Genomic DNA, 55595 nt, shown 5'->3' with positions numbered 1-55595 from the left:
TGTCATGCGCATCGTCAACGCGGGAGGCCGGGCGTGCCTGGTCGTCGGCGACGGCATGATCGACGTCGAGTCCGCCAGCGGCGGCAGCCTGCCCGCCGATCCGCAACGCCTCTACGACCAGTGGGACGACCTGCGCGATTGGGCCGCCGGCCATACCGACAGCGTCACGCGCCCTTACCGCGCCGAGCTGCTCGGACCACCCGCACCCCGCCCCCGGCAGGTCTTCGCAATCGGTCTCAACTACCGCGAGCACGCGGCCGAGTCCGGGATGGACGTTCCCGACACCCCGGTCGTGTTCACGAAGTTCCCCGCCTCGATCACCGGGCCGTCCGCGCCCGTCACCCTGCCGCCCGGCTCGGTCGGCTTCGAGACGAACTGGTCGTCGTGCTGAGCCGGGAGTCCTACCGGGTTCCGGCGTCGCAGGCGTGGGAACACGTCGCCGGCCTTACGCTGGGCCAGGACCTGTCGGAACGGGAACTGCAGCTGAAGCCACCCACCCCGCAGTTCACCCTCGGCAAGTCCTACCCCGGCTTCGCGCCGATGGGGCCGCAACTGGTCACCGCCGACGAGTTCCCCGATCGCGACGACATCGGCCTGGGCTGTCACCTCAACGGCGAGCAGATGCAGAAGTCCCGCACCGCCGACATGATCTTCTCCGTCGGCGAGATCATCGCCTACCTCTCCTCCATCCTCCCCCTCTACGCCGGCGACGTCATCTTCACCGGCACCCCGGCCGGAATCGGCATGGCCCGCAAGCCCGCCCGGTTCCTGAGTCCCGGAGACGAACTGGTGACCTCCGCCGAGGGCATCGGCTCGATGCGCACGCAGTTCGTTTCCCAGCCTTGACCACCGCACCCGGACCTTCGCTCAGCGCCGAGAAAGGAAGCCCGATGTCCGCCGCCCCCAAGTTCGCCCACGTGGTGTTCCAGACCAGCCAGGCCAAGCAGATGCGGGACTGGTACTGCGCCGTCCTCGACGCCCACGTCGTGTACGAGGACGACAACCTGACCTTCGTCACCTTCGACGAAGAACACCACCGCATCGCGCTGCTCAACTCCCCCGTGCCGCTGGAACGCAAAACTCCGGCCACCGCGGCGATGCACCACGTCGCCTACACCTTCGACCACCTCGACGACCTGCTCGCCCGCTACGAATCGTTGCAGGCCAAGGGAGTCGCCCCGGCGGTGTGCATCGCGCACGGGGTGACCACGTCGATGTACTACCAGGACCCGGACGGCAACTTCGTCGAGATGCAGGTCGACAACTTCGCCGAGCCCGACGAGGCGACCGCCTACATGAACGGGCCCGAATACGCCGCCGACTCGGTCGGTCCCGCGTTTGACCCGCAGACCATGCTCGAAGCCCGCCGCAGCGGCGCCGACGTCGAGGAACTGACCAACCGAGCGTGGTCGCTCAAAGCCGACCTCCCCAACCCGATGTCGGTACTTGTCGGCGCCCCCTGAACCAGCCCGGCAGTCGCCGTCGTCTTCGACCGCCGCCCGCGACCTTCACCGCTGGCTTCACGTTGGCCTCCGTCGACGCCGCACACCTCGACACGACCGACAGTCACCCCCCTACCCGGAGGCGCACCGATGACAGTCACCGAATGCCTGCTGTGCCGGATGGAAGACATCGACGACTCCGCGATCGTTTTCCGCGACGAGCTGTGGGCCGCTGAAGTCGTCCCCGCCTTCGCCGTCCCAGGCTGGTACATCCTGCGAGCCCGCCGGCACGCCGAACGGATCACCGGCCTCGACGATGACGAATTGAACTCACTCGCGCGGCGCGCCCGTGACCTCGTCGCGGCGGTCACCGAAGTCACCGGGGCGCCGGCGACCTACCTGCTCGTGTTCGGCGAGAACTACCCCCACTTCCACGCAGTCGTCACCGCCCGAGGCGAGGACGTCCCCCAGCAGCTTCGCTCCGGCGACATCCTCAAACTCGTGCCCGACCACGTCAACCCCTCAGGCCGTCAGTCTGGTTCCCGCGATCCGGGACGCCTACGAACGCGCCGCCGCACTCCACGCCGCAGGACAGTAGGAATGCCTGATCGACGCACAACATCGCGCAGATGAGCCAGGGAGGAGGGCACGTGGCAGTACCGAACTTCCGGCCGGATCCCGGCGGCCGATACGACGTCGCCATCGTCGGGTACGGACCGACCGGCATGGTGCTCGCACCGCTGCTCGCGCAGCGCGGCCACCGGGTCGCGGTCCTCGAGTAGCACGCGGGGCTCTACAATCTTCCGCGGGCGTTGGCCTTTGACGACGAGACGATGCGTATCTTCCAGAAAATTGGCATCGCCGACGTCTTCGCACAAGGCGCGACGCCCCGGCTCGTCTACGAGTGGTGCACCACCGACGGCCGAATTCTCGCGCGACACGTTCGCAAAGCGTGCACCAGGAATGGGCCGGTAAGGCGGTCAGATTTTCAGCTACGGAGGCAGCGGTGCCGGAACACGCGCGGTCCAGCAATTGAAACAGGTCGCCACGACACTGCGGGTGGTGCCGATCTTCGAGTCGATCAACGTCCCGTTCACGGCTCAGAAACTCACGGCCCAGGGCGAGGTGTCGGCCGATCCCCTGATGGAGGGTGCCGCCGCAGTCATGCTCGATGAGCTGCTCCGGGTGACCAAGGCGCTGCGACCCACGTTCCGCGACAACGACTCCGCCCCTCACTGAGGCACTGTCCCGCGAACGCCGAGCGCGCGAAAAGCCAGTCCCGGCTCGGCGTGGGGCAGCCTCACGCGTCCACGATCGCCTGCAGCGCGAGGCCGTAGTACCGGGCCACCGCGTCGTGATCGGCCGACGCGAGCGGCTCCATGAGCAGGATATAGCGCGTCATCGCGAGCCCGATGAGCTGAGTAGCCACCAAGCTCGCCCGCAACCGCGCGTCCTCGCCTGTGATCACCTCGCTGAGCGCCTGGGCCACGACCGAGGTCGCGGTGTGGCGCAGCCGCTCAGCGGCCACGCCGTGAACAGCAGCAGACCGGGCCATGGTCATGAGCGCCGGGCGTGCCGACAGGTCGTCCCACACGGACAGGTGCGCACGCACCATTCGTTCCCCCACACCCTCACGGCCACCGCGTGACGCCGCCCCAAGGGCTTCCTGCATCTTCGCCGGCAACTCCAGCGCCTGCAGGAACAGGTTCTCTTTCGTACCGAAGAAGTGGTGCACGAGGGCCTGGTCCACACCCGCCACGTCCGCGATACGACGCAGGCTGGTCCCGTCGAACCCGCGCTCGGCGAAACAGTTCTGTGCGGAGGCGAGGATCACCTCACGCGTGCGCGTCTGCCCACGCCTCCGGCCTCCGGCGTGCTTGATCACCGATCGCGCCGCTGCGGCTGCCGGTGCACCCGCCCAGCGACGATCGGAATCGCTCGCCTCGCCCGCAACGCTGCTACCTCCCACACCGCCATCATAACCGTCTTCACCCAGTATTCACCAACTGACGAACTCATCGTGTGCTGAGTTATCATGATGCGAGTCAACTATCAGCCGCACACCCAAGACGAGGGACGAGACATGGCGATCACACCTAGCACTGACACCGACGAACACCAAAGCACAAAGGACTTACCGGACAACCGGGGAAGGTGGGGCCTGAACGATCAACTCGGCACGCTGAACCTCATCACCGACGCCGCCAGAGCACGCGCCGCCGCCGAGGTACGCACCGGACGCGCGGTGTCCCTGGCACAGGCGATCGAACCAGCCCTCCTCGGCAGCGGCCCCGACGCTCCCGTCAGTCAGCCCGCGTCGCCAGTCCAGCAAGTGCTGACTTACACCGGCTCTCCCGCGATAGCTGCCGTGGATGTCATAACGGTCGCCAACCACCATCGTGGGTCGACCCACATCGACGCTCTCGTCCACGTGCCGCACAACGGCCAGGTCTACCCCGGGCGACCGTTGTCCGAGAGCCTCACCTCTGGCGGGGTCGCGCACGCCTCCACCACGGCGTTCGCCGCCGGGATCGTCACCCGGGGAGTCCTGCTCGACCTGGCGTCGGACGGACCGCTGGCACCGCGGTATGCGATCACCGCCCGCGACCTCGAGGCAGCCGAGCAGCGCCAGGGCGTGCGTCTGGAGGCCGGGGACGCACTCGTCGTCCGCAGCGGCTGGACCGGAGGACCACAGCCGGGCAAGGCGATGCCCGGTATCAGCCTGGACGCCGTCCGCTGGATACACCAACGTGGCGCAGCGCTCTTCGCCGGGGACGCCGGCGATGCCCATCCGCCGCTGGACCCCGCGTGCCCGCTCCCCCTGCACCAGGTCGCTCTCCCGCTCATGGGGATGCCTCTGATCGACGTCGCCGAACTGGAAGAACTCGCCACCGTCTGTGCCGGATTGAACCGCTGGTCGTTTCTCCTCACCGTCGCGCCCCCACGGATCCACGGGCTCACCGGAGTGCCGGTCAACCCCATCGCGATCTTCTAGCCAGATCGGCCGCGGAGAGCGATGACGTGCCTGCTACGCGACCGCATCCCTCGCGCGGAGAGCGCTCATGGACACGCGGCCAATCATGGAGGAGATACCTTCCAGGTCTTGGCTTAGGCTGCGGGTCATGACCAAGATCGAAACCTTGACCCCCGCTGAAGCCTTCGAGCTGCTGCTCGCCGGCAACGGAAGGTTCGTTGCGGGCGTTCCGGAACATCCGAACCAAGACGCAGCGCGCCGGGCCCAGATCGCGCCGGGCCAGCGTCCGTTCGCCGTGTTGTTCGGGTGTTCCGACTCCCGGCTGGCGGCGGAGATCATCTTCGATCGTGGCCTCGGGGACTTGTTCGTCGTGCGCACGGCGGGCCACGTGGTGGGCGCGGAAGTGCTGGGCAGTATCGAGTACGGGGCGGAGGTGCTGGACTGTCCGTTGGTGGTGGTCCTCGGCCATGACTCGTGCGGCGCAGTGGGGGCTGCCTGCACTGCGCTGGAGGACGGGATCACACCGGCCGGTTACATCCGGGATGTCGTCGAGCGCGTGACGCCCAGTGTGCTCGCGGCGCGCGCCGCCGGCCGCATGGAGGCTGACGAGATCCTGGCTGAGCACGTCCGGCACACGGTTGACCTGTTGCTGGACCGCTCCCGGGTGCTCGCCGAGCGGGTCGCCGCGGGCCTGGGCGCCATCGTGGGCCTGCGCTACCGCCTGGCCGACGGCCGCGCCGACGTGGTCGCAGCCCGAGGTCTCGACATCAGTGCAGACTCCGTCCCCTGACCCGGCTTCGCCAGCCATCGCACAACCGTCTCACCGCGCGCTCGGTGCTGCCCCCCACTCGCAGGGCCGGGGTCCCGCAGGCGCAGCGGGACGTAAGCGGACACCGCGCGGGCCCTGGCGGCGACGGCTTCGAGAGGGCGGGACCCTGGCAGCGCGCCAGGCCGGCCCCCCATCCGCGCCAGGTCGGCGCCCGAGCGGCAGCCACTCCCGCCGCCGCGAAGCCTACCGCCGCTGCCGGTGTCACTCGGAGCACGTCTCTCCGCGTTCACGGTGCCGATCCACCCATACCGTGACGGTCGCCATGAATGCGCTTGTCCTTGACAGCTGCCGCGGCGAGTCCGCTGCGCCAGAAACGTTGCAACGCCAGGAAGACAAGGATCAACGGCACGATGGACAGCAGGGATCCGGTGACGACGACGGCTTTGAGGTCGGGGTCGCGGGCAATCTGGGTGTTGAGGGTGTAGAGGCCGAGAGGTCACCGGGTACAGGCGGTCGCTGGTGAGCATCACCAGCGGGAGCAGGAAGTGTTCCAGATCGCGACGAAATGGAACAGGAAGACTGCCACCGAGGCGGACGCCATCAGGCGCAGGCTGACGACGAAGAACATGTGCAAGTCGCCGGCGCCGTCGATGCGGCCGGCCTCGAGCAGCTCGTCGGGGACCGATGCCGCGGCGTAGACGCGCGCGAAGTAAACCCCGAACGGGCTGATCATGCTGGACACCAGCACCGAGCAGACGGTGCTGGTCATTCCGCCGCCGGCCAGCATGAGGTACAGCGGTACGGCGAGCGCAGTCGGCGAAACCAGCACACCCGCGAGAATCGCCGAGAAGGTCAACGATCGCCGCGGAAGCTGAACTTCGCCAAGGCGTATCCGGCCATCGACGACAGCAGCGTAGCTGCAGCCGCGCCTACGACGGAGTACAACGCGCTGTTGGCCAGCCCCGCAAGTAGAGGCCGTCCCCGAACGTGACGGTGTCGTGCAGATCGCGGCCAAGGTGGACGTCGGAGAACCACAGACCGAAGGTGGCCGACAGGTCCGACGCGGACTTGGTGGCGGAGACCGCGCAAATAGTGTGTTCCCAACCCGGCGAGTGAACCCGAATCGCTGAGGTGCGTGTCGAGCCCGTTGACGTTGAACGGACGGCAGTGCTCTTCGGTCAAGTCGGCGCCACAGGTTCGGAGGCTTCGGCCTCACCGTGTCGCGGACAGCCACGTCGTCGGACCGTCGTTCACCCAGGAGTGCCAGTCATGGCAGCCGCGGCAGCAACTCGCCTCAGGCCGTTGATCCAGGCCTCGACCTGTTCGGTCGGCGCGGATTTCGGCATCCCGGTCATCCGCAGAGCCATAGGGGGCAGGTCCGCCATGGTGGGGACCGACACCACGATCGATGCGAGGTCGTAGCGACGGCCGACGATGAGGTCAGGACAAAAGAGATCGACGAGATCGGCGGTCGCCTGCCGCACGTCGCGTTCCTGTCGGGGTAGCCGGTCGGACTGCTCGAATTCGGTCAGCACGGCTCGATGACGCTGCAGCAGCTTTGGCTCGGCGGCGAGGAGCGAGTAGCCACGATCACGCACTGCGTCGAGCAGCTTGCGGTGGCGAGTGCGCCGGTCTCTACTGTCGTCGGGTGCACGCTGCATCCAGGCCTCGATCTCCGTGGGTGTCGCTTTCGCCATGAACACGGCGCCGAGTGGAGGGATGATGGGTTGCCGATGTCCGAGCGGAACGGTCTCGGACGCTCGTGCGCCATTGGCAGTGAGCACTTGCACCGCGTCGCTGCCGATCTTGGCGAGGACGCTGCAGTCGACCGCGAAGGCGAGGCTGAGTTCCTCGATCTCCGATCGGATCGTCTCGGCGAGCTGCGCTGCCTGGATCAGCTCTGGATCTGGAGCGGCGATGAACGATCCGGTCGAGAACTTTCCGTATCCGCCCTGAAAGAACAGCAACGGCAAGGTCGGCCGGGTGACGCCGAGCTCTTGCACGCGTCCGAGGACGATGAAGTGGTCACCCGCCTCGCGCACGTCCTCGAACGTGCACTCGATCCAGGATACTGCGCCGTCGAGGACGGGTGAGCCGAGTGGTCCCGGCCGCCAGCGCACGCCGTCGAACTTGGCCGCGCCGGCGGTCGCCATCTGGCGGCACAGCGGTTCCTGGTCGGACGCCAGGACGTTGATGCAGAACGTAGCGGCGTCCCTGAACCGCGCGAAGCTCCTCGAGCTCCTCGCGGGAAAGAAGGCGATCAGAGGCGGATCGAGGGAGACCGATGTGAACGTTCCGACGACCATGCCTTCCGGGATGCCGTCCTTGGATACCGCGGTGACGACGGCGACCCCAGTCGGGTAGTGACCGAGCGTCTCGCGAAACAGTGCAGGGTCGATCGTCGCGTTGCCGGCGTCGGCCATCGTGCGCTCCTGTTCGCAAGCTTTAACATGTCTCTGAAGATCTGTGACATGTTAGAACTGTCGCCAGGTGTCGTGTCAAGCATCGCTTCACCGTGGCGGCAGGACGCTGACCTCGCTGCTCATCACCGAGGGCCACCTGATGATGGCCCGGAGCACGTGCTGGTGGACGTCTTCGATGTAGCGCCTGGCATGCTCGGCGGCCTTGTCCACATCACGCTCGTCGAGGATGTGGCGCACCCAGTGGCCGGCCGGCGCCGTCGCGGCGTTGGTGTGATCCGAGGTGAGCAGCAGTGCTCGAATGCGGCTCATGTCGCCCATGAGCCGCTGGAAGAAGTTGATCAGATAGGTGTTCCCGGCGGCCTCGGCCAGGATTGCGAAGGTCCGGTTGACCACGTCGATGTCGAGGAGGGCCGACGGTGATCCGCCCTGCTCCTCGGCGAGCACGTCCAGTTCGTCGAACGCCGTCCGTGCCGCGTCGAGCTGGGCTTCACTCGCCTGGCGCAGGCCGAGCCGGATGAGCTCGGGCCCGACGATCCCCCAGACGACGAAGAGGTCGTCGATGGACTTCGGCGTCAACGGCGTGACCTGGTAGCCCTTTCGGGGCAGGGTGCGGATCAAGCCTTCGTGATCGAGGCGGGTCAGGGCGTCGCGCAGGGGCGCGGTACTGAAGCCGGTGTCGGCCGCCAGTTGCTTCTCCGTAAGCCGCTGACCAGGCGCCAGACGGCAGGCGATGATGTCGCCCCTCAGCTGGCGGTAGGCGGTCTCGTTCAGCGAGACGCGGGAGTCGGACACGTCGGTCACCAGGTCACCCCGTCGAGTTGTTGCTTGCAGTGGAGGACCACTGGGCCCATCAGACTACCGGTGAGCGAGTCGAGATTGCGTCTTGACACGCTGGCATGACCAGTCTAGACATGACACAAGCATTCAGTAACATTTCACAGTTGAGATGGAGACTAGCAGCGTGGCTGACACCGAGGACAAGGCAGCGATCATCGAGCTGCTCAACCTGTACGGGTTCGCGCTGGACGCGCACGCGTGGGACCTGTTCGACCTCGTCTTCTCCGAGGACGTGACCGCCGAGTTCGGTCCGGCCGGCAACGCGTGGGTGGGTCTGGAGAACTTCAAGCGGTCTTTCGCGGAGTTCCACCAGACGCTGGACAGCCACCAGCACACGATGATGGGGCAGCTGGTCCACGTCGACGGCGATCGCGCCAACGCGTTCAGCTACGGGAACTGGCTGCTCATCCGGGAGGCGGCCGAGGACGGCCCCGCATGGACGGGCACCGGCTGGTACGACGACGAGCTCGTCCGCACCGAGGCCGGCTGGCGCATCCAGCGACGCGTCTGCCGGCTGATGTCCTGGACCGGCAACCCGTTCGTGCCCGAACCGAACGCCGAGCACCGGCCTGACATGAAGCTCAACGTCCTGCGTGAGCACGCCGAAGCCGGTCGGGTCGCCTACCTCAACGCCATCAAGGCGACCCGGTGACGGCGACAGCCGAGAGCAACGGCAAAGTCCTGCAGCCCCTGAACGACCGACCCGACACGGAGACCACGATGCTCGTCACCGACGACAGGCCCGCCACGCTCGTCGCCGTCCTAGAGAAGGTGCACGAGCTCGGACCGACCCTGCGCGCCGCCGCGCTGGAAGCGGAACGCGCCGGCCGCCACTCCGACGCGACGATCGCCGCGCTCGACGCCACCGGCGCCTTCGACATCGCCAGCCCCGCGGAGTTCGGCGGCGCCGAGCTCTCCGTTCGGGACCAGCTCGACGTTATCACCGAGGTGTCGTCGTGGGACGGCTCGGCCGGGTGGACGGTGTGGGTGGCGGCCTCGACGAACTGGATCCCGGCCGGCTCGGGCGCCAAGGTCGTAGAGGAGGTCTACGGTCCCGCGTGGGTCGGGCCTCGCGTAGCCGGATCGAGCCACTTCCCGGCGTCGCGGGGGCGCGCGGAGCGGGTCGACGACGGCTGGATCGTCTCCGGCGGCCCCTGGACCTTCGGCAGCGACGCGCTGTGGGCGCCGTACACGAACTTGGGCTGCATGGCCGACGATGGCGACGGCCGCTACCTCGTCGGGGTCCAGGTCCCCCGCGACGAGCTGCGGTTCCTCGATGACTGGCAGGTCGCCGGCATGCGCGCCACGGGCAGCGTCTCCATCACCCTCTCGGCCGACGAGCTGTTCGTCCCCGCCTACCGCGTCGTCGACTTCCGCGACATCGTGGCCGGCACCCTGGACAACGGTCTTGCCGGATCGCTGTGGAAGGCCCCTTCGCTCGGCTGGGCGTTCAGCCTCATGGCCGGCATGTCGATCGGGATCGCCCAGGGCGCACTGGCCCGCTTCCTCGAGCGCTCCGCAGGCCGACCGATCCGCGGCACGACGTACAAGAACCAGCTCGAGGCGCCGCTGACGCACCTCATGCTCACCGAGGTTCACAGCAAGATCCGGTCGGCGACGCTGATGGCGCAGGCCAATGCAGCCGAGACTGATCGCCTGGGCGAGCTCGCCGCCGCCGGTACACCCGCGTCACCGGAATACCTGCAGCACTTCAGCGCGCGCGTCCTCGCCGAGACCGCCTACGCCGCCAAGTGGTGCGCCGAGGCGATCGAGCTGCTCCAGCGCAACTCCGGCTCCACGGCGATTATGGATTTCGAACACATCCAGCGGGCCTGGCGCGACGCGCGTGTTGTCACGCTCCACGGCGCGTTGAATCTCGAAGCGCTGTCTGAGAACTACGGGCGTCTCATGGCCGGTATCCAGCCTCACGACTTCGCCGGGATCACCACCCTCAACCGGTCCGCTGCACCCAAGGCCGGCTGACCCGAAGCCGTTGCTACATCAGCATTTTTCGGAGCTTTCCTGCAGTAAGGCTGCAGGTCGCCGGCGCCCCATCAGCCCCGAACGGAGCCACCAACCATGCCGCTCGCCAGAGATGTCGGCGTCGTGAGCGCGGCATCAGAAGTCCAGGCATCGGGAAGCGACTCGGTGCGCGCGGTCCTGGTCGACGCCCCGGCCGCCGAGCCGCGCCTGGGCACGGTAGTGCTGCCGCGCCGAACGGCCGGAACGACACTGGTCGCGGTGGCCGCAGCGCCGCTGAATCCGCTGGACCTGCTCATCGCCTCCGGGGCGTTTCACTCAGTCCGTCACGAAGCCCCCTATGTTCCCGGCAGCGAGTGCGTCGGCGTCGTGCTCGAGTCCGACGCGCACGCGCCCGGCTCCTGGGTGTACGCGGAATGCCACGCCGCACCGGGCACGCCGGGAGCGTTCGCCGATCGGGTACTCGTGGCCGACGCGGACGTGCTCCCGCTCCCCCACGGCATCGACCCGGTCTTGGCCGCCGCGGTCGGGAACGCAGGCACCGCGGCGTACCTGCCGCTGGTGGAGATCGCAGGGCTGCGACGCGGCGAGTCGGTACTGGTGCTGGGCGCCACCGGCGCCGTGGGTCAGCTCGCGGTTCAGATCGCCCGGCTGGTGGGCGCAGGGCGGGTGATCGGCGTCGGCCGGGACCACGCAGCGCTGCAGCGCGTGCTCGATCTCGGCGCTGATGCCATCGTCGCCCTACAGCCCGGCGAAAGCCGAGACGACTTGGCTGCCCGGCTGCGCGCCGCCGCAGGACCGGTGAACGTCGTCCTGGACGGGATCTACGGGTTGCCCCTGGAGGCCGCCCTGCAGGTCTGCGCTCCTCGGGCGCGGCTGATCAACATCGGCAACCTCGCCGGTCCCACGGCGCAGGTTCCGGCCGGGTCGATGCGCGGCAAGCAGCTGGTCCTGTCCGGTTTCGCCGGCCTGCACGTGTCCTTGCGCGACAAGCAGCCGGCGCTGAGCTGGCTGTGGGCAGAGATCTCGCGCGGAGGCCTGCAGCTGGCGACCCGCGTCTTCCCTCTCGACGAGCTGCCGGCCGCGTGGCGGGCGCAGTCGGACTCGCCCCACGCCAAGTGCGTCATCGTCCCCGACGCGCGTCTCAGCACCGGAGACCGGGCATGACCACGCTCCCGGCTCCCGAGGTCGACTGCCTCGTCGTAGGCGGTGGCCCCGTCGGCCTGCTCACCGCGATCCTGCTGGGTCAAGCGGGAATGCAGGTCGCGCTCGTCGAGCGCTGGCCGCAGCGGTACCCGCTCCCCCGTGCCTGCACGATCGACCACGAAGCACTGCGCATCCTGCAAGCCGCCGGGGTCATGGCCGACCACGCCGACCTCTTTGCACCGTCACAGGGTCCCCGCGGCGGCTACCAGTTCCGCAACGGCGACGGCGAGCTGCTGCGGTCGATCGACTGGAACCGTCCGGCCGAATCCGGGTGGGCCAACACCAACGGCTTCCACCAACCCGACCTCGAAGCGGTCCTTGAAGAGATCGCCGACGCCACGGCGGGCGTGACCGTGCACCGCGGCTGGGTGTTCTCCTCCCTCGCTCAGGACGCCGAGGTCGTGTCGACGCAACTCATCTCCACTACAGAACCCGCGATGACAGCCACCGTTCGCAGCCGATGGCTCGTCGGCGCCGACGGCGCGAACAGCCCGGTGCGCACTCAGCTCGCGGTGGACGTCGGCGACTCGGGCTTCGAGGCCGACTGGCTGGTCATCGACTACCGGCCGCTGCGCGAAGAGACGTGGGATGCCTTCGTCGTCCAGTACTGCGATCCGCACCAGCCGGCCACCGCGGTCAACAGCGGACCAGGTCGCCGCCGCTTCGAGTTCATGCGCCGCGACGACATGCCGGCCGAAGAGCTGGCGCAGGAGGCTACGGCCTGGCGGCTCATGGCCCCCTGGGGAGTCACCCCCAGCAACGCCGAGCTGGAACGGCACGCCGTCTACACCTTCCGGGGCCGTTGGGCGCAGACCTGGCGGGTGGGCCACGCCTTCCTGGCCGGCGACGCCGCGCACCTCATGCCCCCCTTCCTCGGCCAAGGCCTGTGCGCCGGACTCCGCGACGCCCGCGCGCTGGCCTGGCGCCTGGGCATGGTGCACGCCGGCCTCACGGACCCGGACGTGCTGGACACCTACGGCCCGGAACGAGCAGGCCACGTCCGCGAGATCATCGACGAAGCGGTCGCTGCCGGACGCGTCATCTGCGAACTCGACCCCACACGAGCCGCAGCACGTGACACCGAGCTGAAGCGGCAAGCAGCCGCCGCCGTGGAACCGCCGCACCCTCGCTTGGGCACACCCTCGATCACAGTCCCCAGCAAGGGTGTCGAGGGGCGGCTGGCACCTCAGGGACGGATCGCGGTCGCCGGTCGAACCGGCCTGTTCGACGACGTCGTCGGCGGCGACTGGCAGCTCGTGAGCCGGGCGGGCGATCCAGGAGAGCTGCTCGACGAGGAAGCCGCGTCCTGGTTCCGCAAGATCGGCGGCAGCATCACCGACCTGTCCCCGACCGGCTCGGTGCGCGACCTCGACGGCGCCTACAAACGCTGGTTCTCCCGGCACGACTGCACCGCATTCCTCGCCCGCCCGGACTTCTACGTCTTCGGCGCCGGCGACCACACCGACATCCCACGCCTCGTCTCACAGCTGCGCCGCGCGCTGCAGCCCCACCCCACCGAAGGGAAGCACCTGCGATGACCATGCGCGTCACCCGGCTCACCGAGGCCGAACGCTTCGATCCACCCGGCCACACCGGTGTCGGGCCGGTGCGCCTGCAAGGCGGCGCGTCGACCCCGACGAAGGACGTGACCGTCGTGCTGTCGCACTACCTGCCCGACGGGCAGGCGGAAATGAGCGAGCAGCCAGTCGAAACCGTGTACGTCCTCGTCAGCGGCGAGCTGGTGATGGTCAGCGACGGTGAGGAAGCCACCCTCCACCCGTACGACTCCGTCCACTTCACCGCCGGCACCCGCCGCGAGGTGGTCAACCGCAGCAAACTGCCGGCCAGCATGCTCGTCATCCGGCCGGCCGTCTGATGACCGATCTCTCGCCGCACACCGAGCTCCCGCGCGAACACCGCCCCCGAGCCGGCGGCTCCTTCGACGCGACCGTGGTCACCTTCGCCGCGATGGGCCTGTTCGACCGCCTCACCGGCGACCAGCGGATCCGGAGCCTGCTGCCGCACACCGACCCTGGCCGCACGCACTGGAACTTCCTGCCCGAGTCCGGCCGGCACGGCCTCCCGCTCGGCGAGTTGGACCGCCACCAGGAGGTTTTGGCGCACCGGCTCATCGCCGAGTCGATGTCGCTGCCCGCCTACGCACGCGTGGTACAGGTGATGAGCAACGAACACGTGCTTCGCGAGCTCAACCTCCCCGTTTTCGGCCACGTCGCTGCCACGTTCCGCGACGCCCGCGGCTACTTCCTGACCTTCTTCGGTCAGCCGCAACCCGACACCACCTGGGGCTTTCGGCTGGTCGGGCACCACCTGTCGATCAACGTCACCGTCGTCGATGGCGACCTGCTGAACGCCACACCGTTCCTGCTGGGCGCCGAGCCGGCGCGCATCGGCCCGTTCCGCATCCTCGGCGAAGAGGAGGACGCCGCCTTCCTCCTGCTCGACGGCCTCACCGCCGACCAGCGGGCGCAAGCGGTCATCCACGACAAGCCCCCGGCGGACTTCGTCACCCGCACCGTGCCCCGCATCGGGGAGGTCGAGTACCCGGCCTACCACGGCGTTGGCCGCCGCGACGCAATGATCACCGACGACGACCGCAAAGCGCTCGCGTATTTCCGCGCCCACCCCCGCGGCATCCGCGTCGGCGACCTCTCCGCCTCCCAACGGGCCTGCTTCGACGACCTGCTGGCCAAATTCGTGCACCGCGCCCGCCCCGGACTGGTCGACACCGAGATGGACCGCATCGCGGCCGCCGGCGGCGTCGGCGAACTGCACTTCGCGTGGGCCGGGGGCACCACCATCGACCTGCCGCACTACTTCCGCATCCAGGGCGGCGCCACCCTGATCGAGTTCGACAACGCCGAGGACAACGCCAACCACGTGCACAGCGTCTGGCGCGACCCATCCAACGACTTCGCCGCCGACCTCCTCATGCAGCACCACCTCGACACCCCGCACGGCGCCCACCACGAGGAGGCACACCGATGAGGATCGTGGGTGTCCGCCGGGGCGGCGGACCGGTCGAGGTCGCGTCGCTGTCCGACGACGGCGCGCAGGTTACGGTGCTGGCCGGGCTGGACGAGTTCTGGGCCGACGCAACCAACTGGCTGTCCCGGGGTCCGGACGGACCGACCGTCGCGATCGCCGACGTGCGTCAGGTTCCGCCGGTGCTGCCCGGTGCACGGGTGATCTGCATCGGGCTGAACTACCTCAAGCACGTTGCCGAGGGCAGCTTCCGCGATCAGGACCTGCCGCCCTACCCGACGCTGTTCGCCCGCTGGACGGCATCGCTCACCGTTGGGGACGCTCCGATCCCCGTGCCCGCCAATGAGGAAGGCATCGACTGGGAGGGCGAGGTCATGGCGTACGTGGGGTCGACGCTCGTCGACGCCACGCCCGCCCAGGCGCTGGCCGGCGTCGTCGGCTACTCGACGTTCAACGACGTGACGTCGCGGCGGGCCCAGAAGCTCACCAGCCAGTGGATCCTCGGCAAGAACGGCGACAGCTCCGGACCGCTCGGCCCGATGGTCCCGGCCGCCGAGGTCGGCGACCTGCGCGACGGCCTCCGCGTCCGGACGCGGGTCAACGGCGAGGTGGTCCAGGACGGTTCCACTGCCGAGATGGCCTACACGGTCGGCGACACCCTCTCGCTGATCTCGCACACGTTCACGCTCCGGCCCGGGGACCTGCTGGCGACGGGAACGCCGGCCGGCGTCGGCTACGCCCGTACACCGCCGTGGCTGCTGCACCCGGGCGACGAGGTCGAAGTCGAGGTCGAGCGGCTCGGCACCCTGCGCAACCCGGTCGTATCCAACGATCACCGCCTCGGCCCGCTCGTCCGGAGCGGGCAGTGAGCCGCCCGGCCGGCACGAACGGCCCTCTGTCCGGCGTCCTCGTCGTCGACCTCAGCCGCGCCCTCGCCGGTCCTCACGCGACGATGATGCTCGGCGACATGGGTGCCCGGGTCATCAAGGTGGAGGCACCGGGCGTCGGTGACGAGTCGCGTCAGTGGGGCCCGCCGTTCGTGGGGCCACCGGACGACCCGGTATCCACCTATTTCCTGTCGGCGAACCGCAACAAGCAGTCGATCCAGCTCGACCTCAAGTCCGACGCCGGGCGGCGTGATCTCGAGCGGCTCGTCGAGCGGGCCGACGTCCTCGTCGAGAACTTCCGGCCGGGTGCGTTGGAGCGCCTCGGTTTTGGCCTCGATCGCCTCAACGAGCTCAACCCCCGCCTGGTCCTGCTGTCCATCAGCGGGTTCGGCCACGACGGTCCTGAGGGCGGGCGGGCCGGCTACGACCAGATCGCCCAGGGCGAGGCCGGGCTGATGTCCCTGACCGGCCCGGGTCCGGACGAACCCACGAAGGTCGGTGTGCCCATCGGCGATCTGCTCGCGGGGATGTACGGAGCCTTCGGGGTCGTGTCCGCCCTGGCCGAGCGGGCGGACACCGGCCGGGGCGCCGTCGTGCGGACGTCGCTGCTGGCGGCGATCGTCGGAGCCCACGCGTTCCAGGGCACCCGTTGGACCGTGGCCGGTGAGGTGGCGCGCGCCCTGGGCAACCAGCACCCCACGATCGTCCCTTATGGAGCGTTCGCGACCCGGGACGGCACCATCCAGATCGCGGTCGGCAACGACCACCAGTGGCGTGCTGTCGCACTGACCACCGGGCTCGACCCGACGGATCCGCGTTTCGCGACCGCCCGCGACCGGGTTCTGTACCGCGACGAGCTGACCGCTGTCCTGGAAAACCAGCTGAGCGAGCGCACTTCCGCGGGCTGGCTCCGCCGGCTCGCCGAGGCCGGTGTCCCGGCGGGGAAGGTGCGCACGCTGGACGAGGTCTACACCTGGGACCAGACCCTCAGCCAAGGTCTGGTCATCGACGTCGACCACCCGGTCCTCGGCACGATCCGGCTGCCGGGACCGCCGCTGCGGATGGCGAGCCTCGACGGCGCCGAGGTTGCGCGGACCCACACCGCTCCGCCTGCGCTGGGCGAGCACGACGAGGAGATCCGCGCGTGGCTGGACGCCGGGTGAAACCGTCAGCCGGTCAGGACCTGCTGGATCGCGGGGCCGACGGTCGCGACGATCTGTTCGGTGTCGGCAGCGGCGATCACGGGCACCCCGATGATCCGCCTGCTGGTGACGATGCCGACCAGCATCGCGGCGGCCAGGCCGGCGCGCAGCATCGCATCGCCACCGCCACCGGCGCCGTACAGCAACCGGGACTGGATGAACTCGCGCAGCTGCACGCACGCGTTCTCGTTGCCGACCGCGCCGCGCAGCATCGCCATCAGGGGTTCCGACTCCTCGGCGCTGCCCTCCCACGCCCTGAGGTAGGCACGCACCACGCGTTCGCCGAGGTGCTCGTCCGGCCCCTCGAAAGCCGTTTCGAACCGTTCCAGCGCCGACGCCGGGACGGCCATGACGGCGGCGAACAGGTCGTCCTTCGAGCGGAAGAACTGCATCACCTGGGAGGCGTCCACCCCGGCGTCGGCGGCGATCCGGCGGATCGTGGTCCCGGCGAAGCCGTCACGGGCGAACCGCGCTCTCGCCGCGTCGAGCACGGCTTGCCGGGTACTGCCGGGGCCGGGCTTGCGGCCGCGACGGGCCCTCGTCGCCGGCGCCTCCTCCTGGGCGGTCATCCGGACGAGTGTAACGGCCACAGCTTTTTCTCCACAAGCGTTGAGTTTTTCCCGGGTCGGCCGTACGGTCGAAACAGGCAAGACCGCGGCACCAGGACGTGCCCGAGCGAGAGGAGCCCGTCGTGAGCAATGACCAGAAGGTGTTCGTGCCGTCCCAGCCGCTGCCGCCCGCCCGGACCGGGGTGCTGACGCCGTTCGAGCCGGGCACCCGGATCCTCGAGGCCGGCTTCCGCCTCGCCCCGCCGTTCCGCCCGCTGCCGGTCGACGTCGTCTTCGAAAAGGACGTCGCGGTGCAGCTGCGCGACGGTGTGACCATCCACGTCGACGTGTTCCGCCCGGCCGGCACCGAGCCCGTGCCGGTGATCGTGGCGTGGAGCCCGTACGGCAAGGGGCAGGGATCCTCGGCGAGCGTCATGGGCGTCTTCGGCATGGTCGGCCTCGACAACGGGATCGTGTCCGGGCTGGAGAAGTTCGAAGGCCCGGACCCCGCGTACTGGTGCGCCCAGGGCTACGCGATCTGCAACCCCGACATCCGGGGCGTCGTCGACTCCGAGGGCGACAGCGTCCTGTGGGACCGCCAGGAGGGCCGGGACTGCTTCGACCTCATCGAATGGCTGGCGCAGCAGCAATGGTGCACCGGCAAAGTCGGGATGAGCGGCACGTCCTACCTCGCGGTGGCGCAGTGGTTCACCGCCGCCGAGCAGCCGCCGCACCTGGCGGCGATCAACCCGTGGGAGGGCGTCAGCGACGTCTACCGCGACCTGGTGATGCGCGGCGGAATGCCCGACACCGGGTTCACCCGCCAGCTCCAGGAGGGCAGCTTCTTCGGCAAGAACCGCAAGGAGGACCTCCTCACCGAGGCCGAGCTCCACCCGCTCGCGGACGACTTCTGGGCGCACAAGGTTCCCGACTTCGACCGGATCACCGTGCCCGCCTACGTCGTGGCCAGCTACTCCAACACCCTCCACACCGCCGGCACCTTCCGCGCCTGGCGCCGGATGGCCAGCCCCGAAAAGTGGCTGCGCATCCACAACACCCAGGAATGGCCCGACTACTACGACAAGGCCAACGTCGAAGACCTGCGCCGCTTCTTCGACCACTACCTCAAGGACCTCGACAACGACTGGGAACGCACACCCCGGGTCCGCTACTCCGTCCTCGACCTGCAAGGTGGCGACCAGGTCAACCTCCCCGCCGACACCTTCCCCCCGGCCGACGTCACCGCGACCAGGTACTACCTCGACGGCCGCACCCGCACGCTGACGACCACCGTCCCCGCCGGCGAGGCCGCTGTCTCCTACCCGGTTGCCGCGAACCCAGCCGCGGCGTCCTTCCTCGCGCGCTTCGACGAGGACACGGTCCTCGTCGGCTACCCGAAGGCACACCTGTGGGTCGAGGCCCGCGACGCCGACGACATGGACCTGTTCGTCCTCGCGCAGAAGCTCGACGCCCACGGCACACCCCTGCAGACCTTCACCGTCCCCAACCGCACCGCGATGGTCCACGACCTCACCGACCACGGCGCATCGATCCTGCGCTACAAGGGATCGGACGGACGGCTGCGCGCCTCGGCCCGGCACTTGGACGAGAAACTGTCCACCGACGACGTGCCGGCCCACACCTTCGACCGGGTCGAGCTCCTCTCCCCCGGCGAGATCGTCGACGTCGAGATCGACCTGCTCCCGATCGGGCTGTCCTTCCGCGCCGGCGAGCAACTGCGCTTCGTCGTCAGCTCCCGCAACCTCCTGGGCACCCTCATGCCCGGCATCCAGGAGTACACCGGCGCCAACCGCGGAGAACACGTCATCCACACCGGCGGCGAACACGCCTCCTACCTGCAACTCCCCGTCCAGACCCGCTGACCAGCGAAGGGACCACCATGAGCAGCGACACAGCGACCATTGACAGCAGCAGTGCCACGGCAGCGTGGGTCCACCTGGCCAGCGAACAGGATGACAGCACCGTCGAGCGGTTCGAGGTCCGCGCCGCCCAGCGTGCCCTCGCGCTGCTCAAAGCCAAGCTCGGCCGCGAGCGCCTCCTCGACCTCCTCGCCGACGAGATCGCAGCAGGCGAGGCCTATTTGCGCGACCACGTCGCGCGCTCGGCCGGCGAAGAGACAACCGGCACGACGACGCTGCACGCGCATGGCATCACCGCGGGACAGTTCACGGACTGGCTCTCGCGGGCCTTCGGGCGGGAGGACGTCCTGCTCGCCGGACACCCGGAGCACTACTCCATCCACGCCAGCGGCGGCCGGGTCAACATCGTCGAGACCCTCGGCGACCACGTTTGCTCGTTCTACATGCGCGAGTGGGACGAGGCGGCGACCCCGGCAGCGCAAACCGGCCCCGACGCGACATACGGCCGCCGCTCGCGCATGGTGCTCGAGGACGGCACGATCGTCGGCGGCATCACCAACTCGTTCACCGACGTCGAGGGCGGCTTCACCGCCAGCCTCTCGGTGACGCTCCCGGCCTCGTGCAGCCCGACGGTCGTCGAGCACCACCTGGAGCACTTCGCGGTGGAGTTCCACAACTGGATCATGCGAGCCGCATCGGAATCGTCGGCGCGCTCCGGCGGCTGAGCACAACCCGCCAGCCGCACGGCTGTTGATCTTGCGCTTTCCGATCCGATCGGCCGGATCCATCACGTGGCCCGTGGCCGACTGCGGTCCTGGTCTTGCGACAAACTGCCTGGCCTCAAGATCGGGCGTTACGCCCTGGTCTGCATCGGCGCCGTGGTCGTGGGCGACGTTTCCCAGCACGCCAAGGTCCTGGGCAATCCGGCTCTCGTCGTCGGCTGGGTCTGCCGCTGCGCGGCGACTCTCGACGGCGACCTCCGGTGCCCGCGGTGCGCGCGAACCTACGAAGTTGTCGCTGACCTGCTGATCGAAGTGGGCCCTGGCGGGTGGAACGACGCCGGTCCCGAATGGGCTCGGCGAGGTGGGTAGCGTCGCCGCGCATGACCCAGGTATGGCTGCCACCCTCCGAGTACTACGCAACGCTGCCCAAGCAGGCGGCCAGCGGGGGCGTTCTCTTCCGCGACACTGAGGGCCGCGTCTTGCTCGTTGAGCCCAACTACGGTTCCGAGACCTGGGAGATCCCCGGCGGCGGTCTCGACAACGACAGCGAGTCCCCGTGGAAGGCCGCGCGCCGCGAGGTCAACGAAGAGCTCGGGCTCGACGTGGTGCCCGGCCGGCTGCTGGTCGTCGACTGGGTCCCGCCCCAGCCGGACGGCCGCCCCGCCCTGGAGAACCACGTGTTCGACGGCGGAGTCCTCGACGAAGCCCAGATGGCCTCACTGCGCCTGGTAGACCCGGAACTGAAACGCTGGAAGTTCTGCACCCGCGCCGAAAGCGGAGGCATACTGAAACCACACCTTGCGCGGCGAGTCACCGAGTGCCTCGACGCCCTGAACACCGGCCGGACTCCCTATCTGGAGAACGGGTTCGACCCGGTCGCGCTCGAAACCTCCTGACGTTGCCGCCTGCATCACCGGCTAGCTGTAGCGCCAGGTTCTCTCGTCGGGGTACCACGCTCCGGGCGGGGGTGTCGGCTGCAGGAGCGGCGTGATGAAGGCATCGGCGAGCACGAATGCGCCGCCGAGCGTCCGCAGATTGCTGTGCAATGCGCCGACACCGTGTGCCTCGCCGGCGTACCCACGCGCCCAGTCCTCGGCGGGCACGGCGAACCGGTCAGGGAACCGCACGGGCGTTCCCGCGTCTCGACCGAAGCGCCCATCACCAAGGGATACCCGGATGATGCGCCGTCTCCCTTCGAGGTCCCCGCGGGCGGCGTCGGAAGTGGCCGGACCATTCGTTGTTCTCGCACGATTTTGCCTGCTGCGGCTAACTGGAGCGACGTTCCGGTCGGAGTGTCACAGGAAGTGGGACCGGCGCACGTCTCCAGTCGCGTGGCCGGCCGCACCCGCGCCGGCGTCACCCGAGGCGCGGCGTGCCCGGGACAGGGAACCGGAGTGTGCAGCTCGCTCCCTGTTCCGGGCACGCAGTTTGACGCTCGTTCACGACACCGGGACCCGCGCCTCGAGCCGGCTTCCGCACACGCAACGGGCGGCCGTGGCGCGGAACTCAGTTGCCCTGGCTCGTTCCGCCGTCGGCCACGCCACCCGAGGCGCAGTTGTACGGGTTCGCACCGTCGGCCTCGTGCGCCCCCGGCGACAGGATCGGCACGCCGATGCCATTGAGCGAGTGCTGGATCGGAACCTGCACGCCGAGAACGTTGACGTTGTTGCCGCAGATGCCGGGGGTGACGTTGACGTTGTGCAGCAGGTCGGTGTTGTTGAGGTTCAGCAGCCCGACCTGGCCGTTGTAGTCGTAGCCACCGTAGTGGTGACCGTGGTGGTGCCCGTGACCATCGGGCGTGTCCGCAGCAGCGACACCACCGGCCAGGAACGCGCCCGCGGCCACCGTGGCCACGACAAAACCAGCCTTCTTCAGCATGGGTTCTCCTCGAATAGATCGGTCTCGATGCGCAGAACGGCGGCGAGGTGTGTGCGCCGTCCCGCGTGGGCGCAAATCTACTGAGCAACCGATCGAGACCCCGGCTTGATTCCCCGATCGCGTGGGTAGAAAAGCCCGCGACCGTGGATGCTGTGCCCCATTCGAGTTGACGCCCTTTGCGTCTATTCCGAACTCGACGTCACTGTCATCTCCGGCACCGCAGGGTCACCTGCACTGCTCGGACCCACCTTCTCGACCCACCGCTGACTCGCGGCCGCTATACGTCCGCGCAGATCCCCAATCTTGGTGCTGTCGCTCGGATATGGGCCGCGGTCGCTGTCGAGTCGTGCGCCGGTCAGTGAATTGGCCCGGTACGTCCCACCTCGGCGGAGTCGGCGCCGAAGCGGTCTACCGGTAGGCAATGTCGTCATCGCACACCCGTTCACATCCGAATCACCCGCAGAACAGCAACAAGCAAGCCGAGATGACCGTAGCCCCGACGGGACGGCTCCGATTCTTGCACGCGGGGAACCGGGGCGTCCGCCGGATAAACCGGCGAGGCATCCACTCCCACGCCGAGCCCGCAGCCGGGCGAGGCCTACCTCGCCGGTTCACTGGGCGACTCACTCCGAGAGACAGCTCGCCCCTCACGACGCTCCTATGGTGTGTCAAGGCGCGGTGGTGGCTGATGTGGGTGGGTGTTCGAGCTGGCGAAAGAGCTGGCGGGCGATGTAGCGCTTGAGGCAGCGTTTGATGTCTCGGTCGGTTTTGCCTTGGTGGCGGCGGTGGTCGGCGTAGGCGCGGGTGGCGGGGTCGTGTTGGAGCCGGGCCAGGGCGATGACGTGCAGTGCCCGGTTGAGCTGGCGGTTGCCGGAGCGGTTGAGCCGGTAGCGCACGGTCTTGCCGGAACTGGCCGGGATGGGCGCGGCGCCGGCGAGCATGGCGAACGCTGCGTCGGAGGGGCAGCGACCAGGGTGTGACCATGCGGTGAGCACGATGGCAGCGACGATCGGGCCGACGCCGCGTAGGTCGAGCAGGTCGGGCCGCCAGGATCTGACGATTCTGCGGATGGCGTGTTCGTGGTCGGTGGCTTCTGCTTCCAGCGCGCGGATGCGGCGAGCCAGGGCGCGCAGCGTGGACAGCACGGTGAACGTCTCGATGCCGGCGGCTGTGGTGGCGGGACGGACCCGGCAAGCGATCTCGATCATGGTCCGGGTGGTGCGGCCACGAACCGGTCGCGGACCTTCTCCGGTGCGGTGATGACCAGTGCGCGAAGCTGCCGCTGCGCGGTGGTAGCGGCGTCGACGGCGCTGCGCCGCGCGGCCAGTAGTGCCTGCAGCGCCGCGCGTTCGGGGCCGGTCTTCGGGGTGGCGAGTTTTGTGCGGGCCAACGCGTCGCGGGCGGCGCGCTCGGCGTCGATCGCATCGGACTTTGCGCCGGCGCGACGGGCCGGACGGACCGGGCGGTCCAGCTCCACGACCAGCTCGGTGTGTTCGGCGAGGTGACGGGCCAGGCCTGCGCCATAGCCACTGGCGCCCTCGATGGCCCACGCCCGAAGCCCACCGTGGTTTTCGGCCACCGCGAGCAGTTCGGTGTAGCCGTCAGCGTCGGCCGGTACCGTGATCGTGGCCAGCAGTGCGCGGGTGTCGACCGCGACCAGGGCGGCGGTGTGAGTGTCGGCATGGGTGTCGACCCCGATGACGAGTTCGCCCAGTTCTGCCAGCATGGACATGCGTTCTCCTGACCGTGGACGCGGATGGTTCCGGTCCGGTGCGGAGCTGGGCAGGACTGTGACGGGACACGCCAGCGCCTACTGGCGGTCATGCTCCTGATCAGGCCAGCTGCTCCGGCCGGGCCGGTTCCGACAACAGCGGACGGACATGTCGTGTCGAAGGCATCACGCCAGTCAGACCAAGAGCCACGCCCGCTGCTGTCCTCACCAGCCCATCACCACCAGACCGGCTCGACCACTCTCACAGTCAGACCTCGTGATCGGCGACCGTAAGTGAACCCAGCGGACACCCACGTCCGGCGGCCACAGTTTCGCCCGCATGACCCGATAGGCAACGGTCCCGACCGGCCTGCGGCCACGGAAGGGGCCCGGCCATCGAGGGGGAGGGAATGGCCGAGCCCACGCCAGACCCTAAGTCCGGGATCGATGCGAAAACGACGTCGGCTAACCGATTTCGCTCATACGTCGGCACGAATCCAACGCTCGGCGACGCAAGCGTCGCTTTCGCCACATCTACATGCCCGGCGCGCGCTGTGGTCATCGGTTGCGCATCGTTAGATCACCCTATTCAGCTGCCGGGGAAACCCTGGCCCGCGGCCGGACGACTACCTGGTTGTTCGCTGACAGTCGGTCCCGTCGGCCCTCTCTTCTGGAGCCGACAGGACCTCGGCACGGGCATCCCGCAGGCAACCCGACCGTGGTCTACCGTTACCCGCAGAAGGACCGGACAAACGCAGCGCGCAGATCAGAGCATCGGCGGCTGTAGCGGCGCGCTGAACCTGTTCGGGTTCGGCGCGCACGGCTACCAGCAGTTCGATGCCACGACTTCGGGTTTGTACGTCGTGAGTGTCGAGTCCGCCCTGCGCACAGGCCGCCGCTACCAGCAGGCCGTGCCTTGGTCGAGCACCTCACCACGGCGATGCGCCACCGCGGCGTGATCGACAAGCCACTCGAATATCCGTCGGCGGCCGCCCGCATGACCTCCACCTTTAGCGCACGTCCATCGAACGTGAACAGGTGAACCCTCACGGCTTTCGGGCGACTGCACCGGCGATGAGCCGCTGGGCGGAGTTGAGTGGCGTGAGACTCGGCCCATCCGGCCACCAGTTCGCCAGCAACACGATCCCCGGCTCCACCAAGTCCCCGAGGCCCCGGACAGCGCTGCTACGCCAACGCCACCCGGCACAGCAAGACCTACGGCCTGACCTACACCGAAGGGTTCGCGCTTGTCGAGCCCCACCTGTACGCCGCGCACGCCTGGTGCGTCCACCCCGACGGTACCGTGGAAGACCCGACTTGTGGGGCGGCGACGGCCTCGCCTACCTGAACCTGCCGTTCACCGCCGACTACCTGGGCGAGCACGAGGGCCCTGCACGCGGCGCCAGCCGTGCTCAACGACCGGCTCGCGCCAGCACCCCGAGGTCCAGGGCGCCATATTGAACGTAGTCGTCGTACAGCGGCTCAGCAGCACCTGGTCCACGGCCGCCGATACGTCCCGGACCGGAACGCCCATCGGCCGTTTGTAGTCAGCACGAGCGGCTCGACGTCGGATTGCGTCGCTCCTGGTAGGGCTCGGTGACCGCTGCGGTCTACACAATCGGCCGGTGCAGTACTCGCGAAAGCAGGCGCTCTCGAGAACCCGGCCTCGTCCTCCGGCGGACTGGTGGCCACTGAGCTCCGGAGACCTGCTCAGTCGCGGTCCGGCTCCCGCTGTCGTACGGACTTCGTCGTGCGTGGTCGCGCAGAGATGCGGAACACCCGCTGGCGTGAGCCGGGAGCCATCAGCGCCGCGATCTCGTACAGGTCGATCGGCACCCCCGCCTCGTAGATGCAAGCCAGCAGTTCCCGGACGTCACCGAGGACGAGGTCGTTCACGACGTGGGTGCGAAGCCAGTGTCGGTAGCGCACGATCGGGCCGGTGCTGGACTGCTCGATGGTGGTGCGGCTGTACGGGTCTGCGATCCCGCTGGGCGCATGCCAGCCAGCAGCTGAAGTCGTTCGTCGTCCGAGCTGCCCGGTTCAGCGGTGTAGACAATGAGCACGGGGCCAGGCGCACGCTGGATCGGGTAGGCGTCCCAGTCCAGGTTCAGCTCCCCGACCAGCGGGTGATCGACGCGCATCCGGCCGCGTGTGGCGCCCTCGACGTCGTGGCGGGCCCACAGCGTCGCGAACTCCGCGCTACGCACCGCCAGCTCACCCACCAGCTCCACCGCGCGTGGGTGCCCCCGCTCGGCGGCGACCTGGGCCCGCAGCATCGCGGTCAGCTCGGCGACCGTGGCTGCCCGCTCCGGGCACACCTGGCCGGCCTCCGGGTGCAGCAGCAACGCCAGAAGGTTCCGCTCGGCTCGGGGCACCTCGGTGAACGCGCCCAGCAGCGCACCAGCCAGCGGATTCCAGGCCAGCACGTCCAGGAAGCGCCCGACGACCAGCGCGGGCGAGGTCGTCGCGCCCAGCAGCCGCACCGTGGTCGGCGGCACCTCTTCCGGCGGGTACCGGCGTGCGGGGCGGGCCGGGGTGCGCGCGGCGGCCGCGAGGCTGTGCAGGTGCCGGGTCTCCTCGGCAGAGAAGTTCAACGCGCCGGCGATGGCGTCGAGGACCTGGCCGGAAGGCCGCACGTCACGGCCCTGCTCCATGCGCTGGTAGTAGTCCGAGCTCACCCCGGCCAGCAGGGCCAGTTCCTCGCGGCGCAGCCCGGCGACGCGCCGCCGCGGGCCCGGCTCCAGGCCGACGTCCTGCGGCCGCACCCGGGTTCGCCTGGTCCGCAGGAACTCGGCCAGCGCGCGGCGGGGGTCGTCGGTCACCGGCCCAGTATGCCCGCGGTGCGTCCGGTGAGGGTGGGTCCGGCAGACCCAGGACAACGCGAACGACCGTGTTTCTGCGAGCAGGTCCCAGGCTTGGTGGCACACGAGCCGATCACGGGAGAAACACGACATGAAGGCCGCACAGATCACCAGCTTCGGGGCCCCGGACGTCCTTCGGGTCCACGAGACCGACCGCCCCTCCCCCGGCGCCGGCGAGGTCCTGGTGGCGGTTGAGGCGTCCAGCGTGAACGGACACGACACGATCGTGCGGGCCGGCGGACTGAAGATGGTGTCGGGCCGGTCGTTCCCGATCGGGGTCGGCCTGGACTTCGCCGGTGTCATCGTCACCACCGGCTCCGGCGTCGAGGGCTACCGCGCCGGGGACCGGGTGTGGGGCATGGTGCACCCCCGCGGGCGGCACACCGTTGCCGGGGCGGCCGAGTACGTCGTGGTCGCCGCCGACCGCGTCAGCCCGGCTCCGGTGGGTGTCTCGGCGGTCGAGGCGGCGTCCCTGGTCGTCGCGGGCAGCACCGCGCTGATCGCGCTGCGCGACAGTGTCCGGTTGGCCGACGGCGAGCGGGTCCTGGTCCGGGGCGCGGCTGGTGGCGTCGGCACCGCGGCCGTGCAGCTGGCCCACGCGATGGGTGGCCAAGTCACCGCGCTGGCCCGCGACCGCCACGCCGCGGTCCTGCGTGACCTGGGAGCCGACGAGGTCCTCGACTACGGCACCACCACCTCGGACCGGATCGGACCGTTCGACGTCATCGTCGACACGGTCGGCTCCGAGTTGCACTGCTACCGCAGCAGGCTGGCCAAGAGCGGCCGGATGGTCACCGTCGGACTGTCAGCCTCCGCCCTGGCCGCGATCGCGGCGTCGACCGTCCACGGCTCCCGCCGCATTCGCACATTCAGCGCCAACCCCGACTCCGCCGTACTGGACGAACTGGCCGACCACGTCACCTCCGGCGCGCTTCGCCCGGTGGTGCACCGCGTATACCCGCTGGCCGAGATCGCCGCCGCACACGAAGCCTTCGGACGCGGCGGGGTCATCGGAAAACACGTACTGGCCCTCTCCCACTGACGCACCGAACGCGGCTGTCGATTGCCATGATTCAACAATTTCTCGCCAGGTGGTCCTTCCGTGGCCGAAGGCTCCAGCATGGGACAGCGGGCCGGGTGGTCGCGACGGCGGTGATGGCCTGACTGATCGCCGTCCCGGTGTGGACTGTCTCGTTTCGGTGTTCGGCACGCTCGCCGACGCACTTCGACCGGGCACGCTCCAAGTTCGACGCAGAAGACCCGAGCACAAGGTCAAAACGCCGTCGAGAACTTCAGAGCGCAGCGCTCGCCTGGGACACCGGCTCACGTCGTGCTTGGTGTCTATGCGACTTCCACCACACGCGTCCCCGAACAGGACTTGCACAGACTGGCTAACTGTGTAGGTGGTCGCCTGAAAAAACCAGTGTGTGGTCGCCCGCTGCCCCATCGAGCAACCGACATCGACAAGATGAACGCGCCAAATGTGATCACCTCGTCGCGGCAAGACCGAGCAACCCAACCGCGTACCTTCCCCAGCCACCTCGAGATCGGGTGGCGAGAACCAGGTGGTTCCTGTCCCGATAGCCAGTGGTCGACGATGCCGGGAGTGCGCAACATGGCAGGTGATCACCACCGCGAAAGGATTCCCCATGCCCCACCCGCGAGCGCAGTTCGTGCTCTTCGACGGCTTCGACCCGCTCGACGCCGTCGCACCGTACGAGGTCCTCTCCGCCGGGCGCGAGTTCCTGGGCGGCGCCCTCGATCTCGAGTTTGTGTCCGCCGAAGGACCCCGGGACGTCGCCTCCGGCACCCCCGGCATCACGCTCACCGCCACCGCCGCCCTGGACCCGGCCGTCCCCGGCTACGTCGTAGTGCCCGGCGCGTCCGGCCCGGTCGACGGCGACCCGGACGAGGTCGCCACCATCCCCGTGCTGCTCTCCCGGTTCGCGGCCGGCGCCGCGGCCCCATTGCTGCGCGAGTGCCTGGACAACCCCGCCGTCACCGTCGCGACGGTCTGCGGCGGGTCGCTCGCGCTGGCCATGGCCGGGCTGCTGGAAGGCCGCACGGCCACCACGCACGTCCTCGGCGTCGAGCTGCTGGCGGCGGCCGAGGTCACCGCCGTCCGCGCCCGCGTCGTCGACGACGGCGACCTCGTCACGGCCGGCGGCGTCACCTCCGGCCTCGACCTCGGGCTCTACCTGCTCGAACGCGACTTCGGGCCGCGGATCGCGCACGCCGTCGAAGAGCTTTTCGAGTACGAACGCCGGGGCACCACCTGGAAGAACAGCGGGCTCGCCGTGACGGGAGCCGCGTGATGGCCGGCATCACCGGAACCTGGCACCTGCGCATGAAGACACCGATCGGGACCATCGACGCCGACTACCGGTTTACGGAGACCGACGACGGCGTCGCCGGCACCGCCGTCGGAGCGGGCAAGGAGACCACGCTGGAGAACGTCATCCGCACCACGACAGCGGACAGCGAGCGCCTCACCTGGCGGCAGCGGATCACCAAGTCGATACGGCTGAACCTCGAGTACGACGTCACCGTCACCGGCGACACCCTCGCCGGCCACTCCCGCGCGGGACGCCTCCCCCGCACCTCCGTCACCGGGGAACGGACGGGCGCGTGAAGCGTTCCCGCGTCCGTCCACGTCCTGGCCACGATCCTCGCCATCGGGCCCATCACGGTCGCCGAAGGCACGTGCACGCCCGCGACCCGCGTCGCGCACCCTGGCGCCGGACGACGCGCCCCTGCACGCCGCTCCCGGCGTGCACCGTGACCCCTGACTGATCGCGTACGCGCTCGCCCAGACCACCGGGCCCCCGCACAGCCCCACCCGCGACATGCTGGCCCAGGCTGGGCGACACGCCGGCCCAAGCGGCCGACCGCAGGCCGCCGTCGCGACACTCGTGGCCATCGCGTTCTACCTGGCCCTACCCGAACAACTGCTGGTCGCTCCCCGCTTCGTGGTGCCTGCGCTGGAGTTCGTGCTGCTGGTGCCGCTGATCGCGATCAACCCGCGGCGCGTCACGCGCCAGACCCGGTTCTCCCGGATCCTGTCACTGACGCTGGTCGCGGTCATCGGGGTCACCAACCTCGGTGCGCTGGCGCTGCTTATCCACGACCTGTTCGCCGGCGCGGCCGACAGCGGTTCGGCCCTGCTGCTGGGTGCGCTGCAGGTATGGCTGACCAACGTGATCGCCTTTGCCTGGCCTACTGGGAGCTGGACCGGGGCGGCCCGGTCACGCGCACTCAGTCCGCCCAGGCCGACCTGCCGCTGGCCGATTTCCGGTTTTCCCAGTACCAGAACGACGACGCTGTCGAGGAGGTCGCGGAGGGTTCCGGCGTTAAGGCCGACGGGGTGCCGACCCTGCTGGCTCGTGCGCGCGCCAGCACCCACGGCCCGGCATGCGGTTAACCTGGGGTGATGGCTGGTGCGATGGTGATGCTGGTGGCGTTGATCGCGGTGATGGTGCTGGCCCGCGCCGGCCGGGTCAGCCCGCCGGTGGCGTTCGGGGTGGCCGCGGTGTTCGTTCTGGGTGCTGTGGTGGCCGAGCTGACCGACAATGTCGTGGATCACGACGGGCTCACGCGTGCCGATCCCGCCGAGCTGGATTGGGTGATCGCTCACCGCAACGGGATGCTGACACCGTTGGCGATCGGCATTAGCGACGCCGGGGACACGGCGTCGATGGCGGGGCTAGCGCTGGTGGTGTGCGCGGTACTGGCCTGGCGGCGCCGATGGGCGCCGATGGTGCTGGTCGCGGTCGCGACCGCGGGTGCCGGTGCCATGGTCATCGGGCTCAAAACACTCATCGGGCGGGTGCGCCCGCCGGTGGCCGACCATCTGGTGGTCGAGACCAACCAGTCTTTTCCCTCCGGGCACAGTCTGGGTTCGACGGTGGTGCTAGGCGTCGTCGCGGCCGTGGTGGTCGTGCACGCCCGGCGCCGCGCGCTGCGAATAGCCGCGGTCGTGCTGGCCGCGTTGGCAGTGGCCGCGGTCGGGGTGTCGCGTCTCTACCTCGGTGTGCACTGGCCCACCGACGTCCTGGGCGGCTGGTCCATCGGTGTGCTGTGGCTGTGCGCCTGCCTGACCGCCTATACCCGGTGGCGCCATCCCGCTCCGAGCCCGCCGGCCGGCCACGCGAGTCCCGCTTCTGCTTGCTGATCCGAAAGGACGAGGGCAGCGAACACCAGACAACCGGACACGGCTTCCCTGCGGTGACTATTGCGGACACCACAAATATGCGCCGGGCTCCCAGTAGCCGCACGGATTGCATCGATTGAGGATCGGTTTGCATTCACTGTAGCTGGGTAGCCGCCTCACAGGCCGTGCGCGACCGGTGCGGCACCTGTTGACCTATGAGGGAGTTGTTCGCCGCGATGAGCACGATCACCAAATCGGTCGACGTCGAAGCCGACGTCACCAGCGTCTACAACCAGTGGACGCAGTTCGCCGAGTTCCCGCGTTTCATGGACGGGGTCGAGCGGATCGACCAGCTCGATGACACCCACACCCACTGGCGGATCAATGTCGCCGGGGTGCAGCGGGAGTTCGACGCGACCATCACCGAGCAGCACCCCGACGAACGCGTCGCCTGGGCCTCCACCGGTGACGGTCCCGCTCACGCCGGGGTGGTCACGGTGCACCGCCTCGACGACACCCACACCCGGGTGACGGTGCAGATGGACATCGACCCGGAGGGGTTCGTGGAGAATGTCGTGGACAAGCTGGGCATCCTCGACCGGCGTGTGCAGGGCGACCTGGACCGGTTCAAGACGTTCATCGAGCACCGCGACGGCCAGACAACGGGGCAGTGGCGCGGCGACGTCGACCGGGCCGCACAGCACACGAAGTAGCGAGCGGGGGGCTGCGGTCCCCACGGCAAGACGGCGGTGCGGCTCTGCCAAGGAGACACACCGCGGTGAGGCGGCCGGCTTCCCCAGGCGAAGGCCAGTCCCGGGGTGAGCCGGCCGCTGCGCAATGTCCGCTGGCAACGTCATCGTAACGATAGTGCAGCGTTAGAATTTCCGGCGATTCCTCGGCTTGGCCTGTCGGTGAACGGCCTCGCCACGCTAGCGTGGTCGCGTGCGGGAGGCTTCCCGGACCTCGATGTCTCTGCGCTCACGACGAATGCCTGCGCACCACGCCGACTCGCCTCACGGGTGTTGTCCGCCGGCGATGCGGCCGCGAAGTCCCTCCTGCACGCTGCGCAGGCCTGTTCTCCAGCTTCCGTGTCGTCCGCCTACCTAGCGGAAATCGCGACCATGTCCCAGCCCTTGCCCCACTTCACCAGTCAGGCACTCGCCGCGGTCCAGAGACCTCGGCCGCCAGCTGGCCCTGCCCCCATGGCTTGGACGCCGGGGCCAAAGGTCAGTAGGCGGAGCGCGCCAGCGAGATCCTGGAAGCCGGTTGAGCCCAGCTGCTCCAGGTCTGCTGCCACGTCGATCCCCCTCGCTTTCTCTGCTCACGCCGCTGTACACAGCTCATCCGGGCTACAACCGCAACGACGAGCGGACACCACGACCAACATGATCGGCCACGGACAGCAGGTGACCAGGTAGGACACGCGCTACGCACGTCGGCCCGCCCATCACTGCAGACAGCCTCGAAGGGGTGCGGCATCGCGATTCGCGACGGTCACCACGCCAGACACGCACCCGCGATCGCAGCCACTGAGCCATTCGAGTGGTCGGTGGCCAGCGCCGGAACGAGCCCATTGTGAGAAGCGATCACTAGCCGTGGCGTACCCGTAGATTCGTGCGCTCTCACGTTGGGAGGTGTCGTGGGTCGGATCGTCGACGTGCACGGTATCGGACAGCAGATCGCCGGGGAGCAGACGCTGCTGCGTGACTGGGTGCCCGCATTGCTGTGCTGATCCGGACTGCCTAAACAGGTCTCGGTTCCCTCGCTCAGTGACGGTGCCGTTTGCTGCTCCGGTCGTCAACGGAGGGCGGCGACGGTCTGTCCGAATTAATCGGCTGGCCACCGCGAACTCGGTGGCCAGCCGGTCGTCCCGGCGAGTCAATCCCAGCGGGACGCCGCCCGGCCCCGGGCGACCGAGTCCGACGCGGTCGGTCTACCGTGTAGACGGATGTCCGCCTCGCCGCTCGAGGCAGGTCAATCAAGCCCGCCCGCTCTCGAGCGATCGCCGACGTGAACGGCCGTCCATCGTCGCGTCACGGGCCTCCGATCATGCCGACGCTGGACCGGTGGCTGAGGGGTACGGGGCCCATGACCGCAGCCATAGGCCCCATATGGCGGTGGGACCGGCGTCTGCCGAGGTCAGTCCGCGAGGCGCGGGAACAGCTGCGCGCAGTTGCGGGTGGTCAGCTCGCGCCAGGTGGTTCCGTCGGGCTGCGGCGCCGCGTCGATGGTCGCCAGCTGAGCGCCGACGGCGGCCGGTGGGGTCCAGCAGTAGTCGCTGCCGTAGAGCAGCCGCTCGGTGCCGAAGGCCCGCTCGAACGCGGGGACCTGGTGCGGGAACGGTGTACCGGCGAGATCGAACCACAGCTCCCGGATTTGTGCGGGTGCCGAGGGACCGTCGGAGCCGCCGCCGAGCGCGGTGCGGAACAGCTCGAACCGCCCGGCCAGCAGCGGCAGCACGCCACCGCCGTGGGTGAAGATCCACCGCATGCCGGGGTACCGCCGCAGGACGCCCGCGAAGATCAAGTCGCTGACCGCGCGGCCGGTATCGTAAAGAAACTCCAGCATCGGCCGCGGCCGTCCGAGCGCGATCTCCTCCGCGTGCGGAGGCGAGGTCGGGTGGACGAACACCGGCGTCCGGCGGTGTTCCAGCTCCGTCCATAGTGGAGCAAACGCCGGGTCGCCGAGGTAGCGGCCGCCGGCGTTGGTGTCGATCGTGACGCCGTCGCAGCCCAGTTCGTCCACGGCGTAGGTGAGTTCGGCAAGGGCGCCGTCCACGTCGGGCAGCGGCAGGGATGCGAAGTGCCCGAACCGGTCCGGGTAGGCCCGGCGCACCTCGGCGCCGGTGTCGTTGACGTGCCGCGCCAGCTTGCGCGCGGCCGCGTCATCCCCAAAGTGGACACCCGGTGAGGAAATCGACAGCATCGAGACCGCGATGCTCCAGCGGTCCATCAGCTCCAGGTGCGCCGCGGCGTCCCAGGTCGGCCAGCCGGGCATGCCGTCCGGATGGCCGTGCCCGGCGGCGATCGCCGCTTCGACGTATTCCGGGGTGAGGAAGTGCGCGTGGACGTCGACGAGCCCGCTCACGCGATCACCTGGCCGGCTGCCCAGGCACGCTGGATCTTGGTGGTCGCTGAGATGTCGCGGGTTGGGTCGCCCTCGACGAGGAGCAGGTCCGCCCGCAGTCCGTCCCGCACAGCTCCGCGGTCGGGGAGCCCGAAGTGGCGCGCGGGCAGTTCAGTCGCCGCTCGCAACGCGTCCGCTGTGGATAATCCCGCGCTCACCAGCAGCTCGAGCTCGTGGTGCAGGCTCGCGCCCTGCACGACGGGGAAGGGCAGCATCGGCGCGGAGAAGGCGTCAGTGCCGGCGAGGATCGGCACCCCGGCCGCGTACAGGGCTGCGACGGAGTCGCGGCTGAAGGTGTATCCGTCCGCGCCAAGCTTGGTCGTCACGGCTTCCATCATCGCCAGCGTGGGCACCGCGACCTGCCCCTGCTCAACCATCCGGGCGGTGGCAGCCGCGTCGAGGACGCCGTCGCGCGGGACGTGGGTGATGACGTCGGCGCCGCCCTGGATCGCGCGCTGGTAGGCGTCGACGGAGGAGGCGTGGGCGACGGTGAGCTTGCCGTGCGCCTTGCCCTCGGCGATCACGGCGTCGATCGTCGGCTGATCAAGCAGGTCGCCTTCGATGACGACTTTGATGTAGTCGGAGCCTTCGGCCACCCGGCGGGCGACGAACCCGGCGGCCTGCCCGGAGGTGGTGAGGATCGCCTCCTCGGGCATGCCGGGCATTTTCGCGTGGTTGCCGCCGGGGCCAATGGCGGGCAGACCGGCGCTGCGGATGTCGGGGACCCGTCCGCGGAAGGAGTCGACGCGTTCGCGGGGCCAGCACGCCATGTCCAGCGCAGTCGTAACCCCGAAGGCAGCCAGGGCATGCAGGTCGTCCGAGGTGAGCAGGTGGACGTGGGCGTCGAACAGGCCTGGCAGCAAGGTGGCGCCGGCGCAGTCGAGAACCTCGGCGCCGGCCGGGTCGCTGCCAATCAGCGAGCCGTCGATGACGACGGTGGTGGGTTCGGTGAGGCCGGTGCCGTCGAAGACGAGGACGCCGGTCAGGGCGGTCTTGGTCATGAGTCCTTCCCGGGAAGCCAGGAGTAGAGCGAGTCATACAGCTCGGCGACCTCGTCGGGCCGGTCGTCGCCGTAGAGATCGTCGGGAATCGGGTACCCGCGGCAGTTGAGCACATACGCGAGGAACCGGTAGGACGGGCGAAGTCCCTCGATCGGGGCCAGCGGCACCGTCGTTCCGGGTATCACCGGCGCGAGGACGTCCCGCTCATAGACCGGGTCGAGGGACGTGATCAACCATCGTCCCCCGCGGACTTCGGTGCGATAGAGCAACCGGGTGTAGGAGGTCAGGTCGACGTCGACGTCGTCGAGCGCGGTCCGGACCTCGATGGCCGCGGGTACCTCGACCACGGCTCGGGCGCCGTCGAGGTCCACGATCGGGGGGCCGAGCCGATGCCGGGCGACGTCACCGCGGCCGGCCTGCTCCCGGGATCGGGCGACGAACTCCTCGGCGCTGCCGCGGAACCAGCTCAGCCGCACAACCGCGTCCGGCGCGTAGCACGCCTGCATCCGATCCCACCAGCCCCGGTCGCGGCCCTGCCGTTCGCGCAGCACCAGCTCGGCGACCTCGGCGGCGCTCACGAGGCCGGCTCGGCGGTGAAGCTGGACTCCATCACGATCTCCCGGGTGCGGCTGACGTGCGCCTCGAACCGGGCGGCGGCCAAGTCGGCGTCGTGCGCCAGCGCCGCGTCCACCAGACCCTGGTGCTCGCCAGCGACGTCGCGGTGGCGTTCCTCCCCGCCCGGGCCGGACCAGGCACGGTAGAGCTCCGCCGCGTCGGACAGCCGGGTGCAGATGTCCAGCAGCACGACGTTGCCGCACGCCTTGATCAGCGTGTGGTGGAACTCCAGGTGCGCACGGGCCCACTCCTCGTTGCGCCGCACCGGCGGCCCGGGAAGGGTCATCGGCTGCCCGGCGAGGCGGTGGTGCGCGGCCAGCACCTCCGACTCCCAGGTGACGCCGCCGCGCTCCACCGACAACCGCAGCGCCGAACCTTCGTTGACCATCCGGGCCTCGGTCAGGTCGGTCAGTGCCTGCATGGACAGGGGTGTGACCCGGAACCCGCGATTGCGGTCGACCTGCACGAGGTCCTTGGCTGCCAGCAATCCCAGCGCTTCGCGCACCACGCTGAGACTGACGCCGAACTCGGCGCTCAGCTCGGCCGGCTTGAGCCGCAGGCCCGGCGCCAATTCCCCGTTGAGAATCGCCGACCGCAAGCCGGTGTACACCGACACGGCCAGACTCTCGCCACCCGCTCTCTTCGCCATACCGGCACCATAACACACTGTTCACTCAATAATCGATTCTTATCTTGACAACCGCATACAGCACGCAGAGTATGAGGACAACACCCCGTCTTGCCGCCAGCCCGTCCCGGCACTTCCGCCGAGCGACACAGGGCGCCGGGATCTTCGATCGAAAGGCATCGCGATGCGGATCGCCAACCTCGCTGGCCGCCTCGTCCTCCTGACCGGGGACGGCGCCGTCGACGTCGAGCGCGCCGGCGGGCAGCGCTTCTCCGCCGACCCTCACGCGGTATACGCGCGCTGGGAGGAGTTCGCCGCCTGGGCCGCCGAGACCGGGCCCGCCGGCGCCGAGACCTTCGACGAGGCGGACCTGCAAGCGCCGTCGCCCACACCGGCCCAGGTGTTCGGCGTCGGGCTGAACTACCGCGACCACGCGGCCGAAGCCGGGCTCGGCCTGCCGGACTCCCCCTCCGTGTTCACCAAGTTCCCCAGCTGCCTGACCGGCCCGTCCGGCGCCATCGCACTGACTGGGCCCACTGTGGACTGGGAGGTCGAGCTGGTCGCCGTGATCGGCCGCGAGGCGCGGAATGTGCCTGCCGAGAGCGGCTGGGATCACGTCGCCGGGCTCACGGTCGGCCAGGACCTCTCCGATCGGACGGTGCAGCTGGCCGGCCCGGCCCCGCAGTTCAGCCTCGGCAAGTCCGCACCCGGCTTCGGGCCCACCGGCCCCTGGCTGGTCACGCCCGACGAGTTCGCCGACCGCGACAACCTCGAACTCCAGTGCGCGGTCAACGGTGAATCCGTGCAGAAGGGCCGCACCAGCGACCTCATCTTCTCCGTGCCCGAACTCGTCGCCCGATTGTCGGCCATCCTGCCGCTGCTGCCCGGCGACCTCATCTTCACCGGCACCCCGGCCGGTGTCGGCGGTGCCCGGAACCCGCAACGGTTCCTGGCCGCCGGGGACGAGCTGGTCACCACGATCGAGGGCATCGGCACAATGCGCCATTGGTTCACGGAGGAGCTGTCATGACGACGGTGGATGCGAACCGGTTCCGTGCGGTGATGGCCGCGGTGTGCGCACCGGTCACGGTCGTCACCACCAGCGACGCCATCGGTATCCCGCACGGCGCGACGGTCAGCTCGTTCACCTCACTCTCGCTCGACCCGCCGCTGGTCAGCGTCGCCTTCGACCGGCGCTCGGCGCTGCTGGCGCAGGTGCTCGACGCGGGCCGGTTCGGGGTGAACCTGCTCGGCCAGGGCCAGGACGACCTCGCTGTCCGGTTCGCCACCCGCGGCGCCGACCGCTTCGGTCCCGAGACGGCGTGGTTCACCGACCACGGGCTGCCCCGGTTGCGCGACGCCGCCGGCTGGGTCGCCTGCAACCTCGACCGCGTCGTCGAAGCCGGCGACCACCTCCTGCTGCTCGGCCTGGTCACCGACCTCGGCCGCGCCGACCTGCCGCCGCTGGTCTACGCCCACCGCACCTTCGGCACCCACTCTCGCTTCGCCGAGCGGCCGCGTCCGCTCATCATCGACCACATCGCCGCCTGCGCCCGCTAACTTCGCCTGGAAAGGACAACGCCGTCATGACCATCGCTCCCGAGAGCCCCGCGCTCCCCCTGACCAAGCAGCTCCTCGCCCGCATCGCCGACATCCGGCCGCTGCTCGAGCGCAACGCCGCCCCAGGTGAGACCGACCGGCGCGTCGTCGAAGAAAGCATCACCGCATTGACCGACGTCGGCGCGTTCAAGGTCGCCCAGCCGCGCCGCTACGGCGGCTACGGCCTCCCGGTCCGCGCGATGCTCGACGTCTCCGCCGCAGTCGCCGAAGCCGACGGCGGCACCGCCTGGGTCGTCGCTCTGAGCAACGTCTGCGCCTGGCTTGCGGGCCTGTTCAGCGAGCAGGCCCAGGACGACATCTGGGGCGCGAACCCCGACGCGAAGGTCTCCGGCGTCCTGGCCACCACGGCCGAGACGACCAAAGTGGACGGTGGCTGGCGGGTCACCGGCCGCTGGTACTACAACTCCGGCTCCTGGCACGCCGACTGGGCCGGGCTCGGCATCCCGCTGACCGACGACAGCGGCGCAGTCGTCGACCAGGGCATGGCCCTCATCCCCCGCACCGACCTCGGCTTCGAGGACACCTGGTTCGTCGCCGGGATGCGCTCGTCGGGTTCCAACTGCCTGATCGCCGACGACGTCTTCGTCCCGGAGCACCGGGTGATGTCCGTGCCCCCGGCCATCGGCGGCCAGTACGACATCAAGGACCCTGAGGAGGATCTGTTTCGGGCCGCGCTCGTCCCCGTGCTGACGCTGGTGCTGGCCGGGCCGCAGCTCGGCCTGGGGCGCAAGGCACTGCAGCTGGTCAAGGACAAGGCCGCCCGCAAGGCGATCTCCTACACGACCTACGCGACGCAAGCGGACTCCGTCGCCTTCCAGCTCCAGCTCGCCGAAGCCGCGATGCGGATCGACACCGCCCACCTGCACGCCTACCGTGCGGCCGACGACATCGACTCCGCCGCCGCGGCGAGCACCTACCCGGACGTGCCGCAGCGGGCGCGGATGCGCGCCGACACCGGCTGGGCCGTCGAGAACATCACCCGCGCCATCGACATCCTGCTCTCCGCGCACGGCGCCGGCAGCTTCGCCGAGGTCAACCCGCTGCAGCGGATCTGGCGCGACTCCGCCGTAGCCGCGCGGCACGCGATCGTGCTGCCCGCCGTCAACTACGAGGTCTACGGCAAGGCCCTGCTCGGCCGCGAAGACCAGATCACCCCGCTCATCTGACCCGAAGGACCCTCGCCATGAGCCTGCACCGCCTCACCAAGATCGCCATCGGCGTCCCGGACGTCGACGAAACCGCCAAGTACTACACCGAATTCGGCCTGACGCCGACCGCGTCCGGGTTCGCCACCGCCGACGGCGGCGAGCAGCTCGAACTACGCCGGACCCCGCACCGCCGGCTGCTGACCCTCGGCATCGGCGCCGACGACCCCGATGACCTCGGCCGCATCACCGCGTCCCTGGCTCGCCTCGACGTCGAAAGCCGCATCGACGGCGATTCGCTGTACACCAAGGACCCGGTGACCGGGCTCGACATCGTCGTCTCGGTCGCACCCCGCCTGAAGCAGGAGCCACCGGAGGCCGTGGCTTACAACCAACCTGGCACGATCCGGCGCGCCAACGTTCGCGCACCCGGTATCGACCGCGAGCCGGCTGTGCGGCCGCGCAAGCTCGGGCACGTCGTGTTCGGCTCGACCGACCAGGCCGCGACCCAGAAGTTCTTCACCGAGGGACTCGGCTTCAAGGTCAGCGACGAGGCTCCGGGCCTGGCCGCGTTCATGCGCTGCTCCACCGACCACCACAACGTGCTGGTGCAGCAGGCCCCGGTGAGCTTCCTGCACCACACCTCCTGGGAGGTCGACGACGTCGACGAGGTCGGCCGCGGCGCCACCGCCATGCTCCAGGGTCACCCCGAACGCCACACCTGGGGCCTGGGCCGGCACTACATCGGCTCGAACTTCTTCTGGTACCTGCGCGACCCGGCCGGCAACTTCTCCGAGTACTACTCCGACATCGACTGCATCCTCGAAGACCAGCTCTGGGAACCCCGCGTCGTCGCCGGCGAGAAGAGCCTCTACGCCTGGGGGCCCCCGCCCCCGCCGTCCTTCCTCGCGCCGGAGGACCTGGCGGAGCTGATGACGGACGCCCACGACGGCGCATGAGCGAGCTCGACGCCTTCGGCCGCGGCTTCTCCTCCTACGAGGAACTCTGGCACTGGTCGGTGACCGACCTCGAAGGGTTCTGGGCGAAGGTCTGGGACCACTTCGAGGTGCGCGGCTCCTACGACCGAGTGCTGGGCTCGTCCGAGATGCCCGGTGCCGCGTGGTTCCCGGGCGCGGAACTGAACTACGCCGAACACATGCTGGGCCTGCCCGAGGACGCCGAGCGGCCTGCGGTGCTCGCGTACTCGCAGACGCGCGCGCCGCTGTCGCTGACCTTCGGCGAGCTGGCCGAGCAGGTCGCCCGCGCCCGGGCCGGGTTGCGCCGGCTCGGCGTTAGCCGCGGCGACCGCGTCGTCGCGTACCTGCCGAACATCCCGGAGACGCTGGTGGCTTTCCTCGCCTGCGCCTCACTCGGCGCGATCTGGGCGTGCTGCGCCCCGGAGTTCGGCGCCCGTAGCGTCATCGACCGGTTCGCTCAAATCGAACCCACTGTGCTGCTCACCGTCGGCGGCTACACCTACGGCGTCAAGGAGGTCGACAAGAGCGCGGACGTCGCGGTGATTCGCGCCGGATTGCCGTCGGTGCGGCACGTCATCGGTGTCTCCTACGGACAGTACACAGCGGTCTCGGACATGTCCTGGCCTGAGCTGCTCGCCGAGCCGGGGCCGCCGGAGTTCGATCGCCTGCCGTTCGCCCACCCGCTGTACGTGCTCTTCTCCTCCGGAACGACCGGGCTGCCGAAGGCGATTGTGCACGGCCACGGCGGCATCGTGCTGGAGCACCTGAAGGCACACGCGTTCCACCTGGACACCCGCCCGGGCGACCGGCTGCTCTGGCACACCACCACCGCGTGGATGATGTGGAACGTCCTGGTCTCCGGCCTGCTGCGCCGGGCGGCCATCGTGCTCACCGACGGGAACCCGCAGTTCCCCGACCTGGGCGCGCAGTGGCGGCTCGCGGCCGAGGCGCAGGTATCGCTGTTCGGCACCAGTCCGGCATATTTGATGGCGTGCCGGGCCGCCGGCGTCGAAGCAGGAGACCTGCCGCGGTTGCGGACGCTGGGCGTCACCGGGTCGCCGCTGCCCGCCGAAGGATTCGACTGGGCCACCGAGCAGCTCGGGGTACCGGTGAATTCGCTGTCGGGCGGCACGGACATCTGCTCGGCGTTCGTGGCCGGGAACCCGTGGGTGCCGCCGCGGCGCGGCGAGCTGACCGCGCCGTGCCTCGGCGTCGACGTCACGGCGTTCGACGCGGCCGGGCGTGAGGTCGTCGGCGAGGTGGGTGAACTGGTTGTTCGCCGGCCGATGCCGTCGATGCCGGTCGGGTTCTGGAACGATCCCGCCCATCAGCGTTACCGCGCGGCCTACTTCGACACCTACCCGGGCGTGTGGCGCCACGGTGACTGGGTGACGATGAGCGCCGAACGTGGCTTCGTCATTTCCGGCCGCTCGGATGCCACGTTGAACCGCGGCGGCGTACGCCTCGGCACGGCGGAGCTCTACGCGGTCGTCGAAGAACTCCCGGATGTCGACGACTCCCTGGTGGTCCATCTGGAGGACGTCGACGGCGGTCCGGGCGAACTCGTGTTGTTCGCGGTCACGCGGGGCACGCTCGACGACGGCCTCCGGGAGCGGATCCGCCGCGCCCTGCGAGAGCAGCTCTCGCCACGGCACGTCCCCGACCGGATCGAAGGGGTTCCGGCGGTTCCCCGGACCCTGACCGGCAAGAAGCTGGAGACGCCCATCAAGCAGATTCTGCGCGGCCGCCCGATCGCCGAGGTGATCTCGGCCGACGCGGTCAGCGACTACGCCGCTGTGGAGGCTTTCGCGAAGCAGCGGCGCCGGGAATGAGTTCGGCCGTCTTGGAACCTCCTCATGCATACCAAGATTCTCGAATCCCCACTAGTCCACACAAAGACGACACGCCGACTCACTCTAAACTGACCTCTCAGCCGGGTGACAGACCGACAACACCAGCACCTGCTCGCCTCATTCACGCCGCACGACAGTCGTAGCCGGGGCCGGCGTGCGTAGCGAACCCGGCACGTGCTGGCCGCGCCACCGCACTCGGTCGTCGAACTCGTCCGCGTTTGCCCCGATGACTCGCGCCGAGTGCGATACCAAGGACGACACAGAAATGGATTACACGAATTCAGGCGGAAGATCCCGTCAGTCATCGCGCCTTGGCGCTTTGACTGCGCCCAGATTAGCCCATCTATTACAGCGTTTTGTTATGTATTTGCCTTTTCGCTACACTTGGCGCGACGGCATAAACGCCGATTCCGCCTCCAGGCCGCAGCCGAGGGCGCCATCGATGGCATTGGCAACCCCGACGTCAATGCTCATCCCCCAGAAGCCCACCGGGTCGCCTTTATCCGCGCACAAGCTTCACAGTCCTCGCGAGCCGCACTGAACACCCGCGTTCTCGGCGCTTCATTCCCTCCCCAGTGAATAGCCCACCGCCGCTCAGCGGGGAAACATCTACCGCCCGTGGTTACTACTTCCAGTAGTAACCCGTTCAGGCTAGGTGAAGCGCCACGGCCCGGACGTAGCGCAGGGCAGCGACCGGGCCAAACACATACTGCCCAGCGGCGCGCGCGATCAATCGAGATCAGATCGCCAGTCTCCCGCCGGGCTCTACGCCGGCGGCTCGGCGGGTGCATCGAAGGCTGATCCAAGAGTGTGCTGACGCAGTTCTTCAAGCACGAGCGCGGAGGTTTCGGCGTGGACCGAGGTGGTCTCGGCGCGGCTCCCGGCGGCAACCACGACGGCTGCGACGTCGTGCAGCTTGACGTTGGTGCGCTGGGAGATTTTTCGCAATGCGTCAAACGCAGTCGTCGCGGTCCAACCGCGCACCAGCATCAGCATCCCTTTGGCTTGCTCGATGACGGGCTGGGTGTCCAAGGCGTCCCGCAGCTGGTCTATCTCGTCGGCCGGGTTGTCCGGGGATCTCCACGACGTCATGGGGTTATTTCACCGCACACAACCACAACAGGCATCGCGACGCCCAGATTGAGCACAAGCCGCCAACAATCGGTCACGCATCGTTGCAATGCTTCGCGGCCCGAAAGTCGGTGTCGACAAGGCGTGAGGACGATGCGTCTTCGCTGCGTCGGCCGGTGACAACGAAGCAACCGGCGTCCCCGCCACCCGTCTCAACGGACTGTGCGATCGGCCGCGGAGCCGAAGCGGAATTCCATGCTCACCGGGACCGTGTCCAGATCGAGTGCCTGCCGAAGCCGGGGCAGACCGTCGGTCGTCAGGCGGTCGCGGACCTGTCCCGGATCGCCGTCTTGGGACAGGGTCACCACCAGGGCCAGCGTCGGATCGTCGCGGGTTCCGGTCAGTGTGGCGCGCGCCTGGTGCACACCGGGATAGGCCCTAGTGCATCGACGGCGGCGCCGTGGTCGAGCAGACGTGGATCCCGCTCGGGCCGGCACCGACGTACGCGGACGACGAGGCACTGCTCACCGCCTGGCACGCCGCCCTCAGCTGGAGTCACTCCCAAACCGACACCCCGTCGACGTAACCGAGATTCCCCGTAGCTGCCCACCACCCTGCCTTTGGCGTTTCATGGTTCGGCGACCGCAATGGAGGCGGCGTTCTTTCGCTCTGGCTCACCCGCCGGAACCCCGGCTAAGCATCTGACGGAGGGCCTACCCGCTACGGCGTGTCGCGCTCGCCAATGCGGGTGTGGATTCCTGCCGCGGAGACAGCGGTTGTTTCTTGGTAGAGATCGAAACCGCGGGTGTGTTGTGGGGTGTCGTCGGTCAGGGTGCTGGCTCCGAAGGCGTGGATGGTGGCCAGCGCGGCGACCAGTGGCGTGGCGCCGGCCGGGGTGCTGGTCAGGGCGGTGACCGTGGCCGCGTTGAGACTGATCGTCGTCCACGGCACGGTAGTGAACGCCTGGATCGGGACGTGGTCGTCCAGGACGTCAGTGAGCGCCAGGTGGATGCCGTTGTGGCCGGCCGGGAGTTCCCGCAGCCGCCGCAGCACCGTGGGTTCGCCGGTGAGGGCGTGGGCGGGGATGGCCAGCTGCAGCCGTCCGGGGGCCAGGCCGCTGTCGGCCGCCCGCGCGGTGAGGGTGTCCAGCAGGACGTCGTCGTGGACGGTGCTGCCCGGCAGGCCGAGCAGGATCGCCGGCCCAGGAGCAGGGCCGACGGGCCACCTGGCGGCGTGCTGGGCGGCGGTGGTGAGGATGTGCGGGAGGGCAGCGGCGAGCAGACCGGTGTGGTCGGCCAGGTCGGTGATGGTGTCCAGGTCGTGGCGGGCTCCGGTGGGGCTGATCCAGTACGGATGGGGGCGGACGGCGGCAAGCGCTCCGGCCGGGGTGCGGATGGGGTGATAGTTCAGTTGCAGGGAGCCGGTGTCGAGCGCGCTGGTCAGCTCGGCGAGCAGCTCGACGCGGTGATGGTCGTCCTCGCCCGATGACGGGGTGTGGGGGTCGGCGTGAATCCAGGGGGCGCGGACGTCGGCGCTGTCGTGCAGGGCGCGGCGGGTGCGGCGCAGCAGATCGTCAAGGGTGTCCGCGGGCCGCGCCTCGGCGATGCCGATCCGGGGGCGCAGCTGGATCTGGTGAGCATCGATGTGGACAGGGTCGCGCAGCCAGTCGGAAAGTTGTTTGACCAGGTGAATCACGGTGGACCAATCGGTGAGGTCGTAGAGCAGGACGAGAACGTCATCGCCGCTGCGGCCGGTGAGCTGGCGATGCCGGGCGGGGTCGTGGGCGCCGCGGATGCGGGCGTGCAGCTGGCCCAGGAGCCGGGCTCGCAGGTCCTGAGGAAGGACATGATCGAGGTGGGTCAGCCCGGACAGGCGGATGGTCAGCAAGGCGGCGCGCTCAGGGGTGTCGGCCAGGATGCGGCGGGTTTGGGCGGTGAAGGCGGCTTCGGTGAGCAGCCCGGTGGTGGGCTCGATGTCGATGCCGTGTTCGAGGCCGCGCCGGAAGGTGACGTCTTCGAGCAGGACGTTGAAGCCGCGCTGGCCGCCGCCGACGTGGCCGAGGATGGCGGTGACCCAGCGGGCGCTCGGGTAGGCGTCCGTGCGAATCCGGAATTCGGTGTGGACCTGGGCAGCCTCGGACAGATCCGGGCCGGTGCGACGGAGTGTCTGCACGGCCCGGCGGATCTGTTCGGCGTCCTCGGCGCAGGATGCCAGCTGAGGAAGGGTGCGTCCCCGCAGCTGGGCCAGGGTGCGGTCGAGCAGGGTCTGGGCGGTGCTGTTGGCCTCCACGATCCGCCCGTGCGGATCGAGGGCCAGCACGGCGGTGACGGTGTCGGCGCCCGCGGCGCGGAACCGCCGTGCCCGCAGCCCGTCGTCCAGGGCGGCGGCGGGGCTGAGGTGGAGGAAGGCAGCGGTCAGGGCGGTTTGTTCGTCTCGGATGCGTTCTTGCAGTCCTTCGGCGAAGCCGCTGCCGAAGTCTCCCACCATCCGGGCTTTGACCGCGCGGGGAGCGCGCGGGGTGTATTCGGTGGCCAGATCCGACAGCAGCGATACGCAGGTGCCGAGGCTGTCGGCGGTCAGCTTGTGCGCATACGCCAGTTCGTAGCCGACCTGGGCTGGCGTCGGCAACGCCGGTTCCGCGCCGAGGCGGCGGTCGGGGTCGGGGATGGGGGCACCGAGCGCGGCCAGTAACGCAGCGGTCCAGCGGCCGAACAGCTGCTCGGCGGACTTGCGGGGGAACTGCAGGTAGCTGCTCGCCGCCAAGGCGCGGTACCAGCGGCGTCCGAATTCCATCGCGTCGTCGGCGGTCAGGTCGAGGCCGGACAGGACCGCGTCGGCAGCGGCCGCGGCGGCGGCGTCGACGGCAGCGGCGACCTGCGGGTCGCTGATGTGCGCGTCAGCCGGCACCGGCCACGTCGCGATCCGCGTCAGCTGGACATCGAGCTCGGCCTCCACGGTCCCTGCGGCGTTGCGGTCGCCGCGGTCGCGCGCGGCGGGTGAGCGTCGCGGGCCGGCGGGCTGGGGTGCCGAGGGGGTCATCGGGTGGTCCCTTCGGATCGGGTCGCAGGATCGGGATCGTCAGTGCGCAGGTGATGGCTGAAGAACTTCTTCGCTCTCGTCAGGTAGGCGCGCGTGGTTCCGATGCTCAGGCCCATGTACTCGCTGATCTCCTCCACCCGCCAGCCCTTGCCCAGCAACGTCAGCGGAAGCCCCAGATGCCGGGGCAGTGCGCCAATGGCCTCCACGAACAGCAGCCGTTCTCCCGGGCTGGGCGGAGTCCAGGACCCGAGTGGTGCGGCCTTGTCGGTGCCGGCGGCATTCTCGTCGATCTCGGCGTGGCCGTGGTTGCGGTCGCGCAGAGCGTCCATGGCCTTGTTCCGCGCAACCCGGTACAGCCAGCTGAGCTTGTCGTCGCTGATCTGGTCCCACTTTTGATACAGCGCGAGCAGGGACTCGCCGACGACGTTGTCGTGGTCGACCGCCGGAGCAATTTTGCGGACGTAGCTGGTCAGTCCGGGGCGTTTCTCGGTGACGATCATCGAGCACTCCATGTAGTCCTGCTCCGTCCAAGGCCTGCGTGCGGGCGGGTGAGCCGAGTCGGTCACTCGGCGCCCTGCGCCAGCGGCGGGCCAAGCACCACGGCCAAAACCAGACCCGGTGCACCGCACCTCATACCCACCGCTCGTACCGCTGCCATTTCCGGAGTGCTCAGCTCGCGCAACAGCCGGGCGGCGGCGCGGGCTTGCAAGGTAGTCGCCCACCACGACAGCAGGGCCGCGGCGGTACACCGGGCGGCTCGGGCGACGCTGGGCCGGCAGCGCCGCCACAACAGCGCGGCCGACATCGCCGCCACCAACAGCGGCGGCCAGTTCGCGGACATCTCGGGGTAGTCCTTCCATGATTCTGCGGGGACGGGAAAGGCGCGCCCGGGGGAAAGCGACGCCGTCACCAGTTACTCGGCAAAATCGGCGAAATTTGACATCGAGTCACCCAATCGATTCAAAACCAACCCGTTCGAGTGACGCCGTCACAGTCGGTCAGACCGCGGACTGCTTCATCACACTCTTCTCAGCGCATGACTCGTCCATTCCAGCGGCAGTGATGATGTGATCTTGTGACCGCCTGCATGGTGGATGCTTTCTGCATCTTGCCATTGCTAGCCTGTTTTGTCGGCGAGGGGAGAAAATGTGTCGAACGAGAACGCCCAGCCTGATGAGCGTCCCGTCGACCCGGAGAAACCCAGTGTCGCCCGTGCATACGACTGGTTTCTCGGCGGCTCCACCAACACCCCCATCGACCGCGCCTTCGCCGAGCGCATCCTCGAGATCCTGCCGCCCGCCAAGACCATGGCCGTGGACAACCGCAACTTCCTCCGCCGCGTCGTCACCCACCTCGTCGACCGCGGCGTACGGCAGTTCATCGACATCGGCTCCGGCATCCCCACCGTCGGCAACGTCCACCAAGTCGCCCGCGCCCTCGATCCCGATGTCAAGGTCGTCTACGTCGACAACGACCCCGTGGCCGTCACCCAAAGCCGCCTATTGCTGCACGACGACTCCGACACCACCGTCATCGATGCCGACCTGCGCGACCCGGACACCATCCTCGCCGCCTCCGCCGCCCGGCAACTGCTGGACTTCGATCAGCCGATCGCGCTGCTCATGATCGCCGTCCTGCATTTCGTTCCCGACCGGGACAATCCGGCCGGAATACTGGCCGCCTACCGCGACCGCCTTCCCGCCGGCAGCTACCTCGCGCTATCCCACCTCACCGACGAAACCGCCCCCGCAGACCTGCGCGACCAAGTCCGCGCCTGCATTGACACCTATCAAAACAGCGCTAGCCCGCTCGTCGCCCGCGGCCGCCGCACCATCACCGACTGGCTCGACGGCCTGCATCTCATCCCACCCGGGATCACGGTGGCCAATCGCTGGAACCCCGACGACGACGCCCCTGATGGCCCGGAACACGATCTCGTCATCGCCGGGCTCGCCCAGCTTCCCGCTTGAGCTTGCCTGATTTGCCCGCGGTTCCATCGACCGACGCGCCACCCCCGCACTGGACACGTTGACCACAATTGAGCGCATGTCCGTGACTTACCGGCAGGTCTTTCAGATTGGCGAGTTCCGCGCGCTCTTTTCCAGCATGATCGTGTCGGTTGCCGGTGATCAGTTCGCGCGTGTGGCTCTGTCGCTACTGGTGTTCGATCGGACCGGGTCGGCCGGATGGACGGCCGCGACCTACGCGCTGACCTACCTGCCGTCGGTGCTGGCCGGGCCGCTGCTGTCCGGGCTGGCGGATCGGTGGCCGCGACGGCAAGTCATGATCACCGCCGACCTGCTGCGCGCCGCGCTGGTCGCGCTGATGGCGATCCCAGGGCTGGCGTTGCCACTCGTGGCGGCGGTGCTGGTGCTGGTGCAGGCGGCGGGGGCGCCGGGCAACGCCGCGCGGGCGGCGACCGCGGCGGCGGCACTGCCGGGCGAGCAGTACGTGCTGGGCAAGGGTGTGCTGGACACGATCGTGCAGCTGTCGCAGGTGGTGGGGTTCGCCACCGGCGGCACCCTGGTGGGGGGCGCGGGTCCGGCGACGGCGTTGCTGGCCGACGCCGGGAGCTTCCTCGTTTCGGCCGCGGTGATCCGTCTCGGGGTGCGCGAGCGGCCCGCGCCGAACGCCACGGGGACCGGCGCGGCGGTCGGGGCTGGCGGGCTGGTCCGCTGGCGACGGGATCTGGTGGACGGATCACGCCTGGTGACGCGCACACCGCGGCTGCGGGCGCTGGTCGCGCTGGCCGCGGTCGCCGGGTTCTACGTGACCGTGGAAGGCCTGGCCGCGCCGTACGCGGCCCAGATCGGTGGATCAGCCGATGCGGTCGGGGTGCTGCTGGCGGCGAGCCCGGCCGGAGCGGTGCTCGGGATGGCGTTGATCAGCCGGCTGCGGCCGCAGTTGCGGTCGCAGCTGCTGGGGCCGCTGGCGATGGCGGCGTGCGTGCCGCTAGTGGTGTGCCTGGCCCGGCCGGGGCTGGTGGTCACGGTCGTGCTGTGGCTGCTGTCCGGAGTGGCCAGCGCGTACCACTTGCCGGCCTCAGCCGAGTTCACCCTTACCGTGCCCGACCAGCACCGCGCCCAGGCCTACGGGCTGGCCGCGACCGTGCTGATGACCAGCCAGGGTCTCGGGATCGCCCTGGCCGGGCTGGCCGCGACCGTCGTGGCTCCGTCCGCGGCGCTGGCCGGTGCCGGTGGGCTCGGCGTGGTGGCCGCCGGGCTGGCGGGCGCCGCGTGGAACCGCGCGCGCCGCGCCACACCCGCCGAATAGCCGGCTGGAACCCCCGCATCCATGTGTCGACGGGGGCGGTCAGCGGCCCCATTCGTTACCGCGCTGCCACTCGTTGCCGTGGCGGGACCACTCGTTGCCGTGCGCGGCCGCGCTCCACTCGTTGCCGAGGAAACGGGTCCACTCGTTGCCCGGGAGCCGGGTCCACTCGTTGCCGCGTGCGTTGCTCATCGTGTGCCTCCTGTCGGTGTTTCCCCAGCCGCCTGACCTGCAGCGACTATCGACAGTCGGTGACACGGCGGTTACCGTGGACAGTTGTGTACGACCGGGGAGGGACGGATACAGCATGAAGGCTCCATGTAGCGGGTGGATACCCAGCCGGTGGCGGTTGTGGTCACTGCCGCGATCAGCAATCCACGTCGTGCTCACGGTGAACGCCGTGGCCATCGCGATCACCGTCCTGGCCTCGGCCGAGGCCGCGATCAGCCGGCGTGAGCTGATCTGGTTCGCCGTCCTGACGGCCGCGTCCATCGTGCACCTGGAAGCCGCGCGCACCATCGAGCGACGCCGCGAACAGGCACCCAAACACTCGCCCTACACCAACCTGAAGTCTCTGTGGGTCTTCGCCGCGGTGCTGTTGGTGCCGTTGCCGCTGGTCATCGCCCTGACCGTCATCTCCTACCTGTACTGCTGGCTGCGGGTCTACGGCCCGGCGGTCGCCGTCCGCAAGGTTTACTCCGCGAGCACCTTCGTGATCGCCTCCGCCACCGCCGAAGCCGTCCTGCGCGCCGGCGGCCTCGTCACCGCGCCGCACCTGCCGACCAGCGCCTGGTCCCTGCTCATGGTGACCGCCGCGGCCGCGGCCTGGTGGCTGACCAACTACGCCCTCGTCGTCCTGGCGATCCTGTTGTCCTCCGACGAGCGCATCAGCGCCAAAGCCGCCCTCGGGCACCCCGCCGACCAGCTGGTCGTCGCCCCCGCGCTCGGTCTCGGGGTGACCATGGCGGTCGTGCTGGTGCACTCCCCGTGGGTGCTGCCCGCGCCCATGCTGGCCGTGCTGTGCGTGCACCGCGACCTGCTGCTGCCTCAGTACATGCGCCAAGCCCGCACCGACCAGAAAACCGGCCTGGCCGCACCCGTCTACTGGTCCGACGCCTTGGCCGCCGCGCTGCGCCGCGCCAAGCTCGCCGGCACCCCAGTCGGTGTGCTGTTCCTGGACCTGGACCGGTTCAAGGAGATCAACGACGTCTACGGCCACCCCGCCGGAGACCAGGCCATCCAGGTCATCGCCAACCTTGTGCAGGCTGAAGTCCGCTCCTGGGACCTCGTAGCCCGCTGGGGCGGCGACGAACTGGCCGTCATGCTGCCCAACCTCGGACAACAGCAACTGCTCGACGTCGCCGAACGCATCCGGTCTCGACTCGCCGGCACACCGATCATCCTGACCGCGACCAGCGACGGCAAACAGCACACTCTGCACGGAGTAACCACCTCCATGGGCGTCGCCTCCTTCCCCCAAACCGGCAACACCGCCGACGAGCTGCTCCTCGCCGCCGACCGGGCACTGCTGCACGCGAAAAAGACCGGCCGCAACCGCGTCGTGCCCGCAGAACCCTCCGAACTCACCACCGTCAAGAACTCCGCTACCGACCCGGCCAAGACACCGACCGCACAATGACCACGCGCGTGCGGATCTACTGCTGAAGCGGCGGCGCAGCTCTGACCGGGTGGGCCGTCACGGCTGTGCCGGTCACCGTGAACGACGCCGCCGGTCAGAACACCCATCGGCGCCGCGGGCGAGGGACGAACGCGGAAGACAACGTCAACGCCTCCTCGGACCAACCGTGAGGCCAGACCGCCGGTGCTCGAGTCCAGCCCCTTCACGCCCCGTCCGGGGGGCGAGTCACGGACGCGCCGGCTTGCGAACCGCAGGACCACGCCGGTACAACCGAGGAACAAACGATGCAGCTCCACCACGAACCTGTCACCCTGTGAACTAGGCGACACCCGCGCGCCGGAGCGATATCCCCGGGGCTCCGTCACCCAGCAGCGCCTCCACCGATCCGTCCGCGCCGCGCGCGGCGCGGACGGACTGCTGTCAGCCGAATGCCGCGTCGAGTCCCCGCCGCCGGGCCTCGTCCAGCACCACCGTGATCGCCTGCTGGTCCAGGCCGGCCAATCCGGCGGGCTGCTCGGCGCGACTGGCGGCCGCGACGATGACCGCGGCGACGTCGTGCACTTTTACGTTGCTGTGCTGGGATACCTCTCGCAGAACGACGAAGGCTTCATCAGAGGTGCAGGTGCGCACCAGCATGATCATCCCCTTCGCCTGCTCGATCACCGGCTGCGTCGCCAGCGCCTCCTTCAACTGATCCACCTCGGTGGCGGGATCGCCCGGTCCTCTCCATGACGTCACGACCAGATTTCACACCACCCGCACCGCCGAGGCCAACACCGGGGACAGCGGACGCGAAGGTGAAGCGAACAGCCGTCACGTGCCGCAGGGCGGGCTGCTGTGGCCACAGGAGCACACGAGCGCTCATGCGGTTGCCCAGCAGGGGGCAGTGAAGCGCTGAGCAAGCGATGCGCTGTGCCTGAAGGGTGTACGAGTCTTAGGTGCGGGTAAACGTGACCTCGTGGGCTGGTTAAGCAGTCAGCCAACCGCGCCGCCGCGCTGCCCCGAGTGCAGCAACCCTCGGGACAGCGCGGTGCTTGCTTCGCAACCTCCAGGCAGCATTGCCGCGGGCAGCACGGCTCTCGAACCACTGAGCACAGAAAGGCATTCGTCATACGGGGCATGCGCCTGGCCCGGTTCAGCTCAGCAGCCGCCGACCCCAGGGCCACGGCTCACTCTTCAGTCGCCGCTGCCGACCTCTGTGTCTGCGGTGGACATTGACGGCTCGGCGTCGACTGCGCCGGCGTCGTCCTTTGTGAACCTTGCAGCCTTTTGTTTCTGATCCTGGGCCAACTTGCGCATTCGCCGCATGTATCGCAGCGGACGCCCAGGCGAGAGAACAAGCGCACTGTAGGCACCAGCAAGGCATTCGTAAATGGTGTCGACCATCATGTGAATATGATCAGCGGTGCCAACCTTCTCGACCTCCTTATCGCGAACCAGCTGATCAATGATGCCGGTCTCCTTGTACATGAAGACGTGGTACTGCAACGCGATCAGAGTTGACGAGAGCTGCAACAGGTATCCGCCGACCACATCTCTCTGGCGTTTCGGCAGCCCCTCACTGAATTTCCCGAACTCGACGTAGAGCTGGCCGCACTCCTCGCTCATGCTCTCCAGGTTCTGGGCACCCATGAACCAACCCACACTGGCCGACTCCAACCCGTAAAGGTACATGAGGTCGTAGGGAAGCGAGAGGAGCCGGGCTTCCATCTGGCGCCGAAGCCTCATGCGTTCGACCACGCGATCCTTCCTGGCTTCGAGGCGAGGCTTGGCTGCATACTCGACCAACATAGTCACCACTGCGGCGGTCGCGGCACTGATGAGAGCAGTCTGGACTAGTGATATTGACACAATCAATTACTACCATCTGAAATATCCCCGCAGCCCACCGAAACCAGCGGTCAAGCCTCCTCGACCTCATCCAGGACCACGTTATCGTCCTCGGCCTCAGTCACCAGTAGGCGCCAGCGGCCGTCCGGGCCGTGACGGGCGTGCCAGTCGCGCAAGATCTGCCCTACGTCGATGCCGCCCGGCGCACCGCCGAGCAATTCGGACCGCGTACTCCACTTGCTGTCGAGCAGAACGCCACTAGAAACGCCGCAGCTACCCACTCACCTAACTGCCGTTGCAGTACTAGGTCGGCAAGTCACGGCCCTCGACGACCGCTGCGAGGCAGGAGGGCGACGTCCCGGCATCGGCGAACAGGGCCTCCAGAACAGCGATTGCCGCAACACCTGGCATGAATCACTCCAGCCTTAATTTGTCAGTCCACAAACGAGGCGGCTCAGAGGCGTAACACAAGGCGCTGACGAAGCGACTTAGCTCGTAGGTGGGCCCGGAGGTGCAGATGTCAGACGGCGTGGATGCTGGTCGCGAGCCAGCGGCCGAGACGGATTCGTCGCGAAATCTCGCCAAGGACCCGTGGCCTCTGTTTGGGATCATTGCGGACGTTTCGGCAGTAGTAGTACTACTCACAAGTCCATTCAAGTTGATTGTCGTAGTACTAGCAACATTGGCAGGTGCACTCGGAATAAAGTCGCTTATCAGCAACTGGGGGAAGCCGCTCAACAGGAGAACCTTGCTGTCGATGACAGTGGTCATGGTCAGCCTAATGACAATTTCCGTCATAGTTACCCTCGCCGCGACCAGCGGACGCGGCGACTCACCGGGGACGAGCAATCCGTCCCCGAATCTTCTTCCGCCCGCCAGCGACGAGCACGGGTGCAGATATCTAGCTCAAACCCTGGAAAAGTCGCCAGGAGACCGCGAAGCAGGAACGGCAGACATAAAGATCGCCTCCGTAGAACTAACCGAGCACTACACAAAGATCAGTGTCGCCGTATCTGCACTGCGCGGAACCCTTAACCTTCCCGCTAATCAATCCCAGCTATCCACAGAAACTGGGAAAACATTCTATCCCATGCTTAGCGATTGGCCTGCCATAATACCCAGCGAACAGAGCAGGTCTGGTATCATAGCCTTCATTGGCCAAATCCCTTTGGATGCCGAGCCCTTAACCTTGACCTTGATCGACGGAACGAACACCAATATTTCATATTCTGCACAGATGCGCATATCCTACGACTCCAAAAGGTGTGATCTTCACTAGCTTGAGGATCGCGGGGAGCTTGTTCAGCCGGGCGCTGATTCTTCAAAGTGATGGCGGTGGCCCAGTCGCCGTTCTTCTCCGCCTCGGCGATCTGGCGTTGTAGCCGGCGGCCCCGGCCTGGCGGGTGCGGCCTGCGACGGAGCCAGCGCCGGGTGTCGCCCCGGCGTCGGGGCATCGGCGCGGGCCAGGCGTGGGCGGCCGAGCAGCACCGCGCCAAGGTCGGTGGTGACGGCGGCGGCGTCGATCTCGCCGTCCTCGCCGACGTAGCGATCCTTATCGTCTAGGTATCGGGGCGCGTCGGTCGCGTCCGCCTAGCCGAACCCGGCGGCGCGGATTTCCACATCCACTGCCACGACACGTGAGTGATCCACTGATCAGGGCTGGGATGTTCGATATTCAAGGTCGTGGCGCTCCCCGTTCCACGCGACTGGTCGGCTATCGTCAGGCCATGCAAGGACAAGGACTTCAGGTACCTACATGGCTAGGCGTATTGCTTGTGCTCGCGGTTCCGGCTGGAACAGTGTTTGGCGCATGGCTTGGCCAAAAGACGTCATCTAAGCGCGACGACGCGCGCTGGGATCGTGAGCGCGACAGAGAAGAAGTTCGATGGAAACGTGAACTCGAACGCGAAGAACTGCGATGGCAACGAGAGGTCACCCGGGCGAACGAGCAACGCCGTCATGAACTTGGCCTCAACCTCCGCGAGCGCCTACTGGTCGCATATCAAGACTTCCTGGCGGCCTACGACAAGATGCACGGCGCTGCCTCCATGCTGGCACTCAAGGAACGAGACGACGCAAGCGCCGTGGAACCCTTGAAGCGCTTCGAGGAGAGCTTCGAGAATGCACTCCATGCCATGGATAGCCTGCGAATAATTGCAGACGCCGACGTCTACCAGAAGTGCTTCGAGTCACTCGACTTGCTCAGCTCACCCCAATATAAGAGTGACAACACCGAAAGCGCATCAAAGTATCTCCAGAAGTTGGTTTTGCAGCGAGAGTCTTTGTACACCTTAATACGAACCGAGCTTGGCGTCACGAATCCGGAGTGGAGGTTGGGCCTCAGACAAAAACCAACATCTGAGCCGACTTCTGACCTTTGACTACGGAGGCACCAGCCGGAGACGGCCATTGCCGGTGTAGGCACGCCGTCGATCCGTTTACCAGCCTATCCGTGCTATGGCTGTTGGGTTGGATGAGGTCGGATTCGCAGGGTGGATGGCAAACTTCGACCCAGTCGAAGCAGTATGCGTCGACTGGGTCTCCATGGTCTGACCAGGTGTGAAAGCGAGCGAGGGATCAGGTCAAGTCAGTTGTGCGGCAGGGACATTGGCCGGGACGCGCACGGACGTCACCAGACCGTGCGGTGCGAGCAACACCGGAAGGGCAATGTCGCCACGGGTGGTCAGGCTGATCGGAGTTGATGACGGCCTACCGATCCGCCTCTGGTGACGGATTGCCGTGCCGGGTCGGTGACCAGATGTCGGTGCGCGGTTCGCCATACCGAGCACTCCGCGCGGCGCAGCGCCCATCGCGATGCGCACGCGCGGCACCGGCCGCGGTGGTCGGGTTCGTGCGCTGCCAGCAGCTCTCGCCAGGCAGCTGTCAGCCGGGCGATCACCGTGTCGGCAAGGACGGCCTTGGATGGCTCGTCGGCGTCGCGGGCGAGGGAGTCGAGGTAGTCCAGACGGGTGAGCACCGCGGTCCGCAACGTCACGTTTAGCACCTAATCCATGATCGTCCTCCTCACTGGGCGACCGGTTCCAGCGCGTGGGGGTGGTGACGATCGCGTGGGCTGGGCTACGGGGTTGCGGTGACGGGGTGGGGCAGAGCATCGCCAGGGTGTCGACGGCACATTCCGGACAGATCCGCAGATCTGCGGGGCGGTGCGTCGTGAGGGACTCGAGGATGAGCTGTCCCTGGCGCAGGTGCCGGGTGCAGACCGAGACGTCGGTTCCCGGCAGGGCGGTGTGGGCTCGTTCGCGGTGATAGGGGCTGACGCCCCACTGCAGGGAGGTCGTCATGACGGG

At 68.6% G+C, this 55595-nt stretch carries 61 protein-coding genes; 38 read left to right on the top strand and 23 right to left on the bottom strand.

Going from position 1 to position 55595, the window contains the following annotated elements; genetic code table 11:
- From ACLJOU_RS45075 to ACLJOU_RS45050, 6 genes are all read left to right on the top strand, one after another.
- The coding region (locus ACLJOU_RS45075) for a fumarylacetoacetate hydrolase family protein (RefSeq protein WP_410575437.1) at positions 1–391 on the top strand (391 nt) is incomplete at its 5' end.
- Positions 385–846: a fumarylacetoacetate hydrolase family protein gene (locus ACLJOU_RS45070; protein WP_410575436.1), complete on the top strand. Its 462-nt coding sequence runs from the start codon at positions 385–387 to the stop codon at positions 844–846. The genes ACLJOU_RS45075 and ACLJOU_RS45070, both read left to right, overlap by 7 nt.
- Before the next feature lie 44 nt (positions 847–890).
- Positions 891–1463, top strand: a complete 573-nt coding sequence (locus tag ACLJOU_RS45065; RefSeq protein WP_410575435.1) for a VOC family protein — start codon at positions 891–893, stop codon at positions 1461–1463.
- Between the two features lie 159 nt (positions 1464–1622).
- Positions 1623–2075, top strand: a complete 453-nt coding sequence (locus tag ACLJOU_RS45060) for a hypothetical protein (protein ID WP_410575434.1) — start codon at positions 1623–1625, stop codon at positions 2073–2075.
- A 17-nt stretch (positions 2076–2092) separates the two neighbouring features.
- Complete coding sequence (locus ACLJOU_RS45055; RefSeq protein WP_410575433.1) at positions 2093–2224, top strand: FAD-dependent monooxygenase; 132 nt, start codon at positions 2093–2095, stop codon at positions 2222–2224.
- A 280-nt stretch (positions 2225–2504) separates the two neighbouring features.
- On the top strand, positions 2505–2681 hold the full coding sequence (locus ACLJOU_RS45050; RefSeq protein WP_410575432.1) for a hypothetical protein: 177 nt from the start codon (positions 2505–2507) through the stop codon (positions 2679–2681).
- A 61-nt stretch (positions 2682–2742) separates the two neighbouring features.
- Here the strand turns inward: ACLJOU_RS45050 and ACLJOU_RS45045 are convergent, their stop codons facing one another.
- Positions 2743–3411: a TetR family transcriptional regulator gene (locus ACLJOU_RS45045; RefSeq protein ID WP_410575431.1), complete on the bottom strand. Its 669-nt coding sequence runs from the start codon at positions 3409–3411 to the stop codon at positions 2743–2745.
- Positions 3412–3525: 114 nt separating this feature from the next.
- Between ACLJOU_RS45045 and ACLJOU_RS45040 the strand changes: the two genes are divergently transcribed.
- Complete coding sequence (locus ACLJOU_RS45040; protein WP_410575430.1) at positions 3526–4437, top strand: cyclase family protein; 912 nt, start codon at positions 3526–3528, stop codon at positions 4435–4437.
- A 127-nt stretch (positions 4438–4564) separates the two neighbouring features.
- Entirely contained in the window at positions 4565–5206 is a 642-nt protein-coding gene (locus ACLJOU_RS45035) for a carbonic anhydrase (protein WP_410575429.1), read from the top strand.
- A 505-nt stretch (positions 5207–5711) separates the two neighbouring features.
- Here the strand turns inward: ACLJOU_RS45035 and ACLJOU_RS45030 are convergent.
- The 3 genes from ACLJOU_RS45030 to ACLJOU_RS45020 form a co-directional block, all read right to left on the bottom strand.
- The gene (locus ACLJOU_RS45030) at positions 5712–6014 is read right to left on the bottom strand and encodes an ABC transporter permease subunit (protein ID WP_410575428.1); all 303 of its coding nucleotides are present in this window, start codon (positions 6012–6014) and stop codon (positions 5712–5714) included.
- Between the two features lie 421 nt (positions 6015–6435).
- Positions 6436–7608, bottom strand: a complete 1173-nt coding sequence (locus tag ACLJOU_RS45025; RefSeq protein ID WP_410575427.1) for a flavin reductase — start codon at positions 7606–7608, stop codon at positions 6436–6438.
- 87 nt (positions 7609–7695) lie between these two features.
- Positions 7696–8409: a GntR family transcriptional regulator gene (locus ACLJOU_RS45020; protein ID WP_410575426.1), complete on the bottom strand. Its 714-nt coding sequence runs from the start codon at positions 8407–8409 to the stop codon at positions 7696–7698.
- A 160-nt stretch (positions 8410–8569) separates the two neighbouring features.
- Here ACLJOU_RS45020 and ACLJOU_RS45015 point away from each other — a divergent pair, with 160 nt between their 5' ends.
- The 8 genes from ACLJOU_RS45015 (at position 8570) to ACLJOU_RS44980 (ending at position 16684) form a co-directional block, all read left to right on the top strand.
- On the top strand, positions 8570–9097 hold the full coding sequence (locus tag ACLJOU_RS45015) for a nuclear transport factor 2 family protein (RefSeq protein ID WP_410575425.1): 528 nt from the start codon (positions 8570–8572) through the stop codon (positions 9095–9097).
- A gap of 68 nt (positions 9098–9165) precedes the next feature.
- Positions 9166–10428, top strand: a complete 1263-nt coding sequence (locus ACLJOU_RS45010; RefSeq protein ID WP_410575424.1) for a hypothetical protein — start codon at positions 9166–9168, stop codon at positions 10426–10428.
- A 96-nt stretch (positions 10429–10524) separates the two neighbouring features.
- Positions 10525–11592 (top strand): quinone oxidoreductase family protein, encoded by a 1068-nt coding sequence (locus ACLJOU_RS45005; RefSeq protein ID WP_410575423.1) that lies wholly within the window; start codon positions 10525–10527, stop codon positions 11590–11592.
- A complete protein-coding gene (locus ACLJOU_RS45000) occupies positions 11589–13169 on the top strand; it encodes a bifunctional 3-(3-hydroxy-phenyl)propionate/3-hydroxycinnamic acid hydroxylase (protein WP_410575422.1) in 1581 nt (526 codons plus the stop codon). The genes ACLJOU_RS45005 and ACLJOU_RS45000 overlap by 4 nt, the downstream gene beginning before the upstream one ends.
- Positions 13166–13507, top strand: coding sequence for a cupin domain-containing protein (locus tag ACLJOU_RS44995; protein ID WP_410575421.1), 342 nt, complete (start codon positions 13166–13168; stop codon positions 13505–13507). The genes ACLJOU_RS45000 and ACLJOU_RS44995 overlap by 4 nt, the downstream gene beginning before the upstream one ends.
- A complete protein-coding gene (locus tag ACLJOU_RS44990; RefSeq protein WP_410575420.1) occupies positions 13507–14637 on the top strand; it encodes a DUF3500 domain-containing protein in 1131 nt (376 codons plus the stop codon). Before ACLJOU_RS44995 ends, ACLJOU_RS44990 begins: the two co-directional genes overlap by 1 nt.
- Positions 14634–15503: a fumarylacetoacetate hydrolase family protein gene (locus ACLJOU_RS44985; RefSeq protein ID WP_410575419.1), complete on the top strand. Its 870-nt coding sequence runs from the start codon at positions 14634–14636 to the stop codon at positions 15501–15503. The genes ACLJOU_RS44990 and ACLJOU_RS44985 overlap by 4 nt, the downstream gene beginning before the upstream one ends.
- Complete coding sequence (locus ACLJOU_RS44980; RefSeq protein WP_410575418.1) at positions 15500–16684, top strand: CaiB/BaiF CoA transferase family protein; 1185 nt, start codon at positions 15500–15502, stop codon at positions 16682–16684. The genes ACLJOU_RS44985 and ACLJOU_RS44980 overlap by 4 nt, the downstream gene beginning before the upstream one ends.
- 5 nt (positions 16685–16689) lie before the next feature.
- Here ACLJOU_RS44980 and ACLJOU_RS44975 read toward each other — a convergent pair whose 3' ends face one another.
- On the bottom strand, positions 16690–17292 hold the full coding sequence (locus ACLJOU_RS44975; protein ID WP_410575417.1) for a TetR family transcriptional regulator: 603 nt from the start codon (positions 17290–17292) through the stop codon (positions 16690–16692).
- A 122-nt stretch (positions 17293–17414) separates the two neighbouring features.
- Here ACLJOU_RS44975 and ACLJOU_RS44970 point away from each other — a divergent pair, with 122 nt between their 5' ends.
- The 3 genes from ACLJOU_RS44970 to ACLJOU_RS44960 all read left to right on the top strand — a co-directional run bounded on the left by ACLJOU_RS44970 (position 17415) and on the right by ACLJOU_RS44960 (position 20769).
- Positions 17415–19154 (top strand): CocE/NonD family hydrolase, encoded by a 1740-nt coding sequence (locus ACLJOU_RS44970; protein WP_410575416.1) that lies wholly within the window; start codon positions 17415–17417, stop codon positions 19152–19154.
- Positions 19155–19171: 17 nt separating this feature from the next.
- Positions 19172–19876 carry a hypothetical protein gene (locus ACLJOU_RS44965; protein ID WP_410575415.1) on the top strand — a complete coding sequence of 235 codons (705 nt, stop codon included), beginning with the start codon at positions 19172–19174 and terminating at the stop codon, positions 19874–19876.
- Between the two features lie 377 nt (positions 19877–20253).
- A complete protein-coding gene (locus ACLJOU_RS44960) occupies positions 20254–20769 on the top strand; it encodes an NUDIX domain-containing protein (protein ID WP_410575414.1) in 516 nt (171 codons plus the stop codon).
- A gap of 21 nt (positions 20770–20790) precedes the next feature.
- Here the strand turns inward: ACLJOU_RS44960 and ACLJOU_RS44955 are convergent, their stop codons facing one another.
- The 6 genes from ACLJOU_RS44955 to ACLJOU_RS44930 all read right to left on the bottom strand — a co-directional run bounded on the left by ACLJOU_RS44955 (position 20791) and on the right by ACLJOU_RS44930 (position 26284).
- On the bottom strand, positions 20791–21000 hold the full coding sequence (locus ACLJOU_RS44955; RefSeq protein WP_410575413.1) for a hypothetical protein: 210 nt from the start codon (positions 20998–21000) through the stop codon (positions 20791–20793).
- A 379-nt stretch (positions 21001–21379) separates the two neighbouring features.
- Positions 21380–21751, bottom strand: coding sequence for a hypothetical protein (locus ACLJOU_RS44950; protein WP_410575412.1), 372 nt, complete (start codon positions 21749–21751; stop codon positions 21380–21382).
- 668 nt (positions 21752–22419) lie between these two features.
- On the bottom strand, positions 22420–22959 hold the full coding sequence (locus ACLJOU_RS44945; RefSeq protein WP_410575411.1) for a transposase: 540 nt from the start codon (positions 22957–22959) through the stop codon (positions 22420–22422).
- Positions 22956–23483, bottom strand: coding sequence for an IS110 family transposase (locus tag ACLJOU_RS44940; RefSeq protein WP_410575410.1), 528 nt, complete (start codon positions 23481–23483; stop codon positions 22956–22958). Before ACLJOU_RS44940 ends, ACLJOU_RS44945 begins: the two co-directional genes overlap by 4 nt.
- 1689 nt (positions 23484–25172) lie before the next feature.
- Positions 25173–25358 (bottom strand): hypothetical protein, encoded by a 186-nt coding sequence (locus tag ACLJOU_RS44935; RefSeq protein ID WP_410575409.1) that lies wholly within the window; start codon positions 25356–25358, stop codon positions 25173–25175.
- A complete protein-coding gene (locus ACLJOU_RS44930; protein WP_410575408.1) occupies positions 25355–26284 on the bottom strand; it encodes a helix-turn-helix domain-containing protein in 930 nt (309 codons plus the stop codon). The genes ACLJOU_RS44935 and ACLJOU_RS44930 overlap by 4 nt, the downstream gene beginning before the upstream one ends.
- 130 nt (positions 26285–26414) lie before the next feature.
- Here ACLJOU_RS44930 and ACLJOU_RS44925 point away from each other — a divergent pair, with 130 nt between their 5' ends.
- The 6 genes from ACLJOU_RS44925 to ACLJOU_RS44900 all read left to right on the top strand — a co-directional run bounded on the left by ACLJOU_RS44925 (position 26415) and on the right by ACLJOU_RS44900 (position 31186).
- Entirely contained in the window at positions 26415–27365 is a 951-nt protein-coding gene (locus tag ACLJOU_RS44925; RefSeq protein WP_410575407.1) for an NADP-dependent oxidoreductase, read from the top strand.
- Positions 27366–27972: 607 nt separating this feature from the next.
- A complete protein-coding gene (locus ACLJOU_RS44920) occupies positions 27973–28638 on the top strand; it encodes a DJ-1/PfpI family protein (protein ID WP_410575406.1) in 666 nt (221 codons plus the stop codon).
- Positions 28638–28955, top strand: coding sequence for a hypothetical protein (locus ACLJOU_RS44915; RefSeq protein WP_410575405.1), 318 nt, complete (start codon positions 28638–28640; stop codon positions 28953–28955). Before ACLJOU_RS44920 ends, ACLJOU_RS44915 begins: the two co-directional genes overlap by 1 nt.
- Before the next feature lie 280 nt (positions 28956–29235).
- Positions 29236–29754: a hypothetical protein gene (locus tag ACLJOU_RS44910; protein ID WP_410575404.1), complete on the top strand. Its 519-nt coding sequence runs from the start codon at positions 29236–29238 to the stop codon at positions 29752–29754.
- Complete coding sequence (locus tag ACLJOU_RS44905; RefSeq protein ID WP_410575403.1) at positions 29754–30494, top strand: phosphatase PAP2 family protein; 741 nt, start codon at positions 29754–29756, stop codon at positions 30492–30494. Before ACLJOU_RS44910 ends, ACLJOU_RS44905 begins: the two co-directional genes overlap by 1 nt.
- Before the next feature lie 215 nt (positions 30495–30709).
- Positions 30710–31186 carry an SRPBCC family protein gene (locus ACLJOU_RS44900; RefSeq protein WP_410575402.1) on the top strand — a complete coding sequence of 159 codons (477 nt, stop codon included), beginning with the start codon at positions 30710–30712 and terminating at the stop codon, positions 31184–31186.
- A gap of 1426 nt (positions 31187–32612) precedes the next feature.
- Here the strand turns inward: ACLJOU_RS44900 and ACLJOU_RS44895 are convergent.
- From ACLJOU_RS44895 to ACLJOU_RS44880, 4 genes are read right to left on the bottom strand one after another with little or no spacing between them, the layout of a single operon-like run.
- The gene (locus tag ACLJOU_RS44895) at positions 32613–33560 is read right to left on the bottom strand and encodes an amidohydrolase family protein (protein ID WP_410575401.1); all 948 of its coding nucleotides are present in this window, start codon (positions 33558–33560) and stop codon (positions 32613–32615) included.
- Positions 33557–34600, bottom strand: a complete 1044-nt coding sequence (locus ACLJOU_RS44890; RefSeq protein ID WP_410575400.1) for an amidohydrolase family protein — start codon at positions 34598–34600, stop codon at positions 33557–33559. The genes ACLJOU_RS44895 and ACLJOU_RS44890 overlap by 4 nt, the downstream gene beginning before the upstream one ends.
- The gene (locus ACLJOU_RS44885; RefSeq protein WP_410575399.1) at positions 34597–35178 is read right to left on the bottom strand and encodes a nuclear transport factor 2 family protein; all 582 of its coding nucleotides are present in this window, start codon (positions 35176–35178) and stop codon (positions 34597–34599) included. The genes ACLJOU_RS44890 and ACLJOU_RS44885 overlap by 4 nt, the downstream gene beginning before the upstream one ends.
- Entirely contained in the window at positions 35175–35864 is a 690-nt protein-coding gene (locus ACLJOU_RS44880) for a GntR family transcriptional regulator (protein ID WP_410575398.1), read from the bottom strand. Before ACLJOU_RS44880 ends, ACLJOU_RS44885 begins: the two co-directional genes overlap by 4 nt.
- 163 nt (positions 35865–36027) lie before the next feature.
- Between ACLJOU_RS44880 and ACLJOU_RS44875 the strand changes: the two genes are divergently transcribed.
- The 5 genes from ACLJOU_RS44875 to ACLJOU_RS44855 are packed head-to-tail and all read left to right on the top strand — an operon-like array spanning position 36028 to position 41417.
- Entirely contained in the window at positions 36028–36873 is an 846-nt protein-coding gene (locus tag ACLJOU_RS44875) for a fumarylacetoacetate hydrolase family protein (protein ID WP_410575397.1), read from the top strand.
- Positions 36870–37403, top strand: a complete 534-nt coding sequence (locus ACLJOU_RS44870; protein ID WP_410575396.1) for a flavin reductase family protein — start codon at positions 36870–36872, stop codon at positions 37401–37403. The genes ACLJOU_RS44875 and ACLJOU_RS44870 overlap by 4 nt, the downstream gene beginning before the upstream one ends.
- Positions 37404–37429: 26 nt before the next feature.
- Complete coding sequence (locus ACLJOU_RS44865) at positions 37430–38629, top strand: acyl-CoA dehydrogenase family protein (protein ID WP_410575395.1); 1200 nt, start codon at positions 37430–37432, stop codon at positions 38627–38629.
- A gap of 17 nt (positions 38630–38646) precedes the next feature.
- Positions 38647–39567 carry a VOC family protein gene (locus tag ACLJOU_RS44860; protein ID WP_410575394.1) on the top strand — a complete coding sequence of 307 codons (921 nt, stop codon included), beginning with the start codon at positions 38647–38649 and terminating at the stop codon, positions 39565–39567.
- Positions 39564–41417, top strand: a complete 1854-nt coding sequence (locus ACLJOU_RS44855) for an acetoacetate--CoA ligase (protein ID WP_410575393.1) — start codon at positions 39564–39566, stop codon at positions 41415–41417. Before ACLJOU_RS44860 ends, ACLJOU_RS44855 begins: the two co-directional genes overlap by 4 nt.
- 786 nt (positions 41418–42203) lie before the next feature.
- Here ACLJOU_RS44855 and ACLJOU_RS44850 read toward each other — a convergent pair.
- Positions 42204–42530, bottom strand: a complete 327-nt coding sequence (locus tag ACLJOU_RS44850) for an ANTAR domain-containing protein (protein WP_410575392.1) — start codon at positions 42528–42530, stop codon at positions 42204–42206.
- A gap of 191 nt (positions 42531–42721) precedes the next feature.
- Complete coding sequence (locus tag ACLJOU_RS44845; RefSeq protein ID WP_410575391.1) at positions 42722–42934, bottom strand: hypothetical protein; 213 nt, start codon at positions 42932–42934, stop codon at positions 42722–42724.
- 35 nt (positions 42935–42969) lie between these two features.
- Between ACLJOU_RS44845 and ACLJOU_RS44840 the strand changes: the two genes are divergently transcribed.
- Positions 42970–43095, top strand: a complete 126-nt coding sequence (locus tag ACLJOU_RS44840; RefSeq protein WP_410575390.1) for a hypothetical protein — start codon at positions 42970–42972, stop codon at positions 43093–43095.
- A gap of 134 nt (positions 43096–43229) precedes the next feature.
- On the opposite strand, the gene ACLJOU_RS44835 is transcribed toward ACLJOU_RS44840, so the two are convergent.
- Both ACLJOU_RS44835 and ACLJOU_RS44830 read right to left on the bottom strand, forming a co-directional pair.
- Entirely contained in the window at positions 43230–45548 is a 2319-nt protein-coding gene (locus ACLJOU_RS44835; protein ID WP_410575389.1) for an EAL domain-containing protein, read from the bottom strand.
- Entirely contained in the window at positions 45545–46048 is a 504-nt protein-coding gene (locus ACLJOU_RS44830) for an RNA polymerase sigma factor (RefSeq protein ID WP_410575388.1), read from the bottom strand. The genes ACLJOU_RS44835 and ACLJOU_RS44830 overlap by 4 nt, the downstream gene beginning before the upstream one ends.
- 165 nt (positions 46049–46213) lie before the next feature.
- On the opposite strand from ACLJOU_RS44830, the gene ACLJOU_RS44825 reads away from it, so the two are divergent.
- The 3 genes from ACLJOU_RS44825 to ACLJOU_RS44815 all read left to right on the top strand — a co-directional run bounded on the left by ACLJOU_RS44825 (position 46214) and on the right by ACLJOU_RS44815 (position 48821).
- Entirely contained in the window at positions 46214–46399 is a 186-nt protein-coding gene (locus ACLJOU_RS44825; RefSeq protein ID WP_410575387.1) for a hypothetical protein, read from the top strand.
- A 297-nt stretch (positions 46400–46696) separates the two neighbouring features.
- Positions 46697–47518, top strand: a complete 822-nt coding sequence (locus ACLJOU_RS44820) for an SAM-dependent methyltransferase (RefSeq protein WP_410575386.1) — start codon at positions 46697–46699, stop codon at positions 47516–47518.
- A 76-nt stretch (positions 47519–47594) separates the two neighbouring features.
- Entirely contained in the window at positions 47595–48821 is a 1227-nt protein-coding gene (locus tag ACLJOU_RS44815) for an MFS transporter (protein WP_410575385.1), read from the top strand.
- 39 nt (positions 48822–48860) lie between these two features.
- On the opposite strand, the gene ACLJOU_RS44810 is transcribed toward ACLJOU_RS44815, so the two are convergent.
- Positions 48861–49010, bottom strand: coding sequence for a hypothetical protein (locus tag ACLJOU_RS44810; protein ID WP_158263051.1), 150 nt, complete (start codon positions 49008–49010; stop codon positions 48861–48863).
- Between the two features lie 208 nt (positions 49011–49218).
- Here ACLJOU_RS44810 and ACLJOU_RS44805 point away from each other — a divergent pair, with 208 nt between their 5' ends.
- Positions 49219–50457: a diguanylate cyclase gene (locus ACLJOU_RS44805; protein WP_410575384.1), complete on the top strand. Its 1239-nt coding sequence runs from the start codon at positions 49219–49221 to the stop codon at positions 50455–50457.
- A 420-nt stretch (positions 50458–50877) separates the two neighbouring features.
- Here the strand turns inward: ACLJOU_RS44805 and ACLJOU_RS44800 are convergent, their stop codons facing one another.
- Entirely contained in the window at positions 50878–51156 is a 279-nt protein-coding gene (locus tag ACLJOU_RS44800) for an ANTAR domain-containing protein (protein WP_410575438.1), read from the bottom strand.
- A 477-nt stretch (positions 51157–51633) separates the two neighbouring features.
- Positions 51634–52197 (bottom strand): hypothetical protein, encoded by a 564-nt coding sequence (locus tag ACLJOU_RS44795; RefSeq protein ID WP_410575383.1) that lies wholly within the window; start codon positions 52195–52197, stop codon positions 51634–51636.
- 607 nt (positions 52198–52804) lie between these two features.
- Between ACLJOU_RS44795 and ACLJOU_RS44790 the strand changes: the two genes are divergently transcribed.
- From ACLJOU_RS44790 to ACLJOU_RS44780, 3 genes are all read left to right on the top strand, one after another.
- Complete coding sequence (locus ACLJOU_RS44790; RefSeq protein ID WP_410575382.1) at positions 52805–53566, top strand: hypothetical protein; 762 nt, start codon at positions 52805–52807, stop codon at positions 53564–53566.
- A 152-nt stretch (positions 53567–53718) separates the two neighbouring features.
- Positions 53719–53850 carry a hypothetical protein gene (locus tag ACLJOU_RS44785; protein WP_410575381.1) on the top strand — a complete coding sequence of 44 codons (132 nt, stop codon included), beginning with the start codon at positions 53719–53721 and terminating at the stop codon, positions 53848–53850.
- Positions 53851–53924: 74 nt separating this feature from the next.
- Positions 53925–54668: a hypothetical protein gene (locus tag ACLJOU_RS44780; RefSeq protein ID WP_410575380.1), complete on the top strand. Its 744-nt coding sequence runs from the start codon at positions 53925–53927 to the stop codon at positions 54666–54668.
- A 302-nt stretch (positions 54669–54970) separates the two neighbouring features.
- On the opposite strand, the gene ACLJOU_RS44775 is transcribed toward ACLJOU_RS44780, so the two are convergent.
- Complete coding sequence (locus ACLJOU_RS44775; protein ID WP_410575379.1) at positions 54971–55282, bottom strand: hypothetical protein; 312 nt, start codon at positions 55280–55282, stop codon at positions 54971–54973.
- Between the last annotated feature and the right edge of the window lie 313 nt (positions 55283–55595).

The organism is Amycolatopsis sp. cmx-4-61 (assembly GCF_046548775.1).
In the GTDB taxonomy this organism is placed as follows: domain Bacteria; phylum Actinomycetota; class Actinomycetes; order Mycobacteriales; family Pseudonocardiaceae; genus Amycolatopsis.
The sequence above is the reverse complement of the archived record's forward strand: the minus strand, read 5'-3'. Positions and strand labels throughout refer to the sequence as shown.

Bases quoted from the DNA above. Each gene is read 5' to 3' on its own strand.
- ACLJOU_RS44920 (WP_410575406.1), top strand. From the start codon at position 27,973: ATGCCCCACCCGCGAGCGCAGTTCGTGCTCTTCGACGGCTTCGACCCG.
- ACLJOU_RS44850 (WP_410575392.1), bottom strand. From the start codon at position 42,530: ATGACGTCGTGGAGATCCCCGGACAACCCGGCCGACGAGATAGACCAG.
- ACLJOU_RS44815 (WP_410575385.1), top strand. From the start codon at position 47,595: ATGTCCGTGACTTACCGGCAGGTCTTTCAGATTGGCGAGTTCCGCGCG.
- ACLJOU_RS44975 (WP_410575417.1), bottom strand. From the start codon at position 17,292: ATGACCGCCCAGGAGGAGGCGCCGGCGACGAGGGCCCGTCGCGGCCGC.
- ACLJOU_RS44965 (WP_410575415.1), top strand. From the start codon at position 19,172: ATGAGCAGCGACACAGCGACCATTGACAGCAGCAGTGCCACGGCAGCG.
- ACLJOU_RS45025 (WP_410575427.1), bottom strand. From the start codon at position 7,608: ATGGCCGACGCCGGCAACGCGACGATCGACCCTGCACTGTTTCGCGAG.
- ACLJOU_RS44990 (WP_410575420.1), top strand. From the start codon at position 13,507: ATGACCGATCTCTCGCCGCACACCGAGCTCCCGCGCGAACACCGCCCC.
- ACLJOU_RS44890 (WP_410575400.1), bottom strand. From the start codon at position 34,600: ATGACCAAGACCGCCCTGACCGGCGTCCTCGTCTTCGACGGCACCGGC.
- ACLJOU_RS44835 (WP_410575389.1), bottom strand. From the start codon at position 45,548: ATGACCCCCTCGGCACCCCAGCCCGCCGGCCCGCGACGCTCACCCGCC.
- ACLJOU_RS44830 (WP_410575388.1), bottom strand. From the start codon at position 46,048: ATGATCGTCACCGAGAAACGCCCCGGACTGACCAGCTACGTCCGCAAA.
- ACLJOU_RS44925 (WP_410575407.1), top strand. From the start codon at position 26,415: ATGAAGGCCGCACAGATCACCAGCTTCGGGGCCCCGGACGTCCTTCGG.
- ACLJOU_RS44905 (WP_410575403.1), top strand. From the start codon at position 29,754: ATGGCTGGTGCGATGGTGATGCTGGTGGCGTTGATCGCGGTGATGGTG.
- ACLJOU_RS44900 (WP_410575402.1), top strand. From the start codon at position 30,710: ATGAGCACGATCACCAAATCGGTCGACGTCGAAGCCGACGTCACCAGC.
- ACLJOU_RS44940 (WP_410575410.1), bottom strand. From the start codon at position 23,483: ATGTCCATGCTGGCAGAACTGGGCGAACTCGTCATCGGGGTCGACACC.
- ACLJOU_RS44995 (WP_410575421.1), top strand. From the start codon at position 13,166: ATGACCATGCGCGTCACCCGGCTCACCGAGGCCGAACGCTTCGATCCA.
- ACLJOU_RS45060 (WP_410575434.1), top strand. From the start codon at position 1,623: ATGGAAGACATCGACGACTCCGCGATCGTTTTCCGCGACGAGCTGTGG.
- ACLJOU_RS44855 (WP_410575393.1), top strand. From the start codon at position 39,564: ATGAGCGAGCTCGACGCCTTCGGCCGCGGCTTCTCCTCCTACGAGGAA.
- ACLJOU_RS44870 (WP_410575396.1), top strand. From the start codon at position 36,870: ATGACGACGGTGGATGCGAACCGGTTCCGTGCGGTGATGGCCGCGGTG.
- ACLJOU_RS44985 (WP_410575419.1), top strand. From the start codon at position 14,634: ATGAGGATCGTGGGTGTCCGCCGGGGCGGCGGACCGGTCGAGGTCGCG.
- ACLJOU_RS44860 (WP_410575394.1), top strand. From the start codon at position 38,647: ATGAGCCTGCACCGCCTCACCAAGATCGCCATCGGCGTCCCGGACGTC.
- ACLJOU_RS44810 (WP_158263051.1), bottom strand. From the start codon at position 49,010: ATGAGCAACGCACGCGGCAACGAGTGGACCCGGCTCCCGGGCAACGAG.
- ACLJOU_RS45005 (WP_410575423.1), top strand. From the start codon at position 10,525: ATGCCGCTCGCCAGAGATGTCGGCGTCGTGAGCGCGGCATCAGAAGTC.
- ACLJOU_RS44960 (WP_410575414.1), top strand. From the start codon at position 20,254: ATGACCCAGGTATGGCTGCCACCCTCCGAGTACTACGCAACGCTGCCC.
- ACLJOU_RS44865 (WP_410575395.1), top strand. From the start codon at position 37,430: ATGACCATCGCTCCCGAGAGCCCCGCGCTCCCCCTGACCAAGCAGCTC.
- ACLJOU_RS44880 (WP_410575398.1), bottom strand. From the start codon at position 35,864: ATGGCGAAGAGAGCGGGTGGCGAGAGTCTGGCCGTGTCGGTGTACACC.
- ACLJOU_RS45065 (WP_410575435.1), top strand. From the start codon at position 891: ATGTCCGCCGCCCCCAAGTTCGCCCACGTGGTGTTCCAGACCAGCCAG.
- ACLJOU_RS45040 (WP_410575430.1), top strand. From the start codon at position 3,526: ATGGCGATCACACCTAGCACTGACACCGACGAACACCAAAGCACAAAG.
- ACLJOU_RS45000 (WP_410575422.1), top strand. From the start codon at position 11,589: ATGACCACGCTCCCGGCTCCCGAGGTCGACTGCCTCGTCGTAGGCGGT.
- ACLJOU_RS45035 (WP_410575429.1), top strand. From the start codon at position 4,565: ATGACCAAGATCGAAACCTTGACCCCCGCTGAAGCCTTCGAGCTGCTG.
- ACLJOU_RS44950 (WP_410575412.1), bottom strand. From the start codon at position 21,751: ATGCTGAAGAAGGCTGGTTTTGTCGTGGCCACGGTGGCCGCGGGCGCG.
- ACLJOU_RS44945 (WP_410575411.1), bottom strand. From the start codon at position 22,959: ATGATCGAGATCGCTTGCCGGGTCCGTCCCGCCACCACAGCCGCCGGC.
- ACLJOU_RS44915 (WP_410575405.1), top strand. From the start codon at position 28,638: ATGGCCGGCATCACCGGAACCTGGCACCTGCGCATGAAGACACCGATC.
- ACLJOU_RS45010 (WP_410575424.1), top strand. From the start codon at position 9,166: ATGCTCGTCACCGACGACAGGCCCGCCACGCTCGTCGCCGTCCTAGAG.
- ACLJOU_RS44875 (WP_410575397.1), top strand. From the start codon at position 36,028: ATGCGGATCGCCAACCTCGCTGGCCGCCTCGTCCTCCTGACCGGGGAC.
- ACLJOU_RS44790 (WP_410575382.1), top strand. From the start codon at position 52,805: ATGTCAGACGGCGTGGATGCTGGTCGCGAGCCAGCGGCCGAGACGGAT.